Source organism: Thalassorhabdus alkalitolerans, assembly GCF_042656525.1.
GTDB classification, from domain to species: domain Bacteria; phylum Bacillota; class Bacilli; order Bacillales; family Marinococcaceae; genus Thalassorhabdus; species Thalassorhabdus alkalitolerans.
Genome location: NZ_JBHSOZ010000007.1, coordinates 1 through 55,224 on the forward strand (window position 1 = coordinate 1; position 55,224 = coordinate 55,224).

Genomic DNA, 55,224 nt, shown 5'->3' on the forward strand with positions numbered 1-55,224 from the left:
GCCGAACACGGAAGTTAAGCTCTTCAGCGCCGATGATAATTGGGGGGCAACTCCCTGTGAAAGTAGGACGCTGCCAGGCAAACTCTAAAAGCACCCACAACATGGGTGCTTTTTTTTGCGTTCTTTTGTCTGGGGATGAATTGTTGGTATCTCCTTTCGAGTTTACATGCATTTCTCTTCCTTGTCTCCCATAGAGTAGATAATCAAAATTATCTTCTTTTCGAGAGTTGGGAACTAATTACAAAGTGAAAGATGAAGGAGTTACGTAAAGCAAAGAGGAAAATATGAAAGAACCTGAAAATAGGTTTAAAGACAAATACAAAGAGAAATAGGTTTGGTGTGCTTTTGCAAAGAGGGGGTAGGGTGTAGATGGAAGCTGAATGGCTCAATAATGATTATGTTGTGATGAGCTTGCGCTTATTATTTGCTGCAAGTCTCGCTGGTTTAGTAGGGCTGGAAAGAGAGCAAAAACATAGAAATGCAGGCTTTCGGACTCACCTTTTAGTAGGAGTAGGCTCTGCTCTTGTTATGTTATTGGCGTTATTTGGATTTCAGCCATATATGGAAGAAAATCCTGAACTGGTTACTTTTGACCCTTCCCGTTTGGCTTCTTATGTCATAAGCGGAATAGGGTTTCTTGGAGCGGGCACAATTATTGTCCAAGGTGCATCAGTCAGGGGATTAACAACGGCTGCTTCCATTTGGGTGGTCGCAGGAATAGGTTTGGCCGCAGGCTCAGGAATGTATTTTGCTGCGTTACTAACCACAGGTATTGTCATTATCAGCCTGCGTTACCTTTCAAAAGTAGATCGTTTTTTTAAGAAGCCTTCACAATTTGAAGTTATATATCTGCAGGCAAACCGAAAGGAAAACAAGCTGTCGCAAGTCATTTATTCTTTAGAAGTGCTGGACGTTGAGATAAACAAAATAAACATGGAAGAGGTGACAGGAGACGAAACAGCCTTATTGGCGTATAAAATTGAAATAGAACGAAAAAAAGAGGTTCATCAAGCTCATGTTTACGAAGCAATTCAAGAATGTGATGGCATACATGAACTAAGAATAGAAAAAGCATGAGAATGAAAGAGCTCCTTTTTTGGGCATAATAAAGAGGGGTTCTACTTGCATTTTCAAATTATTTGTACTATATTTATAGTCAAATATAGTCAAGGTCAATATCGAGCCAGGGAGAAGGGAGGTCACTGGGATGCGGAATATATCAGACATAATTGAACAGTATTTAAAAGCTGTCCTCACCCAAAGTGACCAGGATCTAATTGAAATTAAAAGAAGTGAATTAGCAAAGCGATTTGACTGCGTGCCTTCCCAGATTAATTACGTCATCGGGACTCGCTTTACTGTGGAAAAAGGCTATATTGTCGAAAGCAAACGCGGAGGCGGCGGATATATCCGGATCATTAAAGTGAAGCCTGCCGACCATGCTGAACTGTGCGACCAAATTATTGATTTGATCGGAAAAGGAATTGACCAGGGATCTGCCGAAAGTATAGTGAAGCGTTTGTACGAGGAAGAAGTTATCACAAAACGAGAGGCTAACTTAATGATATCAGCCTTACAGCGTGAGGTGCTGGCATTATCCCAGTCGGTCCAGCGCGACCTTTTGCGGGCAAATATTTTAAAGGCTATGCTGAAAAGCTTGAAATATAGAGAGTAAGGCGCCAAAACGGGGAGGAGGAATGGATATGCTCTGTCAGGAATGCCAGGAAAGAACAGCCTCACTTCACTTTACGAATATTATAAATGGAAAAAAAACCGAGGTTCATCTCTGTGACCAGTGTGCAAAAGAAAAAGGAGAATCAATGTATGTACCGAATTACTCTATTCAGGACCTGTTATCGGGTCTGCTGAATTTTGAGCCTCCTAAGTCTTCAAGTTCATCCACTCAAACCCGGCGTCCAAGACAGCTGGTTTGTAATAAGTGCGGCATGAATTATGAAACCTTTGCCAAAAAAGGAAGGTTTGGTTGTTCCTACTGTTACCAGGCGTTTGATAAAAAGCTTGACCCCATCTTTAAAAGAGTGCACAGTGGCAATCATTTGCATTCAGGGAAGGTTCCTAAACGCATCGGCGGGCGCTTAAAACTCAGCAGGCAAATAGATGATCTGAGAGAAAAGATGCGCCAGTATATAGCTAGCGAGGAGTTTGAAGAAGCAGCAGAGATCCGGGATAAAATACGGGAACTTGAAAAAAGCATTCAAGATAAAGGGGAGGGGGAATGATGTCGCTTCAACGTTTTTTCTCAGAAGCCATCAGTCCTTGGATGAAAAATCAAAAGGGCCCTGATGCAGATATAGTATTAAGCACGAGACTTCGATTGGCGAGAAACCTGGAAGACTATCCTTTTCCTATTATCGCCAACGAAGATTCTGCAAGAACACTGCTGAACTATTTATCTTCTGAGCTTGGAAAAGAGGGGTACAGTTCCTTAGGTGAACTTGAACTTCTTAAAATGGAAGACTTATCGAGCAATGAAAAGAAAGTGCTGGTTGAAAAACATCTTATCAGCCCTCATTTAGCGGAAAGCTCGATCCATGGAGCCGTCATGCTGAGTGAAGATGAATCCATTAGTATTATGATTAATGAAGAAGATCATTTGCGACTTCAATGCTTATTTCCAGGCTTTCAGTTAAGTGAAGGTCTAGTCCTTTCAGGAGGATTGGACGACTGGGTAGAAGAAAAGGTTACCTATGCATTTGATGAAAAAAGGGGTTATCTTACAAGCTGCCCTACGAATGTAGGCACAGGGATGAGAGCCTCTGTAATGATGCATTTACCTGCGTTGGTAATGACTAAACAGTTAAACAGGATATTGCCGGCTATTAACCAGCTCGGCCTTGTCGTAAGAGGAATTTACGGAGAAGGCAGCGAAGCTTTAGGTAACCTTTTTCAAATATCAAACCAAATGACATTAGGAAAGTCTGAAGAGGATATAGTCGAAGACCTGAGGGGAGTGGTCATGCAGGTCATACAGCATGAAAGAGCAGCCAGAGAGAGACTGTTTCAATCTTCGCGGGTCCAAATAGAAGATAAGGTGTTCCGCTCTTACGGGATCCTTAGTAACAGCAGAATCATAGAATCCAAGGAAGCAGCAAAACGGTTGTCTGATTTGCGTTTAGGGATAGACCTGGATTTAATTGAAGGAATAACGGGTAATATTCTTAATGAACTCATGATTCTGACACAGCCTGGTTTCCTGCAGCAGTTTGCAGGAGAGACTCTCTCAGCCAATGAACGGGACATCCGCAGAGCTACTTTGATTCGTGAACGACTAAAATTAGAAGAAACAAATGATTAGTACTTAAAATGGAGGTGTCCGTATCATGATGTTTGGACGATTTACAGAACGCGCTCAAAAAGTACTTGCACTTGCACAAGAAGAAGCTATCCGACTTGGACACAATAATATTGGAACAGAGCATATTCTGCTTGGTTTATGCCGCGAAGGAGAAGGAATTGCAGCAAAAGCCCTGCAAGCCCTAAACCTTGGCTCAGAGCAAATCCAAAAAGAAGTGGAAGCTTTAATAGGCACTGGGCAAGAAGGGTCAAAAACCATTCATTACACTCCACGTGCAAAAAAAGTCATCGAGCTTTCCATGGATGAAGCAAGAAAGCTTGGTCATTCCTATGTAGGAACAGAGCATATCTTGCTTGGTCTTATTCGTGAAGGAGAAGGTGTAGCTGCACGGGTGTTAAATAATTTAGGTGTCAGCTTGAACAAAGCGAGACAGCAGGTGCTTCAATTGCTTGGAAGCAACGAAGCATCAAGCAGCAGCCACCAGCAGCCGTCCGGCGCAAGCTCTGCTAATGCGAATACACCTACCCTGGACAGTCTGGCAAGAGATTTGACTGCGGTAGCGAAAGAAGAAGGGTTAGATCCGGTTATCGGACGCAGTAAAGAAATTGAAAGAGTGATCCAGGTATTAAGCCGACGGACGAAGAACAACCCTGTCCTTATTGGTGAGCCTGGAGTAGGGAAGACAGCGATAGCTGAAGGGCTTGCCCAGGCTATTATCTCTAACGAGGTTCCAGAAATTCTTCGTAACAAACGAGTCATGACCCTTGATATGGGTACGGTAGTTGCCGGTACTAAATACCGCGGGGAGTTTGAAGACCGTTTAAAAAAGGTGATGGAAGAAATTCGTCAGGCAAACAACATTATCTTGTTTATTGATGAGCTCCATACCCTGATTGGTGCCGGGGGAGCAGAAGGAGCGATTGATGCCTCGAATATTCTTAAACCTTCTCTTGCTCGTGGAGAGCTTCAATGTATCGGAGCCACTACGTTGGATGAGTACCGTAAATACATTGAAAAGGATGCTGCTCTTGAGCGGAGATTCCAGCCAATCCAGGTTGATGAGCCAACATTGGAAGAGTCTACCCAGATTTTAATCGGCCTTCGAGACCGCTATGAAGCTCATCACCGGGTAACAATTACTGATGAAGCGATAAAAGAAGCTGTCAAGCTTTCTGACCGCTATATTCCAGATCGCTTTTTACCAGATAAAGCTATTGACCTTATTGATGAAGCAGGGTCGAAAGTTCGTTTGCGCTCTTATACAGCCCCTCCTAACTTAAAAGAGCTCGAACAGAAGCTGGAAGAAACCCGCAAGGAAAAAGATGCAGCGGTGCAGAGCCAGGAATTTGAAAAAGCTGCTTCTTTAAGAGACAGTGAACAGCATCTTCGTGAAGAGCTTGAGCAAATGAAAGACGAGTGGAAAGAAAAGCAAGGACAAGAAAATACAGAGGTTACAACAGAAGATATTGCCCAGGTAGTGGCCAGCTGGACAGGTATACCTGTTTCCAAGCTTGCTGAAGAAGAAACAGAGCGTCTCCTTCGTATGGAGGAAATCCTTCATAATCGTGTGATTGGTCAGGAGGAAGCTGTTAAAGCGATTTCCAAGGCCGTGCGTAGAGCTCGTGCTGGCTTAAAGGATCCAAAGCGTCCGATTGGTTCATTTATTTTCTTAGGACCAACAGGGGTAGGGAAAACGGAACTAGCTCGTGCTGTAGCTGAGACTTTGTTTGGCGATGAAGACTCAGTTACTCGAATCGACATGTCTGAGTATATGGAGAAGCATTCAACAAGCCGGCTTGTTGGTTCACCACCAGGATATGTAGGATATGAAGAAGGAGGACAGCTTACTGAGAAGGTTCGCCGTAAACCATATTCTGTCATTCTTTTGGATGAAATTGAAAAAGCTCATCCCGAAGTATTCAATATCCTTCTTCAAGTATTAGAAGACGGTTTCCTGACAGATTCTAAAGGAAGAAGAGTGGACTTTAGAAATACGGCAATTATTATGACTTCTAACGTAGGAGCAAGCGCCTTAAAACAAAATAAATATGTAGGTTTTGCCACACAATCTGGTGATGAAGAGCATGCGGATATGAGAGATAAGGTTATGAAAGAATTGAAAAATGCTTTCCGGCCTGAGTTCTTAAACCGTATCGACGAAATTATCGTCTTCCACAGCCTGGAAAAGAAACACATCAAGGAAATTGTTGTCCTGATGGCGGAACAGCTTAGAAAACGACTGGCGGAATACGGGATCAGCTTTGAATTAACAGATGCGGCAAAAGACAAAATTTCAGATGAAGGGTACGACCCGGAATATGGAGCACGTCCCCTTCGCCGGGCGCTTCAAAAGCAAGTGGAAGATCGTTTATCTGAAGAAGTACTTCGAGGAAATATTGAAAAAGGCGGAAAAGCCATCATTGATGTACAAGATGGAGAGTTTATCGTGGTGACCAAGTCAGAGTCAGAAGCTAACGCATAACCACCTTTAAAGCCGGGAGATACTCTCCCGGCTTTTCTATTACATACTTAGCTCTTTTTCTCATGGAAGGAAAGGGCAAATTAAAACAGGTACTGGATATAATGGGGGAAGTTTATCTCTCAAGGAATTTTGTGAGGGCGTGGTAAAATAGATTACAGGATACATATAATAAAGTGAGGGTTAGGTATGGCAAAAATAAAAACCAAGTTTATTTGTCAAGAATGCGGTTATGAATCCAGCAAATGGATGGGGCGTTGCCCAGGCTGTCAAAACTGGAACACGATGGTTGAAGAAATTGAAGACAAGAAAAAGCAAGGAGCTTCCCGGACAGGGTTAGGGAGCGGCACAGACGGCAAAAGGCAAAAGCCCCAGTCCATAACCAAGATATCAGGCGAAAGAGAAGCGAGAATTAATACTTCTATCATGGAGCTCAACCGGGTATTAGGAGGAGGGATTGTACCAGGATCTCTTGTTTTAGTAGGAGGAGATCCGGGGATCGGAAAGTCTACTCTTCTTCTTCAAATGTCTGCGATTCTGGCAGCTCAGGATCATAAAGTACTTTATATTTCAGGTGAAGAATCTGTAAAGCAGACAAAGCTTAGGGCAGACAGGTTAACCATTCAAGCTGATAAATTGTTTGTGCTGGCAGAGACAGATATGGAGTATATAGAACGGGCAATTGATGAAGTGGAACCAGACATGGTGGTCATTGACTCTATACAGACCATTCACCAGGCTGAAATAACTTCTGCCCCAGGAAGCGTGTCTCAAGTAAGAGAAACTACCTCATCCTTTATGAGAATTGCAAAAACAAGAGGAATTGCGGTCTTTATTGTTGGACATGTGACAAAGCAGGGAAGCATTGCAGGACCAAAGCTGTTAGAGCACATGGTGGATTCAGTCCTTTACTTTGAAGGAGAGAGACACCATACTTACAGGATTTTAAGAGCAGTAAAGAACCGTTTTGGTTCAACAAATGAGATTGGGATCTTTGAAATGAAAGAGCATGGACTGGTAGAAGTCAAAAACCCATCGGAAATTTTCCTGGAGGAACGCTCTAAAGGAGTGGCGGGATCTATTGTAGCGGCCTCCATGGAGGGCACAAGGCCGGTGCTGGTGGAACTGCAAGCCCTGGTTTCCCCATCAAGCTACGCAAATCCAAAGAGAACAGCAACTGGTGTTGATCATAACAGAGTATCTTTATTAATGGCAGTTTTAGAAAAACGAGTCGGACTCTTGCTGCAGAACCAGGATGCGTTTTTAAACGTGGCAGGAGGAGTTAAGCTAGATGAGCCTGCTGTAGACCTGGCGATAGCTATTTGTGTTGCTTCCAGCTTTAGAGACCAGGTTACCAGCCCGACTGACGTGGTAATGGGAGAAGTCGGCCTGACAGGAGAGATCCGCCGCGTATCCCGGATAGAACAGCGAGTCGGTGAAGCAGCTAAACTTGGCTTTAAACGAGCCATTATCCCTCAAAAAAACATGGGAGGCTGGACAATACCAGAGGGAATTGAAGTTGTAGGGGTTTCTACCTTAGAGGAAGCTATTCAGGTAACCTCTGAAGGAAACCAGAGGCCGTGGTAAACAGGAAGGAAAAATAAGCGGCCAAAAGCTTTAATGCCGTGCGCACAAAAGGAAAAGGGAAGAAGAGGGAGGCTGCAGCATGACTGACAAAAAGAAAAACAATGTAATGGAAAACGTCTTGCACTATGTTGCTCCCGGCACACCCCTGCGAGAAGGAATAGATAATGTTCTTCGGGCAAAAACAGGCGGACTTATTGTGTTAGGGTACACCGACGAAATGAAGTCAATTGTAGACGGCGGTTTTTATATTAATTGTGAATTTTCACCTGCTTATCTGTATGAGCTGGCTAAAATGGATGGAGCAATTATTTTAAGTCAGGACGGCAAAAAAATTCTATATGCAAATACACAACTTGTACCAGATAACGGTATTACCTCAACTGAAACAGGGATTCGGCACAGAACGGCTGAACGTGTCGCAAGGCAGACAGGCGGGCTGGTTATTTCCATTTCTCAGCGACGACATGTTATCACCTTGTATAAAGGGTATGAGAGGTATTCATTAAGAGATATGGGCATGATTTTAACAAAAGCTAACCAGGCAATTCAAACATTAGAGAAGTATAAAGTGGTGTTAGATCAAAGCATAACAAACTTAGGGGCTTTAGAGTTTGAAGAGCTTGTTACCTTTCAGGATGTATCCCAGGTCATTCACCGTGTTGAAATGGTTCTTCGCATAAAAAACGAAATACTTAACTACATTAGTGAACTTGGAAATGAAGGTCGCTTAATTACAATGCAGCTAAACGAATTAGTTTCCAACATAGAAGAAGAGGCTGTATACCTAATTAAGGATTACGTCAAAAATGAGACTTTAATCGCAAAGGATATATTGAAGGAAATGCAGAAACTTTCAAACGAAGAACTCCTTGATGATTCCATCATCTTTAAGCTTCTTGGTTATCCTAGGCAGGTCAATCACCAGGAGCATTCTGTTTCTCCCCGCGGTTACCGTATCCTACACAAAATTCCGAGGCTCCCTGCTTCTATTATTGAAAACCTTGTAAAAGAGTTCGAGGGGGTAAACAAAATCATGGTTTCCTCTATTGCAGAACTAGATGAGGTAGAGGGAATTGGTGAAGCCAGGGCCAGAAAAATAAAAGAAGGACTAAACAGGATACAAGAGCAGTTGTTTATAGACCGCCATATTTAAGGGAAGTGAAAAGGGGGAGTGTTGTTACTTGACTTCTTCTGATTGGTAAATATATAATGGAATGTTTGAAATTGACAATTGTGTTATATTTTATTACGATGAAAGAGCAGTCCCTTTACATTCTGTAAGTTCGTGTGAATTTGAGTTTCATAGGTTTCAAAATAGGAGATTTGTCTATAATAAGGAAAGGGAGGTGAACCAAAAATGTTAAGATGGATTGTACAGTTGTTCTTTATACTTGTTGGCGGCGCACTAGGTTTTTTATTTATTCCTGAACTTATATCTTTTCTTACAACTGATGCGCCTGCTTGGTTAGAAAGTCCTTATGCAGGAGCTGTTCTCGGTGCTTTGATTTTATATCTTCTGACATTTTGGCTGGCTGATTATATCGTGAATGTTATGCGTTTGATGGAAGAAACGATTGTAAAGGCCCCTGTAACAGACGTGTTATTTGGAACAACAGGTCTCGCATTTGGTTTGATTGTGGCGTATTTGATTATCATTCCTTTAAATACTATTCAAATTCCTGTGCTGACGACGGTTCTTCCTATTTTTATCTCGTTCTTTCTTGGTTATTTTGGCTTCCAGGTAGGTTTTAAAAAGAAAGAGGAACTAATTAATCTGTTTACTGCCTCCAAAGCGACAGCTAAGGAAAAAAGAAAAGAGGATTCAGAAGAACAGCCTAGTGACCTTTCAAAAGTTAAGATCCTCGATACCAGTGTGATCATTGATGGCAGAATCGCAGACATATGCCAAACTGGCTTCTTGGAAGGTGTGTTAGTAATTCCTGAATTTGTGCTGGAGGAGCTTCAGCATATTGCTGACTCTTCTGACGTATTGAAGAGAAATCGTGGACGCAGGGGACTGGATATCTTGAACAAAATCCAAAAAGAGTTAAGCTCTGAAGTCCATATTTATGAAGGGGATTTTGAAGACATCCAGGAAGTGGACAGCAAGCTTGTGAAGCTTGCGAAAGTGATGAATGGCATGGTTGTTACAAACGATTTTAATTTGAATAAGGTGTGTGAATTCCAAGGAGTCCCTGTTCTTAACATCAATGACCTGGCAAACGCGGTGAAGCCTGTAGTGCTTCCTGGAGAAGAGCTTAATGTTCAAGTGATTAAAGATGGAAAAGAGCAGAACCAGGGTATTGCCTATTTAGATGATGGAACAATGATTGTAGTAGAAAGCGGCCGCAACTATATAGGTAAAACAATCGAAGTAGTGGTTACAAGCGTACTGCAGACTAGCGCCGGCCGCATGATTTTTGCTAAGCCGAAGCTCCTGGAAAAAGCTTTGTGAAGACCTTGACACTGCCTTTTAGTAGACTGTCCTGACCAAACGGGCGGATATTAGAAGGGGGTGTTTTTTATTTTTACAAAATCGTCTGTTTCTGCTATTTCGACTGGCATCTGATAAAGCATGAAAAGAAGGGTTTTTGTATGATTCTCGTTTGATTTTCCAGCCTGATCAAGTGTATCATAGAAGAGCCTTAAAATAGACGGAAACTGTGACGGAGAGGTAGTATGGAATATAAAGTAGTGGTCCCGGCAGCCGGCCAGGGCAAACGTATGAAAGCAGAAAAAAACAAGCAATTTATTACTTTAGATGACGATCCGGTGATAGTTCATACTCTGGCTATATTTGAAAAAGATCACTGGTGTAAAGAGATCATCATAGTAGTAAATGAAAAAGAAATAGAGGAAATGAAAGCACTTTTAGACTCTTACCACTTCACCAAGATATTACCACTTGTTCCTGGAGGAAAAGAACGACAGGACAGTGTGTATAAAGGGTTGAAAGCCTTAGATAATCAAGGGGGCATAACGCTGGTCCATGACGGGGCCAGGCCGTTTGTCAGCATTGAACGGGTACATGATCTTGTGGAAAAGACAGCATCCACAGGGGCCTCGGTTCTTGGTGTGAAAGTGAAAGATACAGTGAAACGGGGAGCAGAGATGATAGTAAAGGATACGGTTCCTCGTGAAAATTTGTGGGCCATACAAACACCGCAAGGCTTCCATCATGAGCTTGTTGTCAGGGCCTATGAAGATGCGCTTGAAAAAAATCACCAGGGAACTGATGATTCCAGCCTTGTTGAGTTTACCGGCCAAGAGGTACATATCGTTGAGGGGGAATACGATAACATTAAATTGACCACCCCCGAGGATTTAATTATTGCCAAAGCGATTCTTGAGAAAAGGAAGGGAGGAGACTGAGCGTGAGAATAGGACAAGGGTTTGATGTTCATCAATTAGTGGAGGGTCGTCCTTTAATCATTGGTGGTATTGAGATTCCCCACGAAAAAGGTCTTTTAGGTCATTCAGACGCTGACGTACTTTTGCATACGATAGCTGATGCGTGCCTTGGAGCGATTGGTGAAGGTGATATTGGAAAGCATTTCCCGGATACGGATCCAGCGTTTAAGGATGCAGACTCTGCAGAGCTGCTTCAACACGTATATATGCTTGTAAAAAAGCAAGGCTACGAGCTTGGCAACATTGATTGTACGATTATGGCCCAGCGGCCGAAAATGGCTCCTTACATTCAGGGGATGCGAGAGAAAATCGCTGAACTGCTGGAGGGGGATGTTTCCCAAGTGAATGTAAAAGCAACAACGACAGAAAAGCTTGGCTTCACAGGAAGGGAAGAAGGAATTGCTTCCCAGGCCGTAGTGTTGCTTGTAAGCAAATAATAAGCTCACTAGAAATAAAGAATAGGTGGAAGGGTGTTAAGTATGTCAAAAGAAGTAAGAGTGCGGTTTGCTCCAAGCCCCACAGGTCATCTTCATATCGGCGGAGCAAGGTCTGCTTTATTTAATTATCTGTTTGCCCGCAGCCAAAACGGCAAGTTTATCTTACGGATAGAGGATACAGACCAGGCGAGAAATGTGGAGACTGCCACAGAGAAGCTGATGGCCAGTTTAAAATGGCTGGGAATTGAATGGGATGAAAGTGTAGATATAGGCGGAGAATATGGTCCTTACCGAAGCATGGAGCGCATGGATGTTTATACAAAATATATAGAACAGCTCCTTGAAGAAGGAAAAGCGTATTATTGCTATATGACAGAAGAGGAGCTGGCTGCTGAGCGTGAAGCACAACTCGCTAAAGGCCAGGCACCCAAGTACAGTGGCAGGGATCGGAATTTGACAGCCGAACAGCGTAAAGATTATGAGGAAAAAGGCATCAAGCCGGTTATTCGCTTTCTCGTGAAGGAAGGAGAAAAAGTGGTGATAGATGACGCTGTCCGCGGGGAAGTAACTTTTGAAACTGACGGAATTGGCGACTTCGTTATTGCCCGCGGCGATGGTGTGCCGACATATAACTTTGCCGTAGTAGTCGATGACCACTTGATGAAAATTTCACACGTTATCCGGGCCGAAGAACATTTGTCCAATGCTCCTCGCCAGGCTCTTGTATTTGAAGCTTTTGGCTGGGAAAAGCCGAAGTTTGCTCATGCTTCTCTCATTCTTAACCCAGATCGTCAGAAGATGAGTAAGCGGGACGAATCAATCATGCAGTTTGTCGAGCAGTATAAGAACCTCGGTTATTTGCCGGAAGCGATAGTTAATTTCCTGGCACTTCTTGGCTGGTCTCCAGTAGGAGAAGAAGAGATTTTTACTATGGATGAGCTTATTGAACAATTTTCTCTTGAACGTGTATCAAAAGCACCGGCTGTTTTTGATACAGATAAGCTTGCCTGGATGAACAATCAGTATGTAAAAGAAGCGGATACAGAGCGGCTCACAGACCTGGCTGTTCCTCACTTTCAAGAAGCGGGAAAACTTCCAGAATCACTGGATACAGAACAACGAGAGTGGGTTAAGAAGCTGGTCGCTCTTTACCAGGAACAAATGCATTATGCTGCAGAAATTGTAGAATTGACAGATCTGTTCTTTAAAACAGAAATCGAGTATAATGAAGAAGCAAAGGAGGTACTTGCTGAAGAGCAGGTGCCGGAAGTTATGAAACAGTTTGCTGAGGAAATAGATGCCTTAGAAGGATTTGAACCAGCAGATGTGAAGAAGGCAGTGAAGGCAACACAGAAGGCAACCGGGCAGAAAGGGAAGAAGCTGTTTATGCCAATTCGTGTAGCGGTTACTGGGCAGACACATGGGCCGGAGCTTCCCCATGCAATCTCATTGCTTGGGCCTGATGTTGTGAAAGCCCGTCTAAGACAAGCTGTGAATCAATAGAAATAAACAAAAGCTGAATATAGAGAAAACGTTGATAAGGATAAGTAAGGAAGCTGCCCTCCTAAACAGAGACGATCACCTTGGCTGAAAGTGGTCGTAGGAAGAGTTTCCTGAACATGCACCTTAGAGTCCCTGGCTGAAGAGTAAGTATGCTGGGGCGGCTTAAGCCGTTAACTGATGAAGGGAAGGATCTATATTTCTCTGATCCTTAAGCAGAGTGGAACCGCGCTTATGTAAGCGTCTCTGTGCCAATGGCACAGGGCGCTTTTTTTCGTGCCAAATAGTAACGGGGAAAAAGACTTTGGAGTGTACGAGGGCACGGCATATTAATGGGAAAAAGAGGGAGAAACTATGTTTAAAACATTTAAAAATGACATTGATGTAGTGTTTGAACAAGACCCGGCAGCGCGGAGCCGGTTTGAAGTTATTATGACTTATTCAGGAGTTCACGCTGTATGGGCTCACCGGGTAGCGCATTTCTTATGGCAGCGCAAGCTTTTCTTTTTAGCGAGGCTTTTGTCTCAATTTAGTCGCTTTATTACCGGAATTGAAATTCATCCGGGTGCAGTAATTGGACAGCGCTTGTTTATTGATCACGGAATGGGTGTTGTCATTGGGGAAACGTGTGAAATAGGTGATAACGTCACCATCTACCAAGGAGTGACCCTTGGGGGTACAGGGAAAGAAAAAGGAAAAAGACACCCGACCATTAAAGACAACGTTCTGATTGCAAGCGGAGCAAAGGTGCTCGGTTCAATGACGATCGGGGAAAATGCCCGGATTGGAGCCGGATCTGTGGTTTTAAAAGAGGTGCCGGATAACTCAACGGTAGTTGGAATCCCTGGAAAAGTCGTCATTCAAGATGGTGTGAAAGTAGATGAAGATAAAGACGGGCACTTAAATCACCACCTTCTTCCTGATCCTGTTACAGATAGATTTTGTAAGCTAGAAGAAGAATTAGAGGAGCTGCGGCAAGAGGTGAAGGTACTGCGGCAAAAACAAAAGGAAGAACAAAGACAGGGAAGTGAGCAGCGATGACAGTAAGCATTTATAATACGCTAACTAGAAAGAAAGAACCCTTCAAACCGCTGGAAGAAAACAAAGTGAAAATGTACGTCTGCGGTCCAACGGTTTATAACTATATTCACATAGGAAACGCCCGGCCTGCCATTGTCTTTGATATGGTACGCAGGTATCTGGACTACAAAGGTTACGAGGTAATGTATATCTCTAACTTTACTGATGTCGACGATAAGATTATAAAAGCGGCGAATCAATTGGGAGAAGAGGTCCCTGCATTAGCTGAAAAATTTATTGAGGCTTATCATGAGGATACAAAGGCCCTCGGAGTCAAGGAAGCCGATCTTCACCCGCGAGTTACTGACACCATGGAGGACATTATTACTTTCATCACTCTTTTGGAGGATAAAGGGTATGCATACGAAGCGGAGGGAGACGTTTATTTTAAAACAAAAGCATTTGACAGTTATGGGAAACTTTCAGATCAATCCATTGAAGACCTTCAGCTTGGCTCTCGGATAGAGGTGGGAGAAAAGAAGAAAGATCCTCTGGATTTTGTACTATGGAAAAAAGCGAAAGAGGGGGAAATTTCCTGGGATAGCCCATGGGGAAAGGGTCGTCCAGGGTGGCATATTGAATGTTCTGCCATGGTAAAAAAATACCTTGGTGATACGATAGATATACACGCAGGAGGACAGGATCTTGCTTTTCCTCATCACGAAAATGAAATTGCACAGTCAGAAGCCCTTACTGGAAAGGCGATGGCTAATTACTGGATGCATAATGGGTATATTAAAGTAGATAATGAAAAAATGTCGAAATCTCTTGGTAACTTCGTACTTGTGCATGACATTATTAAGGAACATCCGGCCGATGTGGTTCGTTTCTTTATGCTGCAGGCACATTACCGTACTCCTATTAATTTCAGCAGTGAATTATTAGAGAGTGCAAAAAGCAGCCTGGACCGGATTAAATCCACGGTCAGCAACCTTGAACACCGCTTGGAAGAAAGTGCAGACGCTGGAGACGAAGAAGAGTGGTTGAAATTGATTGATCAGCACAAAAAGACTTTTATCAAAGAAATGGATGATGACTTTAATTCCGCCAATGGAATTGCTGTGCTTTTTGATATAGTCAAGGAAGCCAATCGCTGCATGCAGGCTGAGCATTCCTCCAAGAAGGTCCTTTCCGCCTTTATAGGGATAATCAAAGAAATAGGAGATATTCTTGGCCTGACCGTAGAAGAAGAGAAAGAAATCCTTGATGAAGAGATAGAGGCTTTGATTCAAAAGCGTATTCAAGCGAGGAAAAATCGTGATTTTACATTAGCCGACAAAATTCGAGATGATTTAAAGGAGCAGGGAATCATCCTGGAGGACACTCCTCAAGGAACTCGCTGGAAAAGAGGGTGAGGTAAATGCTGGACGAGGAACGAGGAGAGAAGCAAGTAGATGCCCGGCAGTTAAATGCTTTGGCCCTCGCTTATATGGGGGATGCTATTTACGATATGTACGTCAGACATCATCTTATCGCCCGCGGTAGAGTACGACCTCAGAAGCTTCACCAGACCACCACGTCGTATGTTTCCGCAAAGGCACAAGCCCGGGCGGTAAGAAGCCTTTTAGATAAGCAGGAACTTACAGAGGAAGAAGAGGCAGTGGTGAGAAGAGGGAGAAACGCGAAGTCTGGAACTGTGCCGAAAAATACGGATCAAAACACGTACAGGCACAGTACAGCCTTTGAAGCGCTGCTAGGTTTTTTATACTTCCTGGAACGCAAGGAACGCTTGGAGAGAATTATTTACTATACATTTACCCTCGTGGAAGAAGAACAGGAAAGGAGTGAGAAGTCATGAGTGAGGAGTGGATCACAGGCAAAAACGCTGTCCTGGAAGCCTTACGAGCAGGCAGGCCGATTAATAAAGTGTGGACAGCTGAAGGTGCCGGGAAAGGGCAGATGAAACAAGTATTTGATCTTGCCAAGGAAAATGGAGTTCTTGTACAGCCTTCTCCCCGGAAAAAACTTGATGAGCTTGCCGGCAATAACCGTCACCAAGGGGTGGTGGCTTCTGTGGCGGCTTATGAATATGCACAGCTTGAAGATCTTTTTAAGAAAGCGCGTGACAAAGGGGAAGACCCTTTCTTTTTGCTACTGGATGAAATTGCCGATCCTCATAATTTAGGGTCTATTCTGCGAACGGCAGACGCAGCGGGTGCCCACGGTGTGATCATTCCAAAGCGCAGGTCAGTCGGTTTAACGCAGGCAGTAGCAAAGTCGTCTACTGGAGCGATTGAGCATGTCCCGGTCGTGCGGGTAACAAACCTGGCCCGGACTATGGATGAGCTTAAGGAAAAAGGACTGTGGCTTGCAGGGACTGATGCAAAAGGAAAGCAGGATTTCCGTGAATGGGACGGGGATATGCCTGTTGGCCTGGTGATTGGAAGTGAAGGAAAAGGGATGAGCAGGCTGGTAAAAGAGAAGTGTGACTTTCTTCTAAGTATTCCCATGACAGGGCATGTCACATCACTAAATGCGTCGGTAGCAGCCAGCTTGTTAATGTTTGAAGTACTGAGAAAACGGAAGCCGATTGGACAAGGGTAAAATGGAAATGAAGGATGTCTTGCTTGTTGATGGCTACAACATTATCGGGGACTGGCCGGAGTTAAAAGAATTAAGGGAAAAGGACCTCGCCCAGGCCCGGGACTTGTTAATTGAAAAAATGGCTGAGTACCAAGCGTTCAAGGGGTGGGAGGTAAAGGTCATTTTTGATGCTCACATGGTTCCTGGCGTGGGAAAGAAGTACCTTAACTACCGGATTGATGTAGTGTACACAAGAGAGAATGAAACAGCAGATGAAAGAATAGAAAAGCTTGTAAGAGAAATTAAAAATGTAGAAACGCGAGTACATGTCGCCACTTCAGACTATGCGGAGCAGTCTTTGATTTTTGGAAGCGGGGCCCTGAGAAAGTCAGCCCGGGAGCTTCGCATAGAAATGGAGCTGGTGGAGGAAGGCATTTCTCGACAAGTACAAGAGACAAAAGAGCGTCGAATTGAGACGAAATTGCCCATATCAAAAGAAATTGCTGAAATTTTTGACAAATGGCGTCGAGAAGGCCGATGAGTAGTTGACGCTTGGTTTCACGGTGATTTATAATTATTTCTAGAAATATACAATCAGTCGAGGCGGGGGGATTGTATTGGGCACAGACCTCAAAGATGCAAAGCAGCACCATTTCAATAAGGCTGAAGATGAAGCACTAGTGGCAAGCGTTCGTAATGGAGACACAGCAGCACTTGAGTTTTTAATTAATAAATATAAGAACTTTGTGCGCGCAAAAGCGAGATCCTATTTTCTCATAGGGGCTGATCATGAAGACATTGTTCAAGAAGGTATGATTGGGCTTTATAAGTCGATTCGCGATTTTAAAGGAGACAAGCTTTCCTCCTTTAGAGCTTTTGCTGAACTATGTATTACCAGGCAAATTATTACTGCAATTAAAACGGCAACACGGCAGAAACACATGCCGCTTAATTCCTATGTTTCCTTGGACAAGCCCCTTTATGATGATGAATCAGATAGAACTCTGCTGGATGTCATATGCGGATCTCGTGTAAGTGACCCGGAAGAGCTGATTATTAATCAGGAAGAGTTTGACGACATCGAACTGAAAATGAGTGAAATACTAAGTGACCTGGAACAAAAGGTACTTATGCTTTATCTGGATGGAAGATCCTATCAAGAAATCTCGACTGACTTAAACAGACACGTGAAATCAATTGACAACGCTTTACAAAGAGTCAAACGAAAGCTTGAAAGATACATGGAAGTAAAGGGCGTAACTTTATAAGTGTAAAAGGAAAAACGTTCACCATTTATTTTCGAAATATTCATAACTGAAAAACAAGGCATGCTTATCCTTTGACAGCTGCCTTGTTTTTTTGAGGGTAAAATTCGGCCCTTTCCTCCAGCTGATTGACAGTGAAATTCCTGTATGATATGGTGATTAAGCGCATGCATATGACGAAGTGTGAGCTTACTTAGGAGGTGCTCAATGCGGAGGAAAGTGGTACTCTCATGTGGACAGTGCTTTGCCAGAAACTATACAACTGAAAAGAAGCAGACAGAGACCGGCCGCATTGAGGTGAAGAAGTTTTGCAAACAGTGTAATATGCATAGCCTTCATCGTGAGACAAAGTAATCTGCGGTTGTTTTTTTATTTATAAATATACTGTTTGAAGGCAAGGAATGAACAGCCAGGCCGAAAGGCGGTTTTTTCATAAATAGCCAGGGATAATCTCCTCCAATATTGGAGAGGATGGAGCGTAAGAGCTGTGCTTTCTGTTGCAGAGAATCTTAAACCGGTGAAGGTTCGTATAGAGATAGTTTCATTGACATGTAGGTTTAGGAGGCTCATAAGCTTTGGAGGTGGCACTTATGGCGAGCGGCGTAAAAAATACGGGGAAGTTTTTACGGGATGTAGGCAGGGAAATGAAGCGGGTTACCTGGCCCACTCGTAAAGAGTTAATAAAATATACCGGTGTGGTTCTTGCAACGGTTTTCTTTATTTCAATTTTCTTCGCCGTGGTAGACTTAGGATTGTCTACCCTTGTTCGTACATTCTTGGATTAATAGCTGAACTGACCCCTGTTAGTTAGGAGGGAAGGACATACCGTCCACTTGAACATGGAGAAAAATTGGTTTGTAGTACACACATATTCTGGATATGAAAACAAAGTAAAAACGAACCTGGAAAAAAGGGTAGAGTCCATGGAGATGACCGATAAGATTTTCCGCGTGCTTGTTCCGGTTGAAGAAGAAACGGAAGTGAAAAACGGAAAAAGCAAAGCGGTCACTCGCAAGGTCTTTCCAGGGTACGTCATTGTAGAAATGGTGATGACAGATGACTCCTGGTACGTAGTTCGAAACACTCCGGGGGTGACTGGATTCGTAGGCTCTGCAGGAGCAGGCTCCAAGCCGACTCCTTTGCTTCCTGATGAAGTAGATAACATTTTGAAGCAAATGGGTGTGGATGCTCCGAAAGCAGAGGTGGACTTTGACCTTAAAGAAACAGTGAAGGTGAAAGAAGGACCATTTGCTGACTTTACCGGCACCATTGAAGATATTAATACAGAAAAGCAAAAAGTAAAGGTGCATGTCAATATGTTTGGCAGGGAGACTCCTGTGGAGCTGGAGTTTCATCAGGTTGAAAAGATTTAAATTTGGACTTGCAGTTCCTCTCGCGAAGTGATAAGATTTTTAATGTTTGAAATAAGCTTCAACAAACGAACTTGTGATATCAAGTTCGTTTTCGAGTGGGAGGGCTCTTGCCCGAGAAACCACATCACGGACTAAGGAGGTGTGTCGCGTGGCTAAAAAAGTCGAGAAAGTCGTTAAATTGCAGATTCCTGCAGGGAAAGCGAATCCGGCTCCGCCAGTAGGACCGGCACTAGGACAAGCTGGAGTAAATATCATGGGATTCTGTAAGGAATTCAATGCTCGTACTGCTGATCAAGCAGGAATGATCATTCCTGTAGAAATTAGTGTATATGAAGATCGTTCGTTTACTTTCATCACAAAAACTCCACCCGCTGCTGTTCTTCTAAAGAAAGCTGCTGGAGTGGAAAGCGGTTCTGGTGAACCTAACAAGAACAAAGTAGCAACGATTAAGCGTGATAAAGTACGTGAAATTGCTGAGACAAAGATGCCAGATCTTAACGCAGCTGACATTGATGCAGCTATGCTTATGGTTGAAGGTACAGCAAGAAGCATGGGCATTGTAGTCGAAGACTAATTGCCGTTGCCTGATTAAGGGTTGCGAGATCCCGTCTAGATGACTGGACGACGCAACCTTTATTAGTGGGAGGTATAACCGCTAAAACCACAACGAGGAGGAAATGAAATTGGCTAAAAGAGGTAAAAAGTATCAAGATGCTGTAAAGCTTATTGATCGTGAACAAGCATATAATGCCGAAGAAGCTATTGAGCTAGTAAAAAAGACTGCTCCTGCTTCTTTTGATGAAACAGTAGAAGTGGCTGTTCGTCTTGGCGTTGACCCAAGGAAAAATGACCAGCAAATCCGCGGAGCTGTTGTGCTTCCGCACGGAACTGGCAGAACTCAACGTGTCCTGGTTTTTGCTAAAGGTGCAAAAGCGCAAGAGGCAGAAGCTGCTGGAGCAGATTATGTTGGTGAAGATGATCTTGTAAACAAAATCCAACAAGGCTGGTTTGAGTTTGATGTTGTTGTTGCAACACCGGACATGATGGCTCAAGTTGGTAGACTAGGTAAAGTACTTGGACCTAAAGGTCTAATGCCAAACCCTAAAACCGGTACGGTAACAATGGATGTAGAAAAGGCTGTAGGTGAGATTAAGGCTGGTAAAGTTGAATATCGCACAGATAAGTCTGGTAACATCCACGCGCCAATCGGTAAAATCTCTTTTGATACTGAAAAGCTTCAAGAGAACTTTAACACAGTGATCGAGACGCTGGTAAAAGCTAAGCCTGCCGCTGCTAAAGGAACGTATATGAAGGGCGTAGCAGTTGCTTCTACTATGGGTCCTGGAGTGAAAGTATCTACTTCTACTTTGAACCTAAAATAAGACTTGACGTCTTACTTTGAAATATATATACTGTTAAAGGTATGAAACCTGAAACAAACCAATACGGACGTACCATAGACAGCAGGAGTGCTTGCCGCACTTAAACTTCCTGCCGAGGTAGTTTTCTATAATTCCTAGTGAGAAATCACATAGGATAATTATGAGAGCAAACCTTCATGTCTATGGACATGAAGGTTTTTTTATTGCATAAGCCCAAAGGGTGAATGAATAGAAGCCTTGTCATCGTGTGGTAATAATGTATGAAGACTAGGAGGTGTGACGATGAGCAAAGTAATTGAACAGAAGCAGCAAGTCGTAAGCGAAATCGCAGAAAAGCTTGAAAATAGCGTTTCTACAATCCTTGTAGACTACCGTGGACTTGACGTGGCAGAAGCTACTGAACTTCGTAAGCAATTGCGTGAAGCTGGCGTAGATTTCAAAGTGTACAAAAACACAATGACTCGCCGTGCGACTGAACAAGTAAACCTAACAGACCTTGATGAGCATCTTGTTGGTCCAACTGCTATCGCCACAAGCACAGAAGATGTAGTGGCGCCGGCTAAGGTTCTTAACAATTTTGCAAAAAATCATGAGGCGCTGGAAATTAAAACAGGCGTGATTGAAGGACGCGTAGTAAGCCTTGATGAAATCAAGCAGCTTGCCGACCTACCATCTCACGACGGACTTGTTTCTATGCTACTCAGCGTACTTCAAGCTCCAATGCGCAACTTTGCTTTGGCTACCAAAGCAGTTGCCGACCAAAAGGAAGAAGAAGGCGCATAAGTCGAACGTCGCTGTATAGTGCGTAAAGTACGTAAAAATATAATCAATTATTTTAAGGAGGATTCACAATGAGTAAAGAATCTATCATTGAAGAAATCAAAGAAATGTCCGTTCTTGAATTGAACGACCTTGTAAAAGCAATCGAAGAGGAGTTTGGCGTAACTGCTGCTGCTCCTGTAGCTGTAGCTGGCGGAGGCGGAGAAGCTGCTGAAGCTGAGCAAACTGAATTTGACGTAGTTCTTGAGTCCGCTGGCGGATCTAAGATCAACGTAATCAAAGTCGTACGTGAAATCACTGGACTTGGCTTGAAAGAAGCTAAAGCTCTAGTTGACGGCGCTCCAGAGACAATCAAAGAAGGCGTAAGCAAAGAAGACGCTGAAGAAATCAAAGGCAAGCTAGAAGACGCTGGCGCAAGCGTAGAAGTTAAGTAAGGTAACGCAGCAATATCGGCTTCCTCCTAATCTAGGGGGGAGCCTTTTTGTTCGATTGTTTTGTTTTGAAGGTCATCTGATGCCGGGGGTAGTGGAGAAGAATATCATTTTAGTTGGGAAAACAAGGCATTTTTTGCTTTCTGCAATTTACTTTTGGTAGGATAGATGGACAGTTCATAAATGAGGAGGCACGTTATGAAAGATCATTATTATTCTCATAACCCTTCTAGTGAGAGTGAAGAACGAAAGATCAAAACAGTTTTACGTGGTAATAAGCTAGTGTTCACCACTGACAGAGGCGTGTTCTCAAAAGGAGAAGTGGACTTTGGAACGCAAACCTTGCTTGATGCTTTTGAGTGGCCCGAGGCAGATGGTGAGATTCTTGACGTGGGTTGCGGATACGGACCTATTGGACTTGCTCTTGCTGCTGAAAAGGAAAGAGACGTGTGGATGGTTGATGTGAACCAGAGAGCGCTTGCTCTGGCGAAGAGGAATGCAAAAGACAATCAAATAAACAATGTCACTATACAAGAGAGTGATTTGCTTGATTCAGTAGAAAAGCAGGACTTCTCGGCAATCGTTACCAATCCCCCGATCAGAGCCGGAAAGAAAGTGGTTCATGAGCTTTTCAAACAAACGTTTAACCACTTGGTGCCTGGCGGAGAACTTTGGGTAGTAATACAAAAAAAGCAAGGTGCTCCTTCTGCTAAGGAAAGACTGGAGGAAATCTTTGAGTCTGTCGAAACTGTGAAAAAAAACAAAGGTTATTATATTTTAAGGGCCAAAAAATAATTGACCAGAAGATTGGTTTGTGTTATTGTTATTTAATGCGTATAACTACCAATTTTATGATGCAAAGAGAATTAATGAAAATGATCAGGTAGTGAATAAAAAACAAGAGAGTGGGGAACAATAGGATAATCAAGGCAGGAGATGGAAAATAGTGGTTTCTCTATAGAGCCATTTTTTATTTTGCACTTTTCGAACGAAAGAGCATTAAAATTTTATTTTACAGATTCCGCCAAGCATTTGAACAGTAAGTTCAAGCTGCATTGTTTGCTTATCTTACGTTTCTTCATAACTTGATGGTTAGCACTCTCGTAATACAGCAAGAAGATTATTATTTGTGAATCAGCTTGGAAGAAACATGAGTGACTCCATTTTCGTTTGAAAAGGGGTTATTCGTGTTCACATATTTTCTTTCCTTATTGCTTGTCACCTTTGGAAAGTCGTTGCTCCGAGAGTGACGAACAATTTGCGAGATTTGAGGGGTGAATCAGTTGACAGGTCAACTCATTCAGTTTGGACGCCACCGCCAGAGAAGAAGCTATGCAAGAATCAGTGAAGTGTTAGAATTACCTAACCTCATTGAAATCCAAACCGCTTCCTATCAATGGTTTTTAGATGAGGGTATAAAGGAAATGTTCCAGGATATTTCCCCAATAGAAGATTTTACAGGGAACCTCATCCTTGAATTCATTGATTACAGCCTTGGAGAACCAAAGTATTCCGTAGAAGAATCAAAAGAAAGAGACGTAACTTACTCTGCTCCACTCCGAGTGAAGGTTCGATTAATGAACAAAGAAACAGGAGAGGTTAAAGAACAAGAGGTTTTCATGGGGGACTTCCCTCTAATGACTGATACGGGAACCTTTGTCATTAATGGAGCTGAGCGTGTTATCGTATCCCAGCTTGTTCGTTCGCCAAGTGTGTACTACAGCCATAAAACGGACAAGAATGGAAAGAAAGGTTATACCACCACGGTCATTCCTAATCGTGGAGCATGGCTGGAACTTGAAACAGATGCGAAAGACATTGTTTACGTTCGTATCGACCGCACACGAAAAATCCCTGTATCTGTACTTATGCGAGCTCTTGGGTTTAGCTCGGACCAGGAGATTATTGATCTTCTGGGTGAAGATGAGTATTTACGCAATACTCTTGAAAAAGACAATACCGATGGAACGGAAAAAGCACTCATTGAAATCTATGAGCGCCTTCGTCCAGGGGAACCGCCGACTGTAGAAAACGCTAAAAGTCTTTTAGACTCAAGGTTCTTTGATCCAAAGAGATATGACCTGGCAAATGTCGGCCGTTATAAAATGAACAAAAAGCTTCATATCAAGAATCGTCTCTTTAATCAGCGCCTTGCTGAAACTCTGGTAGACCCAGAAACAGGTGAAGTGCTTGCTGAAGAAGGTGCAGTCATCGACCGCAGAACTCTTGATAGACTTATTCCTTACCTTGAAAATAATGTAGGATTTAAGAGATATTCTGTCAGCGGTGGTGTAGTACAAGAAGGCGATTTAGATATTCAGTCTATCAAAATATATCCGCCTGATGAGCAGGATGCCGACCGGGCGATCAACGTCATCAGTAATGGGAATATTGACAAGTCTGTCAAAAACATTACTCCGGAAGACATTGTGGCTTCCATTAACTATTTCTTTAACCTGCTTCATGGGGTGGGAGATACAGATGACATCGATCACTTAGGTAACCGTCGTTTACGTTCTGTAGGTGAATTACTTCAAAACCAATTCCGTATCGGATTGTCACGAATGGAGCGAGTGGTGCGTGAAAGAATGTCTATACAAGATCCAAGCGCTATCACTCCCCAGGCTCTGATTAATATCCGCCCGGTAATTGCTTCAATCAAAGAGTTCTTTGGAAGCTCTCAGCTTTCCCAGTTCATGGACCAGACGAATCCATTGGCAGAGTTAACGCATAAACGCCGTCTTTCTGCTCTTGGGCCCGGCGGGTTAACTCGTGAGCGTGCCGGATTTGAAGTGCGTGATGTTCACTACTCTCACTATGGCCGGATGTGTCCGATTGAGACACCAGAGGGTCCAAACATCGGCTTGATTAACTCTTTGTCAAGTTATGCAAAGGTCAACGAATTTGGCTTTATGGAAACTCCGTACCGCCGTGTTGATCATGAGACTGGAAAGGTTACTGAGCATATCGATTATTTAACTGCGGATGAAGAAGACAATTATGTAGTCGCTCAGGCTAATGCGAAGCTCACTGATGATGGAAGCTTTGTGGATGAGAATATCATTGCGCGTTTCCGCGGTGAGAACACCATTGTGCCGAAAGAAAAAATAGACTACATGGATGTTTCTCCAAAGCAGGTTGTATCTGCTGCGACAGCTTGTATCCCTTTCCTTGAAAATGACGACTCTAACCGTGCTCTTATGGGTGCGAACATGCAGCGGCAGGCAGTGCCTTTGTTAGAGCCGGAAGCTCCTATTGTGGGTACCGGCATGGAGTACGTATCTGCTAAGGATTCAGGGGCAGCGATTGTCTCTAAATCAAGGGGAATCGTAGAGCGTGTCACTGCTAGAGAAGTATGGATCCGCCGCCTTGAGGAAGTGGACGGTAAAGATGTTAAGACAGACCTTGATAAATATAATTTGTCCAAGTTTATACGTTCAAACCAAGGAACCAGTTACAACCAGCGTCCAATTGTGAGTGAAGGAGACCAGGTTGTGAAAGGTGAGGTGCTCGCTGACGGCCCATCGATGGAAAAAGGTGAAATGGCTCTAGGGCGTAATGTGTTAGTTGGCTTTATGACATGGGACGGCTATAACTACGAGGATGCCATCATCTTAAGTGAACGACTGGTAAAGGACGATGTATATACTTCTGTGCATATTGAAGAATATGAGTCGGAAGCACGTGATACAAAGCTTGGACCAGAGGAAATTACTCGAGACATTCCTAACGTAAGTGAGGATGCTCTTAAAAACCTGGATGATCGAGGGATCATCAGAGTGGGAGCCGAAGTAAAAGATGGAGACATTCTTGTCGGGAAAGTTACTCCAAAAGGGATGACAGAACTGACAGCTGAGGAACGACTTCTTCATGCCATCTTTGGTGAAAAAGCCCGTGAAGTAAGAGATACTTCTCTGCGAGTGCCCCACGGAGCTGACGGCATTGTCCTTGATGTTAAGATCTTTAACCGCGAAGATGGAGACGAGCTTCCACCGGGAGTTAACCAACTGGTTAGAGCGTATATCGTTCAGAAACGTAAGATTCATGAAGGTGACAAAATGGCAGGACGTCACGGGAACAAGGGTGTTATTTCCCGGATTCTTCCAGAGGAAGATATGCCTTACCTTCCAGATGGAACACCGATTGATATCATGCTGAACCCTCTAGGGGTACCATCCCGTATGAATATCGGGCAAGTGCTCGAGCTTCATTTAGGAATGGCCGCCCGCCAGCTGAAACTCCATATGGCCACTCCGGTATTTGACGGAGCCCGGGAGGAAGACGTGTGGGAAACATTACTTGAAGCAGGAATGGCTCGTGATGGTAAAACAATACTATACGACGGCCGGACCGGGGAAGCTTTTGATAACCGTGTTTCTGTCGGTGTTATGTATATGATTAAACTGGCTCACATGGTCGACGACAAGCTTCATGCTCGTTCTACTGGTCCTTATTCCCTTGTTACCCAGCAGCCGCTTGGCGGAAAAGCCCAATTTGGCGGTCAGCGTTTTGGGGAAATGGAAGTATGGGCGCTAGAAGCATACGGGGCTGCCTATACACTGCAGGAAATTCTGACAGTGAAGTCTGATGACGTCGTAGGACGTGTGAAAACTTACGAAGCAATCGTCAAAGGAGAAAATGTCCCTGAACCAGGCGTGCCTGAATCCTTCAAAGTACTGATTAAAGAGCTGCAAGCTCTTGGCATGGATGTGAAGATGCTTTCCAGTACGGAAGAAGAAATTGAAATGAAAGAGTTAGACGATGAAGAAGAACAGTCTAATGACAAGCTGAACCTGAAAATGGAGTCCAGTGAGAACGCCTAAATAACAACACTGTTTGCCGGAAGCGAAAGGACATCCCGCCTTTCGCTCCGCTGTTTTCCCTACAACCTGAAAGTTCGAAAGGGAGGTTGACCCCTTGATAGATGTAAATAACTTTGAATACATGAAAATTGGTCTTGCTTCTCCGGATAAGATTCGCTCCTGGTCTCGTGGTGAAGTGAAAAAGCCGGAAACAATTAATTATCGTACGTTAAAGCCTGAAAAGGACGGACTTTTCTGCGAACGTATCTTTGGACCAACAAAAGATTGGGAATGTCACTGTGGCAAGTACAAAAGGGTCCGCTACAAAGGCGTGGTCTGTGACCGATGCGGCGTGGAAGTGACAAGAGCGAAAGTCCGCCGTGAACGAATGGGACATATTGAGCTTGCTGCACCAGTATCCCATATCTGGTATTTTAAAGGGATTCCAAGCCGAATGGGCCTTGTTTTAGACATGTCACCTCGTTCCTTGGAGGAAGTCATTTATTTCGCTTCGTACGTAGTGACTGATGCTGGAGACACCCCTCTAGAATATAAGCAGCTTCTATCAGAGAAGGAATATCGTTCGTACTATGATAAGTACGGAAGAGGCTTTTCTGCTCAAATGGGAGCCGAAGCAATTAGAAAGATTTTGTCAGATATCGATTTAGACAAAGAAGTTAACACGTTGAAAGAAGAGTTGGAAACTGCTCAAGGTCAGCGCCGGACGAGAGCGATTAAGCGCCTTGAAGTTCTTGAAGCATTTAGAAACTCAGGGAATGATCCATCATGGATGATTCTTGATGTTCTTCCGGTAATTCCGCCTGAACTGCGTCCAATGGTGCAGCTTGATGGTGGCCGTTTTGCCACGTCGGACTTAAATGATTTATACCGTCGTGTAATAAACAGAAATAACCGATTGAAGCGTCTTTTAGATCTAGGAGCGCCAAATATCATCGTTCAAAATGAAAAAAGAATGCTTCAGGAAGCAGTAGATGCATTAATAGATAACGGACGCCGAGGTCGTCCTGTAACTGGGCCGGGGAATCGTCCGTTAAAATCCCTTTCCCACATGTTGAAAGGAAAACAAGGCCGTTTCCGTCAAAACTTACTAGGTAAGCGTGTTGACTATTCCGGCCGTTCCGTAATCGTGGTAGGGCCCGCTCTTAAAATGTACCAATGCGGTCTTCCAAAGGAAATGGCGCTTGAGCTCTTTAAGCCTTTTGTAATGAAGGAGCTTGTCAGCAAAGGACTGGCCCACAATATCAAAAGTGCGAAACGAAAAGTAGAGCGAGTGCAGCCGGAAGTATGGGATGTACTAGAAGAGGTAATCAGAGAGCACCCAGTACTATTAAACCGGGCGCCGACGTTACACAGACTAGGTATTCAAGCATTTGAACCAACGCTTGTTGAAGGTCGTGCGATAAAGCTGCATCCTCTCGTATGTACAGCGTATAATGCGGACTTTGACGGAGACCAAATGGCTGTTCACGTGCCTCTTTCAGCGGAAGCACAAGCGGAAGCAAGAATCCTTATGCTTGCAGCGCAGAACATCCTTAATCCTAAGGATGGAAAGCCTGTTGTAACTCCTTCCCAGGATATGGTTTTAGGGAACTATTATCTCACTATGGAACGAAAAGGGGCAGATGGAGAAGGCTCTATATTCAAGGACACCAATGAAGCATTAACTGCTTATCAAAATGGTTATGTACATTTACACAGCCGCATTGCGATCCCTGTTGCCTCCTTGAAAAAGACGACCTTTACCGAAGAGCAGAATGATCAATTGTTATTAACGACCGTAGGGAAGTTAATTTTTAATGAGATTATGCCGAGCTCATTTGCCTTTGTAAATGAACCTACGAGAACAAACCTTGAAACAGCTACACCTGATAAGTACATGGTGCCTAACACCACGGACGTTAAAAAAGAGTTTGAATCCAGAGACGTTGTTCCTCCTTTTAAGAAAGGTTTCTTAGGAGACATCATCGCTCAAGTATTTAAAGACTTCCAGATTACTGAAACGTCGAAGATGCTTGACCGAATGAAAGACCTAGGGTTTTATTATTCCACTAAAGCGGGGATCACTGTCGGGGTTTCAGACATTGTAGTATTGAAGACAAAACAAGAAATTCTTGATGATGCCGACCTGAAGGTGGAACGGGTTATGAAGCAGTTCCGCCGCGGTTTAATTACTGAGGAAGAGCGCTACGATAAAGTTATTTCCATCTGGAGTGAAGCGAAGGATATCATTCAGGAACGCTTAATGGGTACACTAGATCCCCAAAACCCAATCTTCATGATGAGTGACTCTGGTGCTCGTGGTAACGCATCTAACTTTACACAGCTTGCTGGAATGCGCGGATTGATGGCCAACCCGTCTGGACGTATTATCGAGCTTCCGATTAAGTCCAGCTTCCGTGAAGGTCTGACAGTACTTGAGTACTTCATCTCCACGCACGGAGCACGAAAAGGTCTTGCGGATACAGCTCTGAAAACAGCCGACTCAGGCTATCTTACTCGTCGCCTTGTTGATGTGGCCCAGGATGTTATCATTCGGGAAAATGACTGCGGAACAGACAGAGGCCTTGAAGTGAGTGCTCTTAGGGAAGGAAATGAAGTCATTGAGGACTTGTATGACCGTCTCGTAGGGCGTGTGGCCTTTAAGACTGTGCGCCACCCAGAAACAGATGAAACGCTGATCAGGAAGAATGAACTGATTAATGAAGATACAGCAAAAGTAATTGAAGATTCCGGAGTGGAAACGGTAACGATCCGTTCTGTATTTACATGCGATACGCGACACGGTGCATGTAAGAAATGTTACGGAAGAAACCTTGCTACTGGAAGTGACGTAGAGGTTGGAGAAGCAGTAGGAATTATTGCAGCACAATCTATCGGAGAGCCGGGAACCCAGCTCACCATGCGTACGTTCCATACAGGCGGGGTGGCAGGAGACGATATTACACAAGGTCTCCCGCGTATCCAGGAACTATTTGAAGCACGAAATCCTAAAGGGCAAGCCGTTATTACTGAATTGTCCGGTGAAGTAGCGGAGGTTCAGGAAGCTGGCGATAAAAAAGAAGTAACAATAAAAGGGGATCAGGAAACAAGATCTTATACTACCCCATATGGCGCACGCCTTAAAGTAGGAGTAGGAGATCATGTGGAAACGGGTGATCCTTTAACTGAAGGCTCCATCGACCCGAAAGAACTACTGGTTGTTTCAGGTCTTCATGGGACACAAGAATACCTGCTAAAAGAAGTTCAAAAGGTATACCGCATGCAAGGGGTAGAAATTGGCGACAAACACGTAGAGGTAATGGTCCGTCAAATGCTTCGTAAGATCCGTGTCGCAGATTCCGGAGATACAGAGGTACTGCCTGGTAGCCTTGTGGAAGTGCACAATTTTGACGATGCTAACCATAAAGTACTGGCAGAAGGAAAAATGCCGGCTGTGGGCCGCCCTGTGATTCTTGGTATTACGAAAGCGTCTCTTGAAACAGACTCCTTCTTGTCAGCTGCATCCTTCCAGGAAACGACTCGTGTCCTTACAGATGCGGCAATCAAAGGAAAACGTGATGAGCTTGTAGGACTGAAAGAGAACGTTATTATCGGTAAACTTGTTCCAGCCGGAACAGGGATGCAGAGATATCGTTCATTGAAGTCAGATATAAGTGAAACAGTGGAAAAGCCTGAAGCGGATAGTGTTGAAGCAATTATGAATCATGAGTAAAAGAGTGTTGACACTCGTTTTTCAGAGTGATATGATATCAAAGTGCGCCTAACACCCTGTGCTTTGGAGGATGACTAATGTCTTATGAAAAAGTAACACAGGCCGCTGAAGTAGTGATAGGAACGAAGCAGACGTTGAAAGCTTTAGAAGCGGGTACAGCAGATGAAGTAATTGTTGCCGAGGATGCAGAAAAGCGTGTCGTCAACAAAATCATCTTAGCTGCTAAAGATAGAAATATCCCCATTCACACTGTCGATTCTATGCAGCTGCTTGGTAAAGCTTGTGGAATTGATGTAGGAGCTGCAACGGTTGCCTTGAAAAAGGGATAATGTTTTTGCTGGCAGGGTTCTCTCTGCTAGCAAAAACTTTACTTTTGTCTTCAATTGAACCACCTGGATCGGTGGTCTTGAAAATAGCTTAAGGAAGGAGGAAATTGGATGCCTACTATTAACCAACTTGTCCGTAAAGGACGTCAAAACAAAACAAAGAAGTCTGACAGCCCAGCTTTGAACAAAGGGTTTAACAGCTTCAAAAAAGTTCAAACAGACCAGTCTGCTCCTCAAAAGCGCGGAGTATGTACTCGTGTTGGAACAATGACGCCAAAGAAACCGAACTCTGCATTGCGTAAATATGCACGTGTTCGTTTGACAAACGGGATCGAGGTTACTGCTTACATCCCGGGAATTGGCCATAACTTACAAGAACATAGTGTGGTATTGATCCGTGGAGGACGTGTTAAGGACCTTCCAGGGGTACGTTATCACATCGTTCGTGGTGCACTAGACACTGCTGGTGTACAAGATCGTAAGCAAAGCAGATCTAAATACGGCACGAAGAAGCCGAAGAAATAAAAATAAAGACAAGAAAGGAGGGGTGATCCATGCCTCGTAAAGGACCTGTACCTCGCCGTGACGTGCTGCCTGATCCGCTTTACAACTCAAAATTGGTCACTCGTCTAATCAACCGCATTATGGTTGACGGTAAAAAAGGTAAAGCTCAAAACATTCTTTATAAGTCTTTTGATATCGTACGTGAACGTACAAATCAAGAGCCAATGGAAGTATTCGATCAAGCATTGAAAAACATCATGCCTGTGCTGGAAGTTAAAGCTCGTCGTGTAGGTGGTGCAAACTACCAGGTACCGATTGAAGTTAAGCCTGATCGTCGTACAACATTGGGACTTCGCTGGTTGGTGAGCTATGCTCGTCTTCGCGGAGAGAAAACAATGGAAGAACGTTTGGCTAATGAAATTATGGATGCAGCAAACAATACTGGTTCAGCAGTTAAGAAGCGTGAGGACACTCACCGTATGGCTGAAGCAAACAAAGCATTTGCTCATTATCGCTGGTAATCTGTCAGGTAGATATTATAAAAAATAATTCAACCAACTTAGGATTTGAGAAAGGAGAAGGAGTCTATGGCAAGAGCATTCTCCTTAGAAAAAACTCGTAATATCGGTATCATGGCTCACATCGATGCCGGTAAAACGACTGCCACAGAACGTATCCTTTATTATACTGGTCGTATCCATAAAATTGGTGAAACTCATGAAGGTGCATCTCAAATGGACTGGATGGAGCAAGAGCAAGAGCGTGGTATTACTATCACCTCTGCTGCTACCACCGCTCAGTGGAAAGACCATCGTGTAAACATAATCGATACACCAGGGCACGTAGACTTTACTGTAGAAGTAGAGCGTTCTCTTCGTGTACTTGACGGGGCAGTTGCGGTTCTTGACGCACAATCTGGTGTGGAACCACAAACAGAAACAGTGTGGCGCCAGGCGACCACATATCATGTACCTCGTATTGTTTTTGTTAATAAGATGGATAAAATCGGAGCAGATTTCATCTACTCCTTGGGTACTCTTAAAGACCGTCTAGGTGCTAATGCGCAGGCAGTTCAGCTACCGATTGGTGCTGAAGACGAGTTTGAAGGTATCATTGATCTTGTTACAATGGAAGCATTCTTCTACTTGGACGATCTGGGAACTCGTACAGAGGCCCGTGAAATCCCAGAAGAATACAAGGCTCAAGCTGAGGAGTATCGTGAGAAGCTAATTGAGGCAGTATCTGAACTCGATGAAGATCTTATGATGAAATATCTTGAAGGTGAAGAAATCAGCAATGACGAATTAAAAGCAGCTGTTCGTAAAGCTACACTAAGTGTAGAATTCTACCCTGTGCTTTGCGGTTCTGCTTTCAAAAATAAAGGTGTTCAATTAATGATTGACGCTGTCATTGACTATCTTCCATCGCCGCTTGATGTACCTCCTATCAAAGGTCATCTTCCAGACACTGAGGAAGAAGTAGAGCGTAAAGCTGACGATAACGGGCCTTTCTCAGCACTTGCCTTTAAGGTAATGGCTGACCCTTACGTTGGTAAGCTGACGTTCTTCCGCGTGTACTCAGGGAGACTTGATTCTGGTTCTTATGTTCGTAACTCAACTAAGGACAAGCGTGAGCGTGTAGGTCGTATTCTTCAGATGCATGCAAACTCTCGTGAAGAAATCTCCAGTGTGTATGCTGGTGATATTGCAGCAGGAGTAGGTTTGAAAGATACATCAACTGGGGACACTCTATGTGATGAAAAGGATCGCGTAATCCTTGAATCTATGGAATTCCCAGAACCGGTTATCTCCTTGTCTGTTGAACCTAAGTCAAAAGCAGACCAGGATAAAATGGGTATTGCCCTTGCAAGACTTGCTGATGAGGATCCAACTTTCCAGACAAAGACCGATGAAGAAACTGGTCAAACAATTATCTCTGGAATGGGAGAACTTCACCTTGATATCATTGTTGACCGTCTAAGACGTGAGTTCAAAGTAGATGCTACTGTAGGTGCTCCTCAGGTATCTTACCGTGAAACGATTCGTCAAGGTGCAAAGTGTGAAGGGAAGTTTGTCCGTCAGTCCGGTGGACGCGGTCAGTATGGTCACGTTTGGGTTGAATTTGAACCAAACGAAGAAGGCGCCGGCTTTGAATTTGAAAACAAAATCGTAGGTGGGGTTGTTCCTCGTGAATATATTCCTTCTGTAGAGCAGGGCATTGCTGAGTCAATGCAAAATGGTCTGTTGGCAGGCTACCCGCTTATTGATGTAAAAGCCAAGCTCTTTGATGGTTCTTACCATGACGTTGACTCCAACGAAATGGCATTTAAAGTAGCTGCTTCTATGGCACTTAAGCAGGCAAAAAACAAGTGTAACCCTGTGCTTCTTGAGCCGCTTATGAAAGTTGAAATTGTGGTTCCAGAGGAATACATGGGTGACGTTATGGGTGACGTAACTTCCCGTCGCGGCCGTGTTGAAGGTATGGAAGCTCGTGGGAATGCTCAGGTGATCCGTGCATTTGTACCACTTGCTGAAATGTTTGGTTATGCTACAAACCTTCGTTCTAACACACAAGGCCGTGGAACGTACAGCATGTACTTTGACCACTATGAAGAAGTGCCTAAGAGTGTTTCTGAAGAAATCATTAAGAAAAGTAGTGGACAATAATTTAATCGAAACAATTGTTTCTAAAAAAAATTTATTGTAAGCTAAGAAAGGTGATTCATAGCAGAATGTTCCACCTTTCTTGCTTCACATAATTTACTTGATTTAAGGGAGGATTATCATAATGGCAAAAGAAAAGTTTGATCGTTCGAAAACACATGCCAATATCGGTACTATCGGCCACGTTGACCATGGTAAAACTACGTTAACGGCTGCTATTACAACTGTACTTCATAAGCGTTCCGGTTCTGGAACGGCTATGGCTTACGATTCTATCGACGGTGCTCCAGAAGAGCGCGAGCGTGGAATCACAATCTCTACTGCACACGTAGAGTATGAAACAGATTCTCGTCACTATGCACACGTTGACTGCCCAGGCCACGCTGACTATGTTAAAAACATGATCACTGGTGCTGCACAAATGGACGGAGCTATTCTTGTAGTATCCGCAGCTGACGGTCCAATGCCACAAACTCGTGAGCACATTCTTCTTTCCCGTCAGGTTGGTGTACCTTCTATCGTTGTTTTCTTGAACAAAGTAGACATGGTAGACGACGAAGAGCTTCTTGAGCTAGTTGAAATGGAAGTACGTGACCTTCTTTCTGAGTACGACTTCCCTGGAGACGACGTACCTGTTGTATCCGGATCTGCTTTGAAAGCACTTGAAGGAGACGAAGCGTACGAGGAAAAAATCGTCGAGCTTATGCAAGCTGTAGATGACTACATCCCAACTCCAGAGCGTGACAAAGACAAGGCGTTCATGATGCCTGTTGAGGACGTATTCTCTATCACTGGCCGTGGTACAGTTGCGACTGGCCGTGTAGAGCGTGGAGTTCTTAACGTTGGTGATGAAATTGAAATCATCGGTATCGATGAAGAAGCTAGAAAAACAACTGTTACTGGAGTAGAAATGTTCCGTAAGCTTCTTGACTATGCAGAAGCTGGCGACAACATTGGTGCCCTTCTTCGTGGTGTAAGCCGTGAGGACATCAAGCGTGGTCAAGTTTTGGCTAAGCCTGGTTCTATCACACCACACACGAAGTTTAAAGCTGAGGTATACGTTCTTTCAAAAGAAGAGGGTGGACGTCACACTCCTTTCTTCTCTAACTATCGTCCTCAGTTCTACTTCCGTACAACTGACGTAACTGGTGTTATCCACCTTCCTGAAGGCGTAGAAATGGTTATGCCTGGTGACAACATCGAAATGACAGTTGAACTAATTGCTCCAATCGCGATCGAAGACGGTACGAAGTTCTCTATCCGTGAAGGCGGACGTACTGTAGGCGCTGGCGTTGTTGCTGAAATCACTGAGTAATAAGTAAAGTGATATAATAAGAGTCCTGACAGAGTCAGGGCTCTTTTTAGTGGGATAGCACTGTGTGGAACGTCTTTATCCTATCTCTTCTATATAATATAAGGAAGAAACAAAATGGCTGGCTGATTACCTCCTGACCATCAAGAAAGAGACTCCTTACAGCAATCAGCAAGAAGGATTGCTTGAGAAATAAAGGAAAGCAAATTTTTTTGAATAAAAACTTGCAATTAGTGTACTAGGTCTTTATAATAGAAAAAGTGTGACCAATGGATATATTTTTGAGCTGATAAATCAGTCAATCTATACGTTCTTGGTCCTGGATAACGATGATGCGGAAGGTTGCCGACACACCCGGACCCTTTGCCATGGGAGGGCGTGATGGGATAATTTTCGCGGAGGATGTCTGTATAAATCGGACGAAAAAAGGAGGTCTACAAATGGCAAAAGAAAAAATTCGTATTCGTTTAAAAGCTTATGACCATCGCATTCTTGATCAGTCTGCAGAGAAGATTGTTGACACAGCGAAGCGTTCTGGAGCGGGAGTATCTGGCCCTATTCCACTACCTACAGAAAAGTCTGTTTACACAATCTTGCGTGCGACTCACAAGTTTAAGGATTCACGTGAGCAATTTGAAATGCGCACACATAAGCGTTTAATCGACATCGTAAGCCCAACGCCGCAAACAGTTGATGCTTTGATGCGTTTGGATTTACCATCTGGTGTCGATATTGAAATTAAACTTTAATAGTCTTTTATATTAACAATAAATAAAAAATAATTTTATGAAATAACAGGAGGTGTGACTAATGGCCAAAGGAATCTTGGGAAGAAAAATTGGAATGACACAGTTGTTTAACGACAATGGAGAGGTAGTACCGGTAACAGTTATCCAAGCTGAACCAAATGTGGTTCTACAAACCAAGACTGTTGAGTCTGACGGGTATGAAGCCATTCAACTTGGTTTCTCCGATAAAAAAGAATCACGTTCTAACAAACCAGCTAAGGGACATGCTGAGAAAGCAAGTACTACTCCCAAGCGCTACGTACGTGAATTCCGTGACGTGACACTTACGGATTATGAAGTTGGTCAGGAAGTCAAAGTTGATACATTTAATGCAGGAGACACAGTTGATGTAACTGGAACGTCTAAAGGGAAAGGTTTCCAGGGTGCTATTAAGCGCCATAACCAGTCTCGCGGACCAATGTCTCACGGTTCTCGTTACCACCGTCGCCCAGGTTCAATGGGTCCAACAGATCCAAACCACGTTCTTAAAGGGAAGAAGCTTCCGGGACGCATGGGTACAAACACAGTAACAGTACAAAACCTTGAAGTAGTGAAAGTCGATACAGATCGTAATTTGCTGCTAATCAAAGGTAATGTACCTGGACCGAAAAAAAGCTATGTATCTATTCAAAGTGCTGTAAAAGCAACGAAATAAAATGTCTGAATGAAAGGAGGCTCCATCATGCCTAAAGTAGCATTGTTTAACCAATCCGGTTCTCAAGTCGGAGATGTAGATTTGGCGGATGCCGTATTTGGCATCGAACCAAATGAAGCTGTTCTAGCGGATGCTGTGCTTATGCAGCAGGCATCATTGCGTCAAGGAACACACAAAGTTAAAAATCGTTCTGAAGTTAGAGGCGGAGGCCGCAAACCTTGGCGTCAAAAAGGAACTGGACGTGCCCGTCAAGGATCTATTCGTTCCCCACAATGGGTAGGAGGCGGAGTAGTCTTCGGACCAACACCGCGTAGCTACAGCTACAGCCTGCCAAAGAAAGTTCGTCGTCTTGCTATTAAATCCGCTCTTTCCACTAAAGTACAGAGTGAAGAGTTTGTAGTAGTAGAGGACTTGAAATTAGATGCACCAAAGACAAAAGAAATGGTTAATATCCTTTCTGGTCTTTCTGCAAGTGACAAAGCACTTGTAGTAACAGCTGACTATAATGAAGCCGTTGCTTTGTCAGCAAAAAATATCCCTGGAGTTACCTTTGTAACTGCCGATAATGTGAGCGTACTTGACCTGCTTAAGCACAACAAAGTAGTCATCACAAAAGAGGCAGTGGAGAAGGTAGAGGAGGTGCTTGGATAATGAACGCACGCGATGTAATTAAGCGCCCCGTAATTACTGAACGCTCTGCAGATCAAATGGAAGAGAAGAAATATACATTTGAAGTAGACGTGAAGGCTAACAAAACGCAAATCAAGCAAGCCTTGGAAGAGATCTTTGACATCAAAGTAGCGAAAGTTAACACTTTGAATTACAAAGGTAAATTCCGTCGTTTCGGCCGTTATACTGGTTTTAAACCTAGCCGTAAAAAAGCGATTGTCACACTAACGCCAGACAGTCAAGAATTAGAACTATTTGAAAGCTAATAAAGAGTGAAGGAGGGAAACCAAGATGCCTATCAAAAAGTATAAGCCGACTACAAATGGTCGCCGTGGAATGTCCGGAAGCGACTTTGCAGAGATCACAACTGATCAGCCAGAAAAATCTTTGCTTGAGCCCCTTCACAAGAAAGGCGGTCGTAATAATCAAGGCCGTATTTCTGTTCGCCACCAAGGCGGTGGGCACAAGCGTCAATATCGTGTTATCGACTTTAAGCGTGAAAAGGACGGAGTTCCTGGTCGTGTAGCGACTATCGAGTACGATCCAAACCGTTCTGCTAACATCGCGCTCATTAACTACCTGGACGGTGAAAAACGTTATATCCTTGCACCAAAAGGACTTAAGGTAGGGCAAGAAATCGTATCAGGTCCAGAGGCAGACATCAAAGTAGGAAACGCACTTCCACTTGTTAATATCCCAGTGGGTACTGTAATCCATAATGTTGAGTTAAAGCCTGGACGTGGAGCACAGCTTGTTCGTTCTGCCGGAGCAGAAGCTCAGGTACTTGGTAAAGAAGGCAAATATGTTCTTGTGCGACTAAGATCTGGTGAAACACGCTTGATTCTTTCTTCATGTCGTGCTACAGTCGGTCAAGTTGGTAATCTTGAACATGAACTTATTAACGTTGGTAAAGCCGGCCGGTCTCGCTGGTTAGGTAAGCGTCCTGTCGTTCGTGGTTCTGCAATGAACCCTAGTGATCACCCACACGGTGGTGGGGAAGGCCGCGCGCCTATCGGACGTAAGTCACCAGTTACACCTTGGGGTCAACCAACTCTTGGTTACAAGACACGTAAGAAAAACAAAGACACTGACAAGTATATTGTCCGTCGTCGTAAAAAATAACGAGGTTGCGCTGCGGTTCTACGGAACCGTGGGCCAATCACGAAGGGAGGTCTCATCATGGGTCGTAGTTTAAAAAAAGGACCTTTTGTCGATGACCACTTGATGACAAAAGTGGAAGAATTAAACGAGAAGAATGATAAGAAAGTAATTAAAACCTGGTCTCGCCGCTCTACAATTTTCCCTGACTTTGTCGGACATACAATCGCTGTTTACGATGGTCGTAAGCACGTGCCTGTATACGTATCAGAGGACATGGTTGGCCATAAGCTTGGAGAGTTTGCACCTTCAAGAACGTACAGAGGCCATGGAAAAGACGATAAGAAAACGAGACGTTAATTAGAGGGGAGGTAAACATTCATGCAAGCTAAAGCAGTTGCTAAACAAGTCCGAATTGCCCCTCGTAAAGCACGTTTGGTAGCAGACCTTGTTCGGGGCAAGAACATCGGTGAAGCGCTAGCTATTCTTAATCACACTCCAAAAGCAGCTTCCCCGATCATTGAGAAAGTACTAAACTCTGCTGTTGCAAACGCAGAGCATAACTATGAAATGGAACCTGAGAATCTATATATCAGCGAGGCTTTTGTTGATGAAGGTGTAACGCTTAAAAGATTCCGTCCACGTGCGATGGGGCGCGCCACAAGAATTAACAAGCGCACAAGCCATATTACAATCGTTGTATCAGAAAAGAAGGAGGGTTAATGAGTGGGTCAAAAAGTTAATCCGGTAGGATTGCGCATCGGCGTAATTCGCGACTGGGATTCCAAATGGTACGCTGACAAGGACTATGCAGACTTACTTCACGAGGACGTTAAGATTCGTGAGTTCATCGAAAACCGCTTGACGGACGCATCAGTATCTACAATTGAGATTGAGCGTGCAGCAAAGCGTGTTAATATTACTATTCACACTGCGAAACCTGGTATGGTTATCGGTAAAGGCGGTTCGGAAGTTGAGGCTCTTCGTAAAGCCCTTAACCAATTAACCGGCAAAAGAGTACACATCAACATTGCAGAAGTAAAGCAAGCTGATATGGATGCTCGCCTGGTGGCAGAAAATATTGCTCGTCAATTAGAAAACCGTATTTCTTTCCGTCGTGCAATGAAGCAAGCTATGCAGCGCACAATGCGTGCTGGAGCACAAGGTATCAAAACAGAAGTTTCCGGCCGTCTTGGCGGAGCTGACATCGCTCGCTCTGAAAGCTATAACGAAGGGACAGTTCCTCTCCATACACTTCGCGCGGACATCGATTATGGGACTGCTGAAGCAGACACTACGTACGGTAAAATCGGAGTGAAGATCTGGATCTATCGTGGAGAAGTCCTTCCAACGAAAGGAACGAACAAAAAGGAAGGAGGAAAATAATATGTTGATGCCTAAACGTGTTAAATTCCGTCGTGAACATCGTGGAAAAATGAGAGGCCGTGCAAAAGGCGGAACTGAAGTTACTTTTGGTGAATATGGCCTACAAGCAGTAGAAGCATCTTGGATTACAAACCGTCAAATTGAGTCAGCTCGTATCGCAATGACTCGTTACATGAAGCGTGGCGGTAAGGTTTGGATTAAAATTTTTCCAGACAAACCATACACAGCAAAACCTCTTGAAGTTCGAATGGGTTCCGGTAAAGGTGCTCCAGAAGGATGGGTAGCTGTTGTAAAACCTGGTAAGATTATGTTTGAAATTGCGGGGGTTCCTGAAGAAGTAGCCCGCGAAGCACTTAGACTTGCGTCTCACAAGCTTCCAATTAAGACGAAGTTTGTTAAACGCGAAGAAGTAGGTGGTGAGGCAAATGAAAGCTAATGAAATTAGAGAGTTAACCACTGCTGAAATTGAGCAAAAGACTAAGTCACTGAAAGAAGAGTTATTTAACCTTCGCTTTCAGCTGGCAACTGGTCAATTGGACAATCCAGTACGGATTCGCACAGTACGGAAAGATATTGCCCGTGCCAAGACAGTTTTACGCGAAAGAGAGCTCGGTATTAATAAAGGTTAATAAACCCTGAGAGGAGGTTTGGCTAAATGGCTGAACGTAATCAGCGTAAAGTGTACAATGGACGCGTTGTTTCTGATAAGATGGATAAGACTATTACGGTTCTGGTTGAAACGTACAAGACTGATTCCCTATACGGAAAGCGTGTAAAGTACTCTAAGAAATTCAAAGCACATGATGAAGAAAATAAAGCCAAAAAAGGCGATATCGTTAAGATCATGGAAACTCGCCCGCTATCTAAGGATAAACGTTTCCGACTAGTGGAAATTGTAGAAGAAGCCGTGATCATTTAATACTTTTCTCTGTATGAAGGGAGGTTACGTAGTCAATGATTCAACAAGAAAGTCGTTTAAAAGTTGCAGATAACTCTGGTGCAAGACAAGTGCAATGCATTAAAGTTCTAGGCGGCTCTGGTCGTAAATCCGCTAACATCGGTGATATGATTGTTTGCTCGGTAAAACAAGCAACACCAGGAGGCGTTGTCAAAAAAGGTGAAGTTGTCACTGCTGTAATTGTTCGCTCTAAGAGCGGTGCACGTCGTAAGGATGGTTCTTACATTAAGTTCGACGAAAACGCAGCTGTAATTGTTCGCCCAGATAAAAGCCCTCGCGGGACTCGTATTTTCGGACCGGTAGCAAGAGAACTCCGTGATGAGCAATACATGAAAATCGTTTCTTTGGCACCAGAAGTGCTTTAAGAGACCGGTAGAGATGAAAATGCATGGTTAAGGAGGTGCGATGATGGCTCAACCTAAACTCCACGTCAAAAAAGGCGATAAAGTCAAAGTAATCACTGGAAAAGACAAGGGCACCGAAGGTGTGATCCTTGAAGCTTACCCTAGCGATTACAGAGTGTTGGTAGAAGGGGTTAACATGGTAAAAAAACATGCTAAGCCTTCTCAAGAAAATCCGCAAGGTGGAATCATGAACCAAGAGGCGCCAATTCATGTATCCAACGTGATGCCTATTGATCCGCAAAGCGGTGAACCTACTCGTGTAGGTTATAAAGTTGAAGACGGAAAAAAAATCCGGGTTGCTAAGAAATCTGGTGAACCCCTCGATAAGTAAGTCAGTTGATGAAAGGAGGTCAACCATATGAACGCTCTAAAGAGTAAATACCAAAATGAGATTGTTTCAAACTTGCATGAAAAGTTTAATTACTCCTCTGTTATGGGAGTACCTAAAATAGACAAAATTGTGGTAAACATGGGTGTGGGTGAAGCGGTGCAAAACCCTAAGGCTCTTGATAAAGCAGTTGAAGAACTAGCTGATATCACAGGTCAAAAACCATTAATCACAAAGGCCAAGAAATCTATCGCAGGCTTTAAGCTTCGTGAAGGTATGCCTATTGGCGCCAAAGTTACACTTCGAGGCCAACGTATGTATGATTTTCTTGAAAAGCTAATCAACGTATCTCTTCCTCGTGTACGTGACTTCCGCGGGATCTCAAACAAAGCATTTGACGGTCGCGGGAACTACACACTAGGTGTAAAAGAGCAGTTGATCTTCCCAGAGATCGAATACGATAAAGTAGACAAAGTTCGCGGCATGGATATCGTAATTGTTACCACTGCTGAAACGGACGAAGAAGCACGTGAGTTGCTAACTCAAATGGGACTGCCGTTCCAAAAATAAGTGAACCTTTAAGGAGGGACAATCTGCCTTGGCTAAAAAATCAATGATCGCCAAACAAAAGCGGCCACAAAAGTACCAAGTACGTGAGTACACCCGTTGTGAACGTTGTGGACGTCCTCACTCTGTTATACGCAAATTTAAACTTTGCCGGATTTGTTTCCGTGAACTCGCATACAAAGGACAAATTCCAGGCGTCAAAAAAGCAAGCTGGTAAGGCTCCAGACAAGGAAGGAGGTAAACCGATATGGTTATGACAGATCCGATTGCCGATATGCTAACACGCATTCGTAATGCAAACACTGTTCGTCACGAGAAGCTTGAATTGCCAGCTTCTAACTTGAAAAAAGAAATCGCAGAAATCCTCAAGCGTGAAGGTTTCGTTCGCGATGTAGAATATGTGGAAGACAACAAGCAAGGAATCATCCGTATCTTCTTGAAGTACGGACCAAGCAATGAGCGCGTTATTTCCGGGCTTAAGCGAATCAGCAAGCCAGGACTTCGCGTCTATGCGAAAGCTAACGAAGTACCTCGTGTACTTGGTGGATTAGGAATCGCTGTAATTTCTACTTCTAACGGAGTAATGACTGATAAAGATGCTCGCAGCCAACAAGTTGGCGGAGAAGTTCTAGCATATATCTGGTAACACAAGAGTGGACGAAATGGAGGTGACATTATGTCTCGTGTAGGTATTAAACCAGTAGTAATCCCTGAAGGTGTAACAGTATCACTTGACGGTAACGTGGTAACTGTTAAAGGCCCTAAAGGGGAACTAAAGCGTGAAATTCATTCTGACATGAAAGTCAATATTGAAGATAACGAAGTAACGGTTGAAAGACCTTCTGACCACAAAGAGCATCGTGCTCTTCACGGAACTAGCCGCAGCTTGATCAACAACATGGTTGAGGGCGTAACCCAAGGCTATGAAAAAGCATTGGAGCTTGTCGGTGTAGGTTATCGTGCGAACAAATCTGGAAACAAGGTAGTTCTGAATGTAGGATACTCCCACCCAGTTGAGATTGTTCCTGAAGAAGGGATCGAAATCGATGTTCCAGCGAACACCAAAGTAGTGGTTAAAGGAATCGACAAAGAGCGTGTTGGAGCTGTAGCTTCTAACATCCGTTCTGTACGGACCCCAGAACCTTATAAAGGTAAAGGAATTCGTTACGCAGGTGAGCAAGTTCGCCGCAAAGAAGGTAAAACTGGTAAGTAACTCCTAACGAAAAAGTGAGAAAGGAGGAGCGTTGCATGATTACGAAAACTAATAAATATGCGTCCCGTAAAAAGCGTCACATGAGTGTCCGCCGCAAGGTACAGGGGACAGCTGAACGCCCACGTTTAAATGTTTTCCGTTCTTCCAAGCACATCTATGCACAGCTTATTGATGATGTGAAGGGTGAAACGCTTGTTGCAGCATCATCTCTTGATAATGAGCTTAAGCTTGAGAACGGTGGAAATAAAGAGGCAGCTAAGCAAGTTGGTGAACTTATCGCCAAGCGCGCTAGTGAAAAAGGACATGAATCTGTTGTATTTGACCGCGGAGGATTCATTTATCACGGCCGTGTGGAAGCACTTGCTGATGCAGCACGAGAAAACGGATTGAAATTCTAAAAAAGAAGGAGGGAAAATGCATGGGTATCGATCCAAGTAAGCTTGAACTTGAAGAAAGAGTTGTAGCTATCAACCGTGTAGCGAAAGTTGTTAAAGGTGGACGTCGTTTCCGCTTTGCTGCTCTTGTAGTAGTGGGTGACCGCAACGGCCACGTCGGTTTTGGAATGGGCAAGGCTCTTGAAGTGCCAGAAGCTATCCGCAAAGCTGTAGAGAACGGTAAAAAGAATCTTATTGAAGTACCTACTGTTGGAACAACAATTCCACATGAAATCGTAGGACACTTTGGAGCAGGACGTGTACTAATGAAGCCAGCAAGCGAAGGTACTGGGATTATCGCGGGTGGACCAGTCCGTGCCGTGCTTGAGTTAGGTGGCGTTAATGATATCCTTTCCAAGTCTCTAGGTTCTAACAACCCAATCAATATGGTTCGCGCAACTTTGCAAGGCCTTGAAAGCTTAAAGACAGCTGAAGAAGTAGCTAAACTACGTGGTAAAAGCGTCGAAGAACTGTTAGGATAAGGAGGGAAACGAGATGGCAAAAAAACTTGAAATCACCCTCAGCCGTAGTTTGATTGGCCGTCCGCAGGACCAGCGCGTTACTGTAAATACACTTGGACTGCGCAAGGTGAATCATTCAGTAGTACAAGAAGACAATGCCGCAATCCGCGGAATGATCAATAAAGTATCGCATCTATTAACTGTAAAAGAAATTGATGCATAATAAACTTCAACGAGACAGGGAGGTGTCAGCATGAAACTTCATGAGTTGAAACCTGCAGAAGGTTCCCGTAAAGTTCGCAATCGTGTAGGACGTGGACCGGCTTCTGGTAATGGTAAGACAGCAGGCCGTGGACATAAAGGTCAAAACGCCCGTTCCGGTGGCGGAGTAAGACCAGGCTTTGAAGGGGGTCAAAACCCTATCTACAAGCGTCTGCCAAAGCGTGGATTTACGAACCCGACTCGCGTAGAATACGCAGTTGTGAATGTAGAAACTCTTAACCGTTTTGAGTCAGGTACAGAGGTAACTCCTGAACTTCTTGTAAAAGAAGGGGTAGTTAGCAACGTCAAAGACGGAATCAAAATTCTAGGCAACGGAAACCTGGATAAAGACCTGACTGTAAGAGCCAATAAGTTCTCTGCGTCTGCTGTGAAAGCAATCGAAGAGGCTGGCGGCAAAACAGAGGTGATCTAATGTTCCGTACGATCTCCAATATTTTTCGCGTGGGTGATTTAAGACGGAAAGTCATTTTCACCCTTCTCATGCTCGTAGTGTTCAGAATAGGAAGCTTTATACCTGTCCCGGGCTCTAACCGCGATGTATTAGACTTTCAAGATCAAGCGAACGCTTTTGGATTTTTAAATACATTTGGCGGCGGAGCGCTAGGGAACTATTCTGTTTTTGCTATGGGTGTCATGCCCTATATCACCGCATCCATTGTTGTACAATTGTTACGGATGGACGTTGTTCCTAAATTTACTGAATGGGCCAAACAGGGTGAAGCAGGACGGCGTAAACTCGCTCAGTTCACAAGGTACTTCACTGTTGTTCTCGCTTTTATTCAAGGTTTAGGGATGTCTATTGGTTTTAACAACCTCTTTCCTGGTTTGATTCCAGACCCAAGTATTCCGAAATACATTTTCATTGCCTTGGTGATGACAACAGGAACTGCATTCTTAATGTGGTTAGGGGAACAGATTACACTCAAAGGTGTTGGAAATGGTATATCTATTATCATCTTTGGCGGTATAGCAGCAGGGATACCTAATGGTGTGAATCAAATTTATGCCACCCAAATCGAAGATGCTGGAGATCAATTATTTTTCGGCATTGTTACGCTACTGTTTCTAGCGATAGCCGTACTTTTGATTGTAGTTGGGGTTATTTTTATACAGCAAGCGATCCGTAAGGTGCCGATACAATATGCTAAACGCCTGGTAGGCCGCAGTCCTGTAGGTGGACAGTCAACTCACCTGCCGTTAAAAGTAAACGCCGCAGGTGTTATCCCAATTATCTTTGCACTTTCTTTGTTTATTTTCCCTCCTACCGTTGCAAGCTTTGTAGGGGAAGATAATGTTGTAGCAAGATGGGTCATTCAAAACTTTGATTACACCCAGCCGTTTGGTTTAATCTTCTACGCAGCATTGATCATTGGATTTACCTACTTCTATACATTTGTACAAGTGAATCCGGAGCAAATGGCTGAAAACCTTAAAAAACAAGGAGGGTACATTCCCGGCATTCGTCCAGGGAAGACCACCGAGGTTTATATCAAAAGAATTATGTATCGACTCACGTTGGTCGGAGCATTATTCTTAGCCACCGTTTCAGTCATTCCTGTTTTCTTTACTACCCAGTTAGGCCTTCCGCAAACCATACAAATAGGCGGCACGGGATTGTTAATTGTCGTGGGTGTAGCGTTGGATACAATGAAACAGATAGAAAGCCAGTTGATCAAACGAAGCTATAAAGGCTTTATTAAATAAGAGATCGAGGGGAAGGGCACTCCCCAGACCCTTGGCTGAACTCGGAGCGATGGAGGAGATATAAATGAACCTTATTTTAATGGGACTTCCAGGTGCCGGTAAAGGCACACAAGCTGAAAAGATTGTAGAAAAATACGGTATTCCGCATATTTCTACCGGGGACATGTTCCGCGCTGCTATTAAGGGAGAGACGGAGCTTGGAATAAAAGCAAAGTCTTACATGGATGCCGGCGAATTAGTTCCCGATGAGGTAACAATTGGCATTGTTCGAGAGCGACTAAGCAAGAGTGATTGCGAAAAAGGGTTTCTACTTGATGGATTTCCGCGCACAGTAGCTCAGGCAGAAGCTTTGGAAGATATCCTGGCATCGTTGAATACTTCTTTAGATTACGTGCTCAATATTGAAGTAGACAAAGATAGCTTAATGGAGCGTTTAACCGGGAGAAGAGTTTCTCCAACATCTGGAAGAACCTATCATGTCATTTTCAATCCTCCGAAAGAAGAAGGCATCTGTGATGTGGATGGCAGTGAATTGATTCAAAGAGATGATGATAAGCCAGAAACCGTTAAGAAGCGTTTGGATGTAAATATAGAACAACAACAACCTCTCATTGATTTTTATGAGGAAAAAGGTTATCTTCGAAATATTGATGGAGATCAGGATATTGATAAGGTGCTCCGAGACATTGATGAATTGCTGAAAGGACTTCATGCATGATAATTTGTAAAACAGATCGAGAAATCGATATAATGCGTGAAGCCGGGCGTATTGTAGCCCTCACGCATCAGGAATTACAAAAGCATATTCAGCCTGGTATAACAACGAAAGACTTGGATGAGATTGCGGATAAGTTTATTCGTCAGCACGGGGCAATACCATCATTTAAAGGTTACAGTGGATTTACCGGAAGCATTTGCGCTTCAGTAAATAAAGAGCTGGTACATGGAATTCCGAGTGACCGCGCCTTAAACGAGGGCGATATCATTTCAATTGATATTGGTGCAAAGTATAATGGTTATCATGGAGATTCAGCCTGGACCTATCCTGTTGGGGATATCTCCAAAGAAGATCTGCGTCTTTTGGATGTTACAGAAGCGTCCCTTTTCAAGGGTCTTGCTGAAGCAAAACCAAAAGAACGTTTGTCAAACATCTCTCACGCCATACAAAAGTATGTAGAAGCCGAAGGCTTTTCTATCGTAAGAGAGTATGTGGGACACGGCGTAGGCCAGGAGCTTCATGAGGACCCTCAGATTCCTCACTTCGGGCCTCCTGGAAAAGGACCGCGCCTGAAACCAGGAATGGTACTGGCAATCGAGCCAATGGTGAATGCTGGTGAACGTCATGTTCATACACTTTCAGACAATTGGACGGTGGTAACCACTGACGGGAAGAACTGTGCTCATTTTGAGCATACCATTGCCATAACTACAACAGGCTATGAGATCCTAACTCAAGCTTGATAATATATAGGTGATGCAGGAATGAAAGATTCTGATTCTCCACCCCGTGTCGGACAAGTCGTCCGTATCAAAAGGGGACGGGATACTGGACAGTATGCTGTCGTCGTTGGGGTGTTAGATGAACGTTTTCTTCTGCTGGCTGATGGAGACAAGCGAAAGTTTGATAAGGCTAAGAAGAAAAATGTGAATCATATAGAGCCCCTTCCCCATATCTCTGATGAAGTGATACGAAGCATAGAGGAAACCGGACGTGTCACCAATGCGAAACTCAGATTTGCTCTTGGTGTGTTCTCACAGCAGCATCTCGAATTACTGAAGGAAGGAGAGTAAATTCATGGCCAAAGATGATGTTATTGAAATGGAAGGGACGGTACTAGAGCCGCTTCCAAATGCCATGTTTCGAGTAGAACTCGAAAATGGCCACAAGATTTTAGCTCATGTTTCCGGAAAGATTCGCATGCACTTTATCCGAATTCTTCCTGGTGACAAAGTAACAGTTGAAATCTCCCCGTATGATCTAACCCGCGGACGGATCACTTATCGCTATAAGTAATAGTATGTCTATTCCAGTCGGCAATAATTAGTCCGAAGCGTGTTATACTCTCGAATGTACTCCGAGCAGTTAAGGAGGTAAATAGACATGAAAGTCAGACCATCTGTTAAACCGATTTGCGAAAAATGTAAAGTTATTCGCCGTAATGGAAAGGTCATGGTCATTTGCTCAAACCCTAAGCATAAACAAAAGCAAGGATAATATAAGGAGGTGCTCAATAGATGGCACGTGTAGCAGGTGTTGACATTCCTCGTGACAAGCGAGTAGTTGTTTCTCTCACCTACGTATATGGAATTGGAAAAAGCGCTGCTTCTGAACTTTTGAAAGAAGCTGGTGTTTCTGAAGATACTCGCGTTCGTGATTTAACTGAAGAAGAGCTTGGCCGGATCCGTAGTGCAATCGATGGTTTCACCGTTGAAGGTGACCTTCGCCGGGAAAAGTCTCTAAATATCAAGCGTCTAATCGAAATCGGATCTTACCGTGGTATCCGTCACCGTCGTGGATTGCCGGTGCGCGGTCAAAATACGAAGAATAACTCTCGTACTCGTAAAGGTCCTCGTCGTACAGTAGCTAACAAGAAAAAATAATAGATGAAAAGGAGGTCAGTCTAACATGGCAAAAGCCAAAACAAACACTCGTAAACGCCGTCAGCGTAAGAATGTAGAGACTGGAGTGGCTCACATTCGTTCAACTTTTAACAACACGATTATCACAATCACCGACACACAAGGAAATGCAATTTCTTGGGCAAGTGCAGGTGGACTAGGCTTCAAAGGCTCTCGTAAGTCTACTCCTTTTGCTGCTCAAATGGCAGCTGAAACAGCTGCTAAGGCTGCAATGGAGCATGGCATGAGAACTGTAGAAGTAGCAGTTAAAGGACCTGGAGCTGGTCGTGAAGCGGCTATTCGTTCCATGCAAGCAACCGGTCTTGAGATCAGCGTCATTCGCGACGTAACTCCAGTACCTCATAATGGCTGCCGCCCGCCAAAACGTCGCAGAGTATAACACCACAGAAGTATGGAATTTCCTATAAGTGTTAATAATGGGTAAGGCGCAACACTTATTGGACGGAAACGTCTTACGTATTGTTGACGTGTAAGGATGGAAATGTGGTCAAAAACTGCCTAAGGGAAAATTCCGGTTAGGCTTAAGCAGGTCTGCCGGAGTTTCGACGTTTTGAAGGAGGGTATAAATATATGATCGAAATCGAAAAGCCTAATATCGAGACGGTTGAACTAAGCGAGGATGCCAAGTACGGCAAGTTTGTTGTTGAGCCATTAGAGCGTGGCTATGGTACAACTCTAGGAAATTCCTTGCGCCGTATCCTATTATCCTCCCTTCCAGGAGCTGCTGTTACGACAGTCCAAATTGATGGTGTACTGCATGAGTTTTCAACAATTGAAGGTGTCGTTGAAGACGTAACTACGATTGTTTTAAACTTAAAAAAGCTTGCACTTAAAATTTACTCTGACGAAGAGAAGGTTCTTGAAATTGATGCACAAGGTGAAGGGGTCGTAACTGCAAAAGACATTACGTTTGACAGTGATGTTGACGTATTGAACCCGGATCTTCATATTGCTACTCTAAACTCTGGAGCTAATCTTCATATGCGCATGACTGCTAAACGCGGACGCGGCTATGTATTAGCTGAAGGAAATAATAGCGACGACCTGCCAATTGGTGTAATTCCAGTTGATTCTATCTTCACTCCAGTTTCTCGTGTGAACTACCAGGTAGAAAACACACGTGTTGGACAAGTGACTAATTTTGATAAATTAACACTTGATGTGTGGACAGATGGAAGTATTCGTCCGGAAGAAGCGGTGTCTCTTGGAGCCAAAATCATGACGGAACACTTGAATATTTTTGTAGGTCTCACAGATCAGGCTCAAAATGCTGAAATAATGGTTGAAAAGGAAGAGGACCAAAAGGAAAAAGTCCTTGAAATGACCATTGAAGAGCTTGATCTTTCTGTGCGTTCTTATAACTGCTTGAAGCGTGCAGGCATTAACACGGTTCAGGAGTTAAGCCAGAAGTCTGAAGAAGATATGATGAAGGTTCGTAACTTGGGCCGGAAATCATTAGAAGAAGTACAAGAAAAGCTGGGTGAACTCGGACTCGGCCTTCGTGATGAAGAATAGACGCCTTTTAGGTAGTTTGAGTAAAAAGGAGGGGAATATTCATGGCATACCAAAAGCTAGGACGTGACAGCTCTGCTCGTAAAGCTCTTTTCCGTGATTTGGCAACTGACTTAATCATCAATGAGCGTATCGAGACTACAGAAGCTAAAGCAAAAGAATTGCGTCCAATCGTAGAAAAAATGGTAACCTTAGGCAAGCGTGGAGATCTTCACGCCCGTCGTCAAGCAGCTGCTTTCATCCGTCTTGAAACAGCTGATGAGGAGTCTGGAAAAGATGCTGTACAAAAGCTATTTGACGAGATTGCTCCTCGCTATGAAGACCGCCAAGGCGGTTATACTCGTATTCTTAAAGTAGGCCCTCGCCGCGGAGACGCTGCAGAGATGTCTATTATTGAATTCGTGTAATATAAGGTAACTGATACCTTTTGTAATCTAATAGATCCGTAAGGGCAGGACGAGACCAAGTTGGTGCTTTGTCCGTGCCCTTTTTTTGTAGGCAGAAGGTCTGTCTCTTGTCTCTGAGACCTTTTTTAAAGATCACAAGCTTTGTGCGATCCGTTGTTATGAATAAGCATCATTGAGTTTACATTGTTAACCTATTACAATAATAATGTTAACAAAGAAAGCTTTCTAAAGTACAAGAAAGAAGGTGGCCACCATGACAGCCGTAGCAAATTTTCATGAGATTTATTTCCGCTACTCCGAGGAAGAAAATTGGATACTGGAAGATCTATCACTGTCTGTCCAAAAAGGTGAGTGGGTGGCTGTCATCGGTCCTAATGGTTCAGGGAAATCTACTCTTGCCAAACTCTTTAATGGATTGCTCCTTCCTGAAAAAGGACGAGTAGTTATAGATAACAAAGAAACAGCAAATGAAGAGGATATTCCCACCATTCGGCAAAGAGTAGGAATGGTCTTTCAAAATCCCGACCATCAATTTGTTGCACCTACGGTCAGGGATGATTTAGCATTTGGCATGGAAAATGCCGGTATAAATCGCTCTGAAATGAAATTAAGGATTGAAAATGTTTCAACTAAAACTGGGATTACAGACCTGCTTGATTATGAGCCGCATCGCTTGTCCGGCGGTCAGAAGCAGCGAGTAGCGATAGCTGGAATTCTGGCTTTGAATCCTCAGGTAATGATTTTTGATGAAGCGACCTCCATGCTCGATCCTAAAGGCCGCAAGGAAGTAATTGAAACGATTAGAAAGCTTCATCATGAACAAGAGGTCACTGTCATTATGATCACTCACAGCTTTCATGACGCATTAGCTGCTGATAGAATCCTTTACATAGAAGATGGAGCGATTATTAAAGACAGCACCCCAATGAAAATGATAGAAGAATTAAGCTGGGCGAAAGATAAAGGTATTCCTCTTCCTTTTGGGTTAGAGCTTTATTTTGAACTGGATAAAAGAGGGCATACGATGGAGGCAGCAAAGGTTCTACAGCTAAGGGAGGAGTTTTAGATGGAGGTCAAGTTTGAGAACGTTACACACCGTTATATGAAAAAGACGCCGTTTGAAGCGCTGGCACTTAATAACGTTTCGGCTCATTTTCCATCTGGATCCTTTTCTGCTGTGATTGGACGTACTGGTTCAGGAAAATCAACCCTTGTTCAGCATGTTAACGGTCTGATTAAACCTTCGGAAGGAAGAGTATTGGTCGGCGGGAAGATCCTTCATGCGAAAGCAAAACGAAAAGAGATAAAAGCTGTCAGACGACAGGTAGGAATGGTGTTTCAGTATCCCGAGCACCAGTTGTTTGAAGATACCGTGGAGGCAGATTTATTATTTGGGCCTAAAAACATGGGCAAAAATGTAGTGGCTGTAAAAAAAGAACTTCCAGCTCTCCTGGAAAAGGTAGGGCTTCCAGAACGCATTCTTTCTAAATCTCCCTTTGATCTAAGCGGGGGCCAAATGAGAAGGGTGGCTATCGCAAGTGTGCTGGCGATGGATCCTAAAATCTTAATCCTGGACGAACCGACAGCCGGTCTTGATCCTAAAGGACAAGAGGAAATAATTAGTCTCTTTAAGAAATGGCATGAAGAAAAGGGAACTACAACTATTATGATCACTCATCAAATGGAAGAAGCTGCTCGATTAGCGGATAACATTTACGTGATGAATGAAGGAAAAATAGTAATGAGCGGAAGTCCTCAGGAAGTTTATCAAAGAGAAGAGGACTTGCTTAGATTGGACTTAGACCTTCCAGAGCCGGTTCGATTATTAAATATGCTGGAAAAAGAATGGGACGTGGCATTTTCTTCTAAAGCGCTTTCGGCTGCACAGGCTGCTGAAGAGATTGGTAAAGGGAAGGAAGGAAGAAAATGAGTATGTTTCAAAACGTAATCATTGGTCAGTACATCCCTGGTCGTTCTCTTATGCATCACCTTGATGCCAGAGCTAAATTAATTGCCGTTTTTCTCTTTGTGTTTGTTATTTTCCTGGCTAATAGCTGGGTAAGCTATGGTACTTTGTTTGCCGGGGCCCTTTTTGTATTTTCGATCTCAGGTATTCCAATTCGTTACATTTGGAAAGGCATGCTCCCCATCTCTATTCTTATCTTATTTACCTTTTTACTTCATGCTTTTTTTACAAACGAAGGAGAGCTCCTTTATTCCTTTGGAGCTTTTACTGTTTACTCAGGGGGATTGGAGCAGGGTTTTTTCATTTCGATGCGTTTATTCCTTCTCGTTTTTATAACTTCTTTACTTACCTTAACCACAAGTCCTATTGATTTAACAGATGCCCTTGAAATCATGCTTTCTCCATTGAAAAAGATTGGTGTGCCCGCCCATGATATTGCCTTAATGATGTCCATTGCTATTCGATTTATCCCTACTCTTTTACAAGAGACAGAGAAAATACTAAAAGCTCAGGCGGCCAGGGGAGCAGATTTTACCAAGGGAACAGTCAAAGACCGCTCCCAGGCTTTTGTATCTCTTCTTGTCCCTTTGTTTATGAGAGCCTTTAAAAGGGCGGAAGATTTAGCGTATGCGATGGAGGCGAGGGGTTACAACGGAGGCGAGGGGAGAACAAAGCTGAGAGAGTTAGTCTGGAGGAAGCGGGACACCGCAGCTTGTATCATTGTTGCGGCCTTTGGTATCTTAATTTTTGCCATAAGAGGCTGATAGTTGGAGGAACCCTATGAGAAGAGTGAAATGTAAAATAGCATATGACGGCACTCATTTTGCCGGGTGGCAGGTTCAGCCCGGACAGCGTACGGTTCAAAGCTGTCTTGAAGATGCTCTTGAAAAGATTCATAAAGGTAAAAAGACAAAGGTTACAGCCTCAGGAAGGACAGATTCCACCGTCCATGCATACGGCCAGGTCGTTCATTTCGACACTCCCCTTGCTGTGCCAGAAGACAAGTGGTCCCAGGCGCTCACTCCTTTTCTGCCGAGAGATATTCAGGTTAAAGAAGCTGAATATGTGGAAGGCGGGTTTCATGCCCGTTACGGGGCAAAAGAAAAGGAGTATCGGTACCGCGTGCTGACCGGACCCGCAAAGGATGTATTTCGCCGGCACTACACCTACTATGTGCCTGATCAACTTGATATAAACGCTATGCGTGAGGCAGTCAGTCAAACAATCGGAAGGCATGACTTTTCTTCTTTCTGTGCCGCCAATACTGATGTCGTAGATAAAGTGCGCACCATATTTAAAGCAGAGGTTCTTCAAGAGGGTGATGAGCTCATTTTCGTGTTCAGGGGAAACGGCTTTTTGTATAACATGGTAAGGATTCTCGTAGGGACACTGCTTGAAGTAGGCAAAGGGAAGCGGAGCCCTGAGAGTGTAGGAGCTGCTATTCGAGCATGTGACCGGGAAGCCGCCGGACCAACCGTGCCAGGACATGGATTGTTTCTGTGGGAAGTAGTTTATTAGGTGCCTGGCACCTTCCTCTTTTGTAATGGGAGTGTAACAGGGGAATGCATAAAACGCTTGCTACAGAAGCAATTCTTGATTAGAATCAGAAAAGGTGCCAGGCACCTGAAAAAAAGCAACTCATCCTGGTGTACAGGCATTGACATTGGGTTCCATATATTATATGATGTTATTTGGCATTTCAAATTCCCACTAGCCCCGGGAATCGGAATGAATCGTAAATGATGATTGTTAAATAGACGAACGTTAATAATTGAAAGATTTAGGAGGGACATCGATGCGTACAACATATATGGCAAAGCCAGGCGAAGTAGAACGCAAATGGTACGTAATTGACGCTGAAGGTCAAACATTAGGTCGTCTTGCTAGTGAAGTTGCATCTATTCTTCGCGGTAAGAACAAGCCTCAATTCACACCTCACATCGATACTGGTGACAATGTTATCATTATTAATGCTGAGAAAATCCACTTGACTGGGAAAAAGCTTCGCGATAAGAAATACTATCGTCACAGCCAACATCCAGGTGGCTTGAAAGAGACTACTGCTGGAGAAATGCGTGACAAGAAGCCAGAAAGACTTATTGAGCTTGCGGTTAAAGGCATGCTTCCAAAAGGCTCCCTAGGACGCCAGCAAGGGAAGAAGCTTCACGTATATGCAGGTCCGGAACATAAGCACCAAGCACAACAACCAGAAGTTTACGAACTTCGCGGATAATAAAAAAGGAGGGTATTAACTTTGGCACAAGTGCAATACTACGGTACTGGTCGTCGTAAAAATTCTGTAGCTCGTGTTCACCTTGTACCTGGTGACGGAAACATTACTGTTAATGGCCGTGACTTGGACGAGTACTTTGATCTAGAAACGTTAAAGCTTGTTGTAAAGCAGCCTTTAAACGAAACTGGAACAGAAGGTCAATATGATGTAAAAGTAAACGTGAACGGAGGCGGCTTCACTGGTCAAGCTGGTGCAATCCGTCATGGTATCGCTCGCGCGCTTCTTGATGTGGATCCTGACTTCCGTCAGCCACTGAAGCGTGCTGGATTCCTAACTCGTGACGCACGTATGAAAGAGCGTAAGAAATACGGTCTTAAAGCAGCTCGTCGTGCTCCTCAGTTCTCAAAGCGTTAATATATCTACATTCCAAGACTCTCAACCGATATGGTTGGGGGTCTTTTTTATGCTTGAAAATGACTTTTGACCACATTTTGACCACGAAAAGTTTTTGACCACATATTTATAGCTCAAGGTACCTATGAAATTTTTCGGCTGTCTGCTCTTTTAAATGATCCGTAACATGTGTATAGATGTTCATTGTCATTTTAATATCTG

General features: G+C 43.7%; 70 protein-coding genes, 1 rRNA gene and 2 other annotated features (1 of these 73 only partly in view). Of the genes, 70 read left to right on the plus strand and 1 reads right to left on the minus strand.

What is annotated here, in order from left to right; all coding sequences use genetic code 11:
• The 70 genes from rrf to rpsI all read left to right on the plus strand — a co-directional run.
• Positions 1-79 (plus strand): 5S ribosomal RNA (gene rrf, locus ACFPU1_RS17100); the annotation flags it as partial.
• Between the two features lie 290 nt (positions 80-369).
• Positions 370-1,077 carry an MgtC/SapB family protein gene (locus tag ACFPU1_RS13245; protein WP_385941978.1) on the plus strand — a complete coding sequence of 236 codons (708 nt, stop codon included), beginning with the start codon at positions 370-372 and terminating at the stop codon, positions 1,075-1,077.
• A gap of 130 nt (positions 1,078-1,207) precedes the next feature.
• On the plus strand, positions 1,208-1,675 hold the full coding sequence (locus ACFPU1_RS13250; protein WP_385941981.1) for a CtsR family transcriptional regulator: 468 nt from the start codon (positions 1,208-1,210) through the stop codon (positions 1,673-1,675).
• 28 nt (positions 1,676-1,703) lie between these two features.
• Positions 1,704-2,240, plus strand: a complete 537-nt coding sequence (locus ACFPU1_RS13255; protein WP_385941984.1) for a UvrB/UvrC motif-containing protein — start codon at positions 1,704-1,706, stop codon at positions 2,238-2,240.
• Entirely contained in the window at positions 2,240-3,316 is a 1,077-nt protein-coding gene (locus ACFPU1_RS13260; protein WP_385941986.1) for a protein arginine kinase, read from the plus strand. The genes ACFPU1_RS13255 and ACFPU1_RS13260 overlap by 1 nt, the downstream gene beginning before the upstream one ends.
• 25 nt (positions 3,317-3,341) lie before the next feature.
• Positions 3,342-5,798: an ATP-dependent protease ATP-binding subunit ClpC gene (clpC, locus tag ACFPU1_RS13265; RefSeq protein ID WP_385941989.1), complete on the plus strand. Its 2,457-nt coding sequence runs from the start codon at positions 3,342-3,344 to the stop codon at positions 5,796-5,798.
• 186 nt (positions 5,799-5,984) lie between these two features.
• The gene (gene radA / locus ACFPU1_RS13270; RefSeq protein WP_385941992.1) at positions 5,985-7,382 is read left to right on the plus strand and encodes a DNA repair protein RadA; all 1,398 of its coding nucleotides are present in this window, start codon (positions 5,985-5,987) and stop codon (positions 7,380-7,382) included.
• Between the two features lie 79 nt (positions 7,383-7,461).
• Positions 7,462-8,535, plus strand: a complete 1,074-nt coding sequence (gene disA, locus ACFPU1_RS13275; protein ID WP_054637147.1) for a DNA integrity scanning diadenylate cyclase DisA — start codon at positions 7,462-7,464, stop codon at positions 8,533-8,535.
• Positions 8,536-8,739: 204 nt separating this feature from the next.
• A complete protein-coding gene (locus tag ACFPU1_RS13280; protein WP_385941996.1) occupies positions 8,740-9,837 on the plus strand; it encodes a PIN/TRAM domain-containing protein in 1,098 nt (365 codons plus the stop codon).
• A 224-nt stretch (positions 9,838-10,061) separates the two neighbouring features.
• Positions 10,062-10,754, plus strand: coding sequence for a 2-C-methyl-D-erythritol 4-phosphate cytidylyltransferase (gene ispD / locus ACFPU1_RS13285; protein ID WP_385941999.1), 693 nt, complete (start codon positions 10,062-10,064; stop codon positions 10,752-10,754).
• A 2-nt stretch (positions 10,755-10,756) separates the two neighbouring features.
• Entirely contained in the window at positions 10,757-11,230 is a 474-nt protein-coding gene (gene ispF / locus ACFPU1_RS13290) for a 2-C-methyl-D-erythritol 2,4-cyclodiphosphate synthase (RefSeq protein WP_054637145.1), read from the plus strand.
• A gap of 42 nt (positions 11,231-11,272) precedes the next feature.
• Positions 11,273-12,733, plus strand: coding sequence for a glutamate--tRNA ligase (gene gltX / locus ACFPU1_RS13295; protein ID WP_385942004.1), 1,461 nt, complete (start codon positions 11,273-11,275; stop codon positions 12,731-12,733).
• 22 nt (positions 12,734-12,755) lie between these two features.
• Positions 12,756-12,981: a binding site (T-box leader), on the plus strand.
• A gap of 103 nt (positions 12,982-13,084) precedes the next feature.
• Positions 13,085-13,771, plus strand: coding sequence for a serine O-acetyltransferase (cysE, locus tag ACFPU1_RS13300; RefSeq protein WP_054637144.1), 687 nt, complete (start codon positions 13,085-13,087; stop codon positions 13,769-13,771).
• Entirely contained in the window at positions 13,768-15,165 is a 1,398-nt protein-coding gene (cysS, locus tag ACFPU1_RS13305; RefSeq protein ID WP_385942007.1) for a cysteine--tRNA ligase, read from the plus strand. Before cysE ends, cysS begins: the two co-directional genes overlap by 4 nt.
• Positions 15,166-15,170: 5 nt before the next feature.
• The gene (locus ACFPU1_RS13310) at positions 15,171-15,608 is read left to right on the plus strand and encodes a Mini-ribonuclease 3 (RefSeq protein WP_385942010.1); all 438 of its coding nucleotides are present in this window, start codon (positions 15,171-15,173) and stop codon (positions 15,606-15,608) included.
• Positions 15,605-16,354, plus strand: coding sequence for a 23S rRNA (guanosine(2251)-2'-O)-methyltransferase RlmB (rlmB, locus tag ACFPU1_RS13315; RefSeq protein ID WP_385942013.1), 750 nt, complete (start codon positions 15,605-15,607; stop codon positions 16,352-16,354). The genes ACFPU1_RS13310 and rlmB overlap by 4 nt, the downstream gene beginning before the upstream one ends.
• Positions 16,355-16,361: 7 nt before the next feature.
• Positions 16,362-16,874, plus strand: a complete 513-nt coding sequence (locus tag ACFPU1_RS13320; protein ID WP_100400953.1) for an NYN domain-containing protein — start codon at positions 16,362-16,364, stop codon at positions 16,872-16,874.
• Positions 16,875-16,950: 76 nt separating this feature from the next.
• The gene (gene sigH, locus ACFPU1_RS13325) at positions 16,951-17,601 is read left to right on the plus strand and encodes an RNA polymerase sporulation sigma factor SigH (RefSeq protein ID WP_385942017.1); all 651 of its coding nucleotides are present in this window, start codon (positions 16,951-16,953) and stop codon (positions 17,599-17,601) included.
• A gap of 204 nt (positions 17,602-17,805) precedes the next feature.
• Positions 17,806-17,952 carry a 50S ribosomal protein L33 gene (rpmG, locus tag ACFPU1_RS13330; protein WP_054637142.1) on the plus strand — a complete coding sequence of 49 codons (147 nt, stop codon included), beginning with the start codon at positions 17,806-17,808 and terminating at the stop codon, positions 17,950-17,952.
• 236 nt (positions 17,953-18,188) lie between these two features.
• The gene (secE, locus tag ACFPU1_RS13335; protein WP_054637153.1) at positions 18,189-18,383 is read left to right on the plus strand and encodes a preprotein translocase subunit SecE; all 195 of its coding nucleotides are present in this window, start codon (positions 18,189-18,191) and stop codon (positions 18,381-18,383) included.
• 54 nt (positions 18,384-18,437) lie between these two features.
• A complete protein-coding gene (gene nusG, locus ACFPU1_RS13340) occupies positions 18,438-18,971 on the plus strand; it encodes a transcription termination/antitermination protein NusG (RefSeq protein WP_054637141.1) in 534 nt (177 codons plus the stop codon).
• A 148-nt stretch (positions 18,972-19,119) separates the two neighbouring features.
• Entirely contained in the window at positions 19,120-19,545 is a 426-nt protein-coding gene (rplK, locus tag ACFPU1_RS13345; protein ID WP_054637140.1) for a 50S ribosomal protein L11, read from the plus strand.
• Positions 19,546-19,654: 109 nt separating this feature from the next.
• Positions 19,655-20,353 (plus strand): 50S ribosomal protein L1, encoded by a 699-nt coding sequence (gene rplA / locus ACFPU1_RS13350; RefSeq protein WP_054637139.1) that lies wholly within the window; start codon positions 19,655-19,657, stop codon positions 20,351-20,353.
• Between the two features lie 54 nt (positions 20,354-20,407).
• Positions 20,408-20,563, plus strand: a sequence feature (ribosomal protein L10 leader region).
• A gap of 72 nt (positions 20,564-20,635) precedes the next feature.
• Positions 20,636-21,136, plus strand: coding sequence for a 50S ribosomal protein L10 (gene rplJ, locus ACFPU1_RS13355; RefSeq protein ID WP_385942023.1), 501 nt, complete (start codon positions 20,636-20,638; stop codon positions 21,134-21,136).
• A gap of 68 nt (positions 21,137-21,204) precedes the next feature.
• Complete coding sequence (gene rplL, locus ACFPU1_RS13360) at positions 21,205-21,567, plus strand: 50S ribosomal protein L7/L12 (protein ID WP_054637138.1); 363 nt, start codon at positions 21,205-21,207, stop codon at positions 21,565-21,567.
• Between the two features lie 195 nt (positions 21,568-21,762).
• Positions 21,763-22,359 carry a class I SAM-dependent methyltransferase gene (locus tag ACFPU1_RS13365; protein WP_054637137.1) on the plus strand — a complete coding sequence of 199 codons (597 nt, stop codon included), beginning with the start codon at positions 21,763-21,765 and terminating at the stop codon, positions 22,357-22,359.
• A gap of 488 nt (positions 22,360-22,847) precedes the next feature.
• The gene (gene rpoB / locus ACFPU1_RS13370) at positions 22,848-26,387 is read left to right on the plus strand and encodes a DNA-directed RNA polymerase subunit beta (protein WP_385942028.1); all 3,540 of its coding nucleotides are present in this window, start codon (positions 22,848-22,850) and stop codon (positions 26,385-26,387) included.
• 94 nt (positions 26,388-26,481) lie between these two features.
• Positions 26,482-30,099: a DNA-directed RNA polymerase subunit beta' gene (gene rpoC / locus ACFPU1_RS13375; protein ID WP_385942032.1), complete on the plus strand. Its 3,618-nt coding sequence runs from the start codon at positions 26,482-26,484 to the stop codon at positions 30,097-30,099.
• Between the two features lie 77 nt (positions 30,100-30,176).
• Positions 30,177-30,428: a 50S ribosomal protein L7ae-like protein gene (locus ACFPU1_RS13380; RefSeq protein WP_054637135.1), complete on the plus strand. Its 252-nt coding sequence runs from the start codon at positions 30,177-30,179 to the stop codon at positions 30,426-30,428.
• A 108-nt stretch (positions 30,429-30,536) separates the two neighbouring features.
• Positions 30,537-30,950, plus strand: coding sequence for a 30S ribosomal protein S12 (rpsL, locus tag ACFPU1_RS13385; RefSeq protein WP_054637134.1), 414 nt, complete (start codon positions 30,537-30,539; stop codon positions 30,948-30,950).
• Between the two features lie 29 nt (positions 30,951-30,979).
• Positions 30,980-31,450: a 30S ribosomal protein S7 gene (gene rpsG / locus ACFPU1_RS13390; RefSeq protein WP_054637133.1), complete on the plus strand. Its 471-nt coding sequence runs from the start codon at positions 30,980-30,982 to the stop codon at positions 31,448-31,450.
• A gap of 66 nt (positions 31,451-31,516) precedes the next feature.
• Positions 31,517-33,595, plus strand: coding sequence for an elongation factor G (gene fusA / locus ACFPU1_RS13395; protein WP_385942037.1), 2,079 nt, complete (start codon positions 31,517-31,519; stop codon positions 33,593-33,595).
• Between the two features lie 121 nt (positions 33,596-33,716).
• On the plus strand, positions 33,717-34,907 hold the full coding sequence (gene tuf / locus ACFPU1_RS13400; protein WP_385942040.1) for an elongation factor Tu: 1,191 nt from the start codon (positions 33,717-33,719) through the stop codon (positions 34,905-34,907).
• A 437-nt stretch (positions 34,908-35,344) separates the two neighbouring features.
• Entirely contained in the window at positions 35,345-35,653 is a 309-nt protein-coding gene (rpsJ, locus tag ACFPU1_RS13405; protein ID WP_054637132.1) for a 30S ribosomal protein S10, read from the plus strand.
• A 61-nt stretch (positions 35,654-35,714) separates the two neighbouring features.
• A complete protein-coding gene (gene rplC / locus ACFPU1_RS13410) occupies positions 35,715-36,347 on the plus strand; it encodes a 50S ribosomal protein L3 (protein WP_385942044.1) in 633 nt (210 codons plus the stop codon).
• A gap of 27 nt (positions 36,348-36,374) precedes the next feature.
• Positions 36,375-36,998 carry a 50S ribosomal protein L4 gene (gene rplD, locus ACFPU1_RS13415; RefSeq protein ID WP_385942047.1) on the plus strand — a complete coding sequence of 208 codons (624 nt, stop codon included), beginning with the start codon at positions 36,375-36,377 and terminating at the stop codon, positions 36,996-36,998.
• The gene (gene rplW / locus ACFPU1_RS13420; RefSeq protein ID WP_269758318.1) at positions 36,998-37,282 is read left to right on the plus strand and encodes a 50S ribosomal protein L23; all 285 of its coding nucleotides are present in this window, start codon (positions 36,998-37,000) and stop codon (positions 37,280-37,282) included. The genes rplD and rplW overlap by 1 nt, the downstream gene beginning before the upstream one ends.
• 25 nt (positions 37,283-37,307) lie before the next feature.
• Positions 37,308-38,138, plus strand: coding sequence for a 50S ribosomal protein L2 (rplB, locus tag ACFPU1_RS13425; protein WP_100400591.1), 831 nt, complete (start codon positions 37,308-37,310; stop codon positions 38,136-38,138).
• A 57-nt stretch (positions 38,139-38,195) separates the two neighbouring features.
• The gene (gene rpsS, locus ACFPU1_RS13430; protein WP_054637129.1) at positions 38,196-38,474 is read left to right on the plus strand and encodes a 30S ribosomal protein S19; all 279 of its coding nucleotides are present in this window, start codon (positions 38,196-38,198) and stop codon (positions 38,472-38,474) included.
• A 21-nt stretch (positions 38,475-38,495) separates the two neighbouring features.
• Positions 38,496-38,837 (plus strand): 50S ribosomal protein L22, encoded by a 342-nt coding sequence (gene rplV / locus ACFPU1_RS13435; RefSeq protein WP_054637128.1) that lies wholly within the window; start codon positions 38,496-38,498, stop codon positions 38,835-38,837.
• A 3-nt stretch (positions 38,838-38,840) separates the two neighbouring features.
• Positions 38,841-39,500, plus strand: a complete 660-nt coding sequence (rpsC, locus tag ACFPU1_RS13440) for a 30S ribosomal protein S3 (protein ID WP_054637127.1) — start codon at positions 38,841-38,843, stop codon at positions 39,498-39,500.
• Between the two features lies 1 nt (position 39,501).
• Entirely contained in the window at positions 39,502-39,936 is a 435-nt protein-coding gene (rplP, locus tag ACFPU1_RS13445) for a 50S ribosomal protein L16 (RefSeq protein WP_054637126.1), read from the plus strand.
• Positions 39,926-40,129: a 50S ribosomal protein L29 gene (gene rpmC / locus ACFPU1_RS13450; protein WP_054637125.1), complete on the plus strand. Its 204-nt coding sequence runs from the start codon at positions 39,926-39,928 to the stop codon at positions 40,127-40,129. The genes rplP and rpmC overlap by 11 nt, the downstream gene beginning before the upstream one ends.
• 26 nt (positions 40,130-40,155) lie before the next feature.
• Complete coding sequence (rpsQ, locus tag ACFPU1_RS13455; RefSeq protein ID WP_100400592.1) at positions 40,156-40,419, plus strand: 30S ribosomal protein S17; 264 nt, start codon at positions 40,156-40,158, stop codon at positions 40,417-40,419.
• A gap of 35 nt (positions 40,420-40,454) precedes the next feature.
• Complete coding sequence (rplN, locus tag ACFPU1_RS13460; RefSeq protein WP_100400593.1) at positions 40,455-40,823, plus strand: 50S ribosomal protein L14; 369 nt, start codon at positions 40,455-40,457, stop codon at positions 40,821-40,823.
• 43 nt (positions 40,824-40,866) lie between these two features.
• On the plus strand, positions 40,867-41,193 hold the full coding sequence (gene rplX, locus ACFPU1_RS13465) for a 50S ribosomal protein L24 (RefSeq protein WP_054637122.1): 327 nt from the start codon (positions 40,867-40,869) through the stop codon (positions 41,191-41,193).
• Positions 41,194-41,220: 27 nt separating this feature from the next.
• Positions 41,221-41,760: a 50S ribosomal protein L5 gene (rplE, locus tag ACFPU1_RS13470; protein ID WP_054637121.1), complete on the plus strand. Its 540-nt coding sequence runs from the start codon at positions 41,221-41,223 to the stop codon at positions 41,758-41,760.
• A gap of 28 nt (positions 41,761-41,788) precedes the next feature.
• Positions 41,789-41,974, plus strand: coding sequence for a type Z 30S ribosomal protein S14 (locus tag ACFPU1_RS13475; protein ID WP_019375521.1), 186 nt, complete (start codon positions 41,789-41,791; stop codon positions 41,972-41,974).
• 30 nt (positions 41,975-42,004) lie between these two features.
• Entirely contained in the window at positions 42,005-42,403 is a 399-nt protein-coding gene (gene rpsH, locus ACFPU1_RS13480; protein ID WP_054637120.1) for a 30S ribosomal protein S8, read from the plus strand.
• 30 nt (positions 42,404-42,433) lie between these two features.
• Entirely contained in the window at positions 42,434-42,970 is a 537-nt protein-coding gene (gene rplF / locus ACFPU1_RS13485; RefSeq protein WP_385942063.1) for a 50S ribosomal protein L6, read from the plus strand.
• Positions 42,971-43,005: 35 nt separating this feature from the next.
• Positions 43,006-43,368, plus strand: a complete 363-nt coding sequence (rplR, locus tag ACFPU1_RS13490; protein ID WP_054637118.1) for a 50S ribosomal protein L18 — start codon at positions 43,006-43,008, stop codon at positions 43,366-43,368.
• Positions 43,369-43,388: 20 nt separating this feature from the next.
• Complete coding sequence (rpsE, locus tag ACFPU1_RS13495; RefSeq protein WP_054637117.1) at positions 43,389-43,886, plus strand: 30S ribosomal protein S5; 498 nt, start codon at positions 43,389-43,391, stop codon at positions 43,884-43,886.
• Positions 43,887-43,899: 13 nt separating this feature from the next.
• The gene (gene rpmD / locus ACFPU1_RS13500; protein ID WP_054637116.1) at positions 43,900-44,088 is read left to right on the plus strand and encodes a 50S ribosomal protein L30; all 189 of its coding nucleotides are present in this window, start codon (positions 43,900-43,902) and stop codon (positions 44,086-44,088) included.
• A 30-nt stretch (positions 44,089-44,118) separates the two neighbouring features.
• Positions 44,119-44,559: a 50S ribosomal protein L15 gene (rplO, locus tag ACFPU1_RS13505; protein WP_054637115.1), complete on the plus strand. Its 441-nt coding sequence runs from the start codon at positions 44,119-44,121 to the stop codon at positions 44,557-44,559.
• Positions 44,559-45,851, plus strand: coding sequence for a preprotein translocase subunit SecY (secY, locus tag ACFPU1_RS13510; RefSeq protein ID WP_100400599.1), 1,293 nt, complete (start codon positions 44,559-44,561; stop codon positions 45,849-45,851). The genes rplO and secY overlap by 1 nt, the downstream gene beginning before the upstream one ends.
• A 64-nt stretch (positions 45,852-45,915) precedes the next feature.
• Complete coding sequence (locus tag ACFPU1_RS13515; protein WP_054637114.1) at positions 45,916-46,569, plus strand: adenylate kinase; 654 nt, start codon at positions 45,916-45,918, stop codon at positions 46,567-46,569.
• Entirely contained in the window at positions 46,566-47,312 is a 747-nt protein-coding gene (gene map / locus ACFPU1_RS13520; RefSeq protein ID WP_385942070.1) for a type I methionyl aminopeptidase, read from the plus strand. The genes ACFPU1_RS13515 and map overlap by 4 nt, the downstream gene beginning before the upstream one ends.
• A gap of 21 nt (positions 47,313-47,333) precedes the next feature.
• Entirely contained in the window at positions 47,334-47,642 is a 309-nt protein-coding gene (locus ACFPU1_RS13525; RefSeq protein ID WP_100400602.1) for a KOW domain-containing RNA-binding protein, read from the plus strand.
• Positions 47,643-47,646: 4 nt separating this feature from the next.
• Positions 47,647-47,865 (plus strand): translation initiation factor IF-1, encoded by a 219-nt coding sequence (infA, locus tag ACFPU1_RS13530; RefSeq protein ID WP_054637113.1) that lies wholly within the window; start codon positions 47,647-47,649, stop codon positions 47,863-47,865.
• Positions 47,866-47,952: 87 nt separating this feature from the next.
• On the plus strand, positions 47,953-48,066 hold the full coding sequence (gene rpmJ / locus ACFPU1_RS13535; protein ID WP_054637112.1) for a 50S ribosomal protein L36: 114 nt from the start codon (positions 47,953-47,955) through the stop codon (positions 48,064-48,066).
• 20 nt (positions 48,067-48,086) lie between these two features.
• On the plus strand, positions 48,087-48,452 hold the full coding sequence (rpsM, locus tag ACFPU1_RS13540; RefSeq protein WP_054637111.1) for a 30S ribosomal protein S13: 366 nt from the start codon (positions 48,087-48,089) through the stop codon (positions 48,450-48,452).
• A gap of 25 nt (positions 48,453-48,477) precedes the next feature.
• A complete protein-coding gene (gene rpsK, locus ACFPU1_RS13545) occupies positions 48,478-48,870 on the plus strand; it encodes a 30S ribosomal protein S11 (RefSeq protein WP_054637110.1) in 393 nt (130 codons plus the stop codon).
• Positions 48,871-49,061: 191 nt separating this feature from the next.
• Positions 49,062-50,006, plus strand: a complete 945-nt coding sequence (locus ACFPU1_RS13550; RefSeq protein WP_054637109.1) for a DNA-directed RNA polymerase subunit alpha — start codon at positions 49,062-49,064, stop codon at positions 50,004-50,006.
• A gap of 41 nt (positions 50,007-50,047) precedes the next feature.
• Complete coding sequence (gene rplQ / locus ACFPU1_RS13555) at positions 50,048-50,410, plus strand: 50S ribosomal protein L17 (RefSeq protein WP_054637108.1); 363 nt, start codon at positions 50,048-50,050, stop codon at positions 50,408-50,410.
• 253 nt (positions 50,411-50,663) lie between these two features.
• Positions 50,664-51,476 carry an energy-coupling factor transporter ATPase gene (locus ACFPU1_RS13560; RefSeq protein WP_054637107.1) on the plus strand — a complete coding sequence of 271 codons (813 nt, stop codon included), beginning with the start codon at positions 50,664-50,666 and terminating at the stop codon, positions 51,474-51,476.
• Entirely contained in the window at positions 51,477-52,340 is an 864-nt protein-coding gene (locus tag ACFPU1_RS13565; protein WP_054637106.1) for an energy-coupling factor transporter ATPase, read from the plus strand.
• A gap of 2 nt (positions 52,341-52,342) precedes the next feature.
• Positions 52,343-53,140 carry an energy-coupling factor transporter transmembrane component T family protein gene (locus ACFPU1_RS13570; RefSeq protein WP_100400954.1) on the plus strand — a complete coding sequence of 266 codons (798 nt, stop codon included), beginning with the start codon at positions 52,343-52,345 and terminating at the stop codon, positions 53,138-53,140.
• A 16-nt stretch (positions 53,141-53,156) separates the two neighbouring features.
• The gene (truA, locus tag ACFPU1_RS13575; protein ID WP_385942079.1) at positions 53,157-53,894 is read left to right on the plus strand and encodes a tRNA pseudouridine(38-40) synthase TruA; all 738 of its coding nucleotides are present in this window, start codon (positions 53,157-53,159) and stop codon (positions 53,892-53,894) included.
• 277 nt (positions 53,895-54,171) lie between these two features.
• A complete protein-coding gene (gene rplM, locus ACFPU1_RS13580) occupies positions 54,172-54,609 on the plus strand; it encodes a 50S ribosomal protein L13 (RefSeq protein WP_100400607.1) in 438 nt (145 codons plus the stop codon).
• A gap of 21 nt (positions 54,610-54,630) precedes the next feature.
• On the plus strand, positions 54,631-55,023 hold the full coding sequence (gene rpsI / locus ACFPU1_RS13585; RefSeq protein ID WP_054637103.1) for a 30S ribosomal protein S9: 393 nt from the start codon (positions 54,631-54,633) through the stop codon (positions 55,021-55,023).
• Between the two features lie 106 nt (positions 55,024-55,129).
• Here the strand turns inward: rpsI and ACFPU1_RS13590 are convergent, their stop codons facing one another.
• Positions 55,130-55,224: the end of a tyrosine-type recombinase/integrase gene (locus ACFPU1_RS13590; RefSeq protein WP_385942136.1), read on the minus strand. Its footprint extends 1,009 nt past the window's final position; the window shows 95 of its 1,104 coding nt (coding positions 1,010-1,104); its start codon lies off the right edge, out of view — the gene reads right to left on this strand; it ends in the stop codon at positions 55,130-55,132.

Excerpts from the sequence above, each read along its gene's own strand:
- ACFPU1_RS13280 (WP_385941996.1), top strand. The coding sequence starts at position 8,740 with ATGTTAAGATGGATTGTACAGTTGTTCTTTATACTTGTTGGCGGCGCA.
- ACFPU1_RS13380 (WP_054637135.1), top strand. The coding sequence starts at position 30,177 with ATGTCTTATGAAAAAGTAACACAGGCCGCTGAAGTAGTGATAGGAACG.
- rplQ (WP_054637108.1), top strand. The coding sequence starts at position 50,048 with ATGGCATACCAAAAGCTAGGACGTGACAGCTCTGCTCGTAAAGCTCTT.
- rlmB (WP_385942013.1), top strand. The coding sequence starts at position 15,605 with ATGAGTGAGGAGTGGATCACAGGCAAAAACGCTGTCCTGGAAGCCTTA.
- secE (WP_054637153.1), top strand. The coding sequence starts at position 18,189 with ATGGCGAGCGGCGTAAAAAATACGGGGAAGTTTTTACGGGATGTAGGC.
- rplL (WP_054637138.1), top strand. The coding sequence starts at position 21,205 with ATGAGTAAAGAATCTATCATTGAAGAAATCAAAGAAATGTCCGTTCTT.
- ACFPU1_RS13250 (WP_385941981.1), top strand. The coding sequence starts at position 1,208 with ATGCGGAATATATCAGACATAATTGAACAGTATTTAAAAGCTGTCCTC.
- fusA (WP_385942037.1), top strand. The coding sequence starts at position 31,517 with ATGGCAAGAGCATTCTCCTTAGAAAAAACTCGTAATATCGGTATCATG.
- rpsS (WP_054637129.1), top strand. The coding sequence starts at position 38,196 with ATGGGTCGTAGTTTAAAAAAAGGACCTTTTGTCGATGACCACTTGATG.
- rplE (WP_054637121.1), top strand. The coding sequence starts at position 41,221 with ATGAACGCTCTAAAGAGTAAATACCAAAATGAGATTGTTTCAAACTTG.
- cysE (WP_054637144.1), top strand. The coding sequence starts at position 13,085 with ATGTTTAAAACATTTAAAAATGACATTGATGTAGTGTTTGAACAAGAC.
- clpC (WP_385941989.1), top strand. The coding sequence starts at position 3,342 with ATGATGTTTGGACGATTTACAGAACGCGCTCAAAAAGTACTTGCACTT.
- ispD (WP_385941999.1), top strand. The coding sequence starts at position 10,062 with ATGGAATATAAAGTAGTGGTCCCGGCAGCCGGCCAGGGCAAACGTATG.
- rpmG (WP_054637142.1), top strand. The coding sequence starts at position 17,806 with ATGCGGAGGAAAGTGGTACTCTCATGTGGACAGTGCTTTGCCAGAAAC.
- ACFPU1_RS13245 (WP_385941978.1), top strand. The coding sequence starts at position 370 with ATGGAAGCTGAATGGCTCAATAATGATTATGTTGTGATGAGCTTGCGC.
- ACFPU1_RS13255 (WP_385941984.1), top strand. The coding sequence starts at position 1,704 with ATGCTCTGTCAGGAATGCCAGGAAAGAACAGCCTCACTTCACTTTACG.
- ACFPU1_RS13515 (WP_054637114.1), top strand. The coding sequence starts at position 45,916 with ATGAACCTTATTTTAATGGGACTTCCAGGTGCCGGTAAAGGCACACAA.
- rplX (WP_054637122.1), top strand. The coding sequence starts at position 40,867 with ATGGCTCAACCTAAACTCCACGTCAAAAAAGGCGATAAAGTCAAAGTA.
- rplV (WP_054637128.1), top strand. The coding sequence starts at position 38,496 with ATGCAAGCTAAAGCAGTTGCTAAACAAGTCCGAATTGCCCCTCGTAAA.
- ACFPU1_RS13565 (WP_054637106.1), top strand. The coding sequence starts at position 51,477 with ATGGAGGTCAAGTTTGAGAACGTTACACACCGTTATATGAAAAAGACG.
- rplM (WP_100400607.1), top strand. The coding sequence starts at position 54,172 with ATGCGTACAACATATATGGCAAAGCCAGGCGAAGTAGAACGCAAATGG.
- tuf (WP_385942040.1), top strand. The coding sequence starts at position 33,717 with ATGGCAAAAGAAAAGTTTGATCGTTCGAAAACACATGCCAATATCGGT.
- rplN (WP_100400593.1), top strand. The coding sequence starts at position 40,455 with ATGATTCAACAAGAAAGTCGTTTAAAAGTTGCAGATAACTCTGGTGCA.
- secY (WP_100400599.1), top strand. The coding sequence starts at position 44,559 with ATGTTCCGTACGATCTCCAATATTTTTCGCGTGGGTGATTTAAGACGG.
- ACFPU1_RS13260 (WP_385941986.1), top strand. The coding sequence starts at position 2,240 with ATGTCGCTTCAACGTTTTTTCTCAGAAGCCATCAGTCCTTGGATGAAA.
- cysS (WP_385942007.1), top strand. The coding sequence starts at position 13,768 with ATGACAGTAAGCATTTATAATACGCTAACTAGAAAGAAAGAACCCTTC.
- radA (WP_385941992.1), top strand. The coding sequence starts at position 5,985 with ATGGCAAAAATAAAAACCAAGTTTATTTGTCAAGAATGCGGTTATGAA.
- ACFPU1_RS13560 (WP_054637107.1), top strand. The coding sequence starts at position 50,664 with ATGACAGCCGTAGCAAATTTTCATGAGATTTATTTCCGCTACTCCGAG.
- rpsQ (WP_100400592.1), top strand. The coding sequence starts at position 40,156 with ATGGCTGAACGTAATCAGCGTAAAGTGTACAATGGACGCGTTGTTTCT.
- truA (WP_385942079.1), top strand. The coding sequence starts at position 53,157 with ATGAGAAGAGTGAAATGTAAAATAGCATATGACGGCACTCATTTTGCC.
- ACFPU1_RS13320 (WP_100400953.1), top strand. The coding sequence starts at position 16,362 with ATGAAGGATGTCTTGCTTGTTGATGGCTACAACATTATCGGGGACTGG.
- rpsK (WP_054637110.1), top strand. The coding sequence starts at position 48,478 with ATGGCAAAAGCCAAAACAAACACTCGTAAACGCCGTCAGCGTAAGAAT.
- rplF (WP_385942063.1), top strand. The coding sequence starts at position 42,434 with ATGTCTCGTGTAGGTATTAAACCAGTAGTAATCCCTGAAGGTGTAACA.
- rpmC (WP_054637125.1), top strand. The coding sequence starts at position 39,926 with ATGAAAGCTAATGAAATTAGAGAGTTAACCACTGCTGAAATTGAGCAA.
- rplW (WP_269758318.1), top strand. The coding sequence starts at position 36,998 with ATGAACGCACGCGATGTAATTAAGCGCCCCGTAATTACTGAACGCTCT.
- ACFPU1_RS13310 (WP_385942010.1), top strand. The coding sequence starts at position 15,171 with ATGCTGGACGAGGAACGAGGAGAGAAGCAAGTAGATGCCCGGCAGTTA.
- disA (WP_054637147.1), top strand. The coding sequence starts at position 7,462 with ATGACTGACAAAAAGAAAAACAATGTAATGGAAAACGTCTTGCACTAT.
- gltX (WP_385942004.1), top strand. The coding sequence starts at position 11,273 with ATGTCAAAAGAAGTAAGAGTGCGGTTTGCTCCAAGCCCCACAGGTCAT.
- rpmD (WP_054637116.1), top strand. The coding sequence starts at position 43,900 with ATGGCAAAAAAACTTGAAATCACCCTCAGCCGTAGTTTGATTGGCCGT.
- infA (WP_054637113.1), top strand. The coding sequence starts at position 47,647 with ATGGCCAAAGATGATGTTATTGAAATGGAAGGGACGGTACTAGAGCCG.
- rpsM (WP_054637111.1), top strand. The coding sequence starts at position 48,087 with ATGGCACGTGTAGCAGGTGTTGACATTCCTCGTGACAAGCGAGTAGTT.
- rplD (WP_385942047.1), top strand. The coding sequence starts at position 36,375 with ATGCCTAAAGTAGCATTGTTTAACCAATCCGGTTCTCAAGTCGGAGAT.
- ACFPU1_RS13525 (WP_100400602.1), top strand. The coding sequence starts at position 47,334 with ATGAAAGATTCTGATTCTCCACCCCGTGTCGGACAAGTCGTCCGTATC.
- ACFPU1_RS13550 (WP_054637109.1), top strand. The coding sequence starts at position 49,062 with ATGATCGAAATCGAAAAGCCTAATATCGAGACGGTTGAACTAAGCGAG.
- rpsE (WP_054637117.1), top strand. The coding sequence starts at position 43,389 with ATGGGTATCGATCCAAGTAAGCTTGAACTTGAAGAAAGAGTTGTAGCT.
- rpsL (WP_054637134.1), top strand. The coding sequence starts at position 30,537 with ATGCCTACTATTAACCAACTTGTCCGTAAAGGACGTCAAAACAAAACA.
- rplB (WP_100400591.1), top strand. The coding sequence starts at position 37,308 with ATGCCTATCAAAAAGTATAAGCCGACTACAAATGGTCGCCGTGGAATG.
- rplO (WP_054637115.1), top strand. The coding sequence starts at position 44,119 with ATGAAACTTCATGAGTTGAAACCTGCAGAAGGTTCCCGTAAAGTTCGC.
- nusG (WP_054637141.1), top strand. The coding sequence starts at position 18,438 with ATGGAGAAAAATTGGTTTGTAGTACACACATATTCTGGATATGAAAAC.
- rpsH (WP_054637120.1), top strand. The coding sequence starts at position 42,005 with ATGGTTATGACAGATCCGATTGCCGATATGCTAACACGCATTCGTAAT.
- rplR (WP_054637118.1), top strand. The coding sequence starts at position 43,006 with ATGATTACGAAAACTAATAAATATGCGTCCCGTAAAAAGCGTCACATG.
- rplP (WP_054637126.1), top strand. The coding sequence starts at position 39,502 with ATGTTGATGCCTAAACGTGTTAAATTCCGTCGTGAACATCGTGGAAAA.
- map (WP_385942070.1), top strand. The coding sequence starts at position 46,566 with ATGATAATTTGTAAAACAGATCGAGAAATCGATATAATGCGTGAAGCC.
- rpsG (WP_054637133.1), top strand. The coding sequence starts at position 30,980 with ATGCCTCGTAAAGGACCTGTACCTCGCCGTGACGTGCTGCCTGATCCG.
- rplJ (WP_385942023.1), top strand. The coding sequence starts at position 20,636 with ATGAGCAAAGTAATTGAACAGAAGCAGCAAGTCGTAAGCGAAATCGCA.
- ACFPU1_RS13365 (WP_054637137.1), top strand. The coding sequence starts at position 21,763 with ATGAAAGATCATTATTATTCTCATAACCCTTCTAGTGAGAGTGAAGAA.
- rpsJ (WP_054637132.1), top strand. The coding sequence starts at position 35,345 with ATGGCAAAAGAAAAAATTCGTATTCGTTTAAAAGCTTATGACCATCGC.
- rplC (WP_385942044.1), top strand. The coding sequence starts at position 35,715 with ATGGCCAAAGGAATCTTGGGAAGAAAAATTGGAATGACACAGTTGTTT.
- ACFPU1_RS13570 (WP_100400954.1), top strand. The coding sequence starts at position 52,343 with ATGTTTCAAAACGTAATCATTGGTCAGTACATCCCTGGTCGTTCTCTT.
- rpmJ (WP_054637112.1), top strand. The coding sequence starts at position 47,953 with ATGAAAGTCAGACCATCTGTTAAACCGATTTGCGAAAAATGTAAAGTT.